This window comes from Serratia fonticola, from assembly GCF_001006005.1.
In the GTDB taxonomy this organism is placed as follows: domain Bacteria; phylum Pseudomonadota; class Gammaproteobacteria; order Enterobacterales; family Enterobacteriaceae; genus Chania; species Chania fonticola.
Genome location: NZ_CP011254.1, coordinates 574,543 through 632,213, shown reverse-complemented (window position 1 = coordinate 632,213; position 57,671 = coordinate 574,543). Strand labels below are relative to the sequence as shown.

The 57,671-nt window shown below is 54.5% G+C and carries 52 protein-coding genes (2 of these 52 only partly in view); 44 read left to right on the top strand and 8 right to left on the bottom strand.

Annotated elements, in window-relative coordinates; genetic code table 11:
- The 5 genes from fhuA to WN53_RS02670 form a co-directional block, all read left to right on the top strand.
- Positions 1-2,132: the 3' portion of a ferrichrome porin FhuA gene (gene fhuA, locus WN53_RS02690; protein WP_024484358.1), read on the top strand. Its footprint begins 70 nt before the window's first position; only the last 2,132 of its 2,202 coding nucleotides appear in the window; the start codon falls outside the window, past its left edge; the stop codon is at positions 2,130-2,132.
- Between the two features lie 47 nt (positions 2,133-2,179).
- Positions 2,180-2,977, top strand: a complete 798-nt coding sequence (gene fhuC / locus WN53_RS02685; RefSeq protein WP_024484359.1) for a Fe3+-hydroxamate ABC transporter ATP-binding protein FhuC — start codon at positions 2,180-2,182, stop codon at positions 2,975-2,977.
- A complete protein-coding gene (gene fhuD, locus WN53_RS02680; RefSeq protein WP_024484360.1) occupies positions 2,977-3,882 on the top strand; it encodes a Fe(3+)-hydroxamate ABC transporter substrate-binding protein FhuD in 906 nt (301 codons plus the stop codon). The genes fhuC and fhuD overlap by 1 nt, the downstream gene beginning before the upstream one ends.
- On the top strand, positions 3,879-5,867 hold the full coding sequence (gene fhuB, locus WN53_RS02675) for a Fe(3+)-hydroxamate ABC transporter permease FhuB (protein ID WP_024484361.1): 1,989 nt from the start codon (positions 3,879-3,881) through the stop codon (positions 5,865-5,867). Before fhuD ends, fhuB begins: the two co-directional genes overlap by 4 nt.
- 305 nt (positions 5,868-6,172) lie before the next feature.
- Entirely contained in the window at positions 6,173-6,325 is a 153-nt protein-coding gene (locus tag WN53_RS02670; RefSeq protein ID WP_024484362.1) for a Hok/Gef family protein, read from the top strand.
- A gap of 302 nt (positions 6,326-6,627) precedes the next feature.
- On the opposite strand, the gene metK is transcribed toward WN53_RS02670, so the two are convergent.
- Entirely contained in the window at positions 6,628-7,782 is a 1,155-nt protein-coding gene (gene metK / locus WN53_RS02665; protein WP_021806239.1) for a methionine adenosyltransferase, read from the bottom strand.
- On the opposite strand from metK, the gene WN53_RS28545 reads away from it, so the two are divergent.
- From WN53_RS28545 to WN53_RS02560, 23 genes are all read left to right on the top strand, one after another.
- Entirely contained in the window at positions 7,781-7,927 is a 147-nt protein-coding gene (locus WN53_RS28545; protein ID WP_021179752.1) for a hypothetical protein, read from the top strand. The genes metK and WN53_RS28545 overlap by 2 nt on opposite strands.
- A gap of 368 nt (positions 7,928-8,295) precedes the next feature.
- On the top strand, positions 8,296-8,439 hold the full coding sequence (locus WN53_RS29105; protein WP_418337646.1) for a hypothetical protein: 144 nt from the start codon (positions 8,296-8,298) through the stop codon (positions 8,437-8,439).
- Positions 8,440-8,676: 237 nt separating this feature from the next.
- A complete protein-coding gene (gene speA / locus WN53_RS02660) occupies positions 8,677-10,653 on the top strand; it encodes a biosynthetic arginine decarboxylase (protein ID WP_024484363.1) in 1,977 nt (658 codons plus the stop codon).
- Positions 10,654-10,880: 227 nt separating this feature from the next.
- Positions 10,881-11,381: a peptide-methionine (R)-S-oxide reductase MsrB gene (gene msrB / locus WN53_RS02655; protein ID WP_235166954.1), complete on the top strand. Its 501-nt coding sequence runs from the start codon at positions 10,881-10,883 to the stop codon at positions 11,379-11,381.
- A gap of 20 nt (positions 11,382-11,401) precedes the next feature.
- Positions 11,402-12,124: a peptide-methionine (S)-S-oxide reductase MsrA gene (gene msrA, locus WN53_RS02650; protein ID WP_024484365.1), complete on the top strand. Its 723-nt coding sequence runs from the start codon at positions 11,402-11,404 to the stop codon at positions 12,122-12,124.
- A 357-nt stretch (positions 12,125-12,481) separates the two neighbouring features.
- Positions 12,482-13,738 (top strand): HlyD family secretion protein, encoded by a 1,257-nt coding sequence (locus WN53_RS02645; RefSeq protein WP_037411975.1) that lies wholly within the window; start codon positions 12,482-12,484, stop codon positions 13,736-13,738.
- A 2-nt stretch (positions 13,739-13,740) separates the two neighbouring features.
- Positions 13,741-15,903, top strand: coding sequence for a peptidase domain-containing ABC transporter (locus tag WN53_RS02640; protein ID WP_024484367.1), 2,163 nt, complete (start codon positions 13,741-13,743; stop codon positions 15,901-15,903).
- 142 nt (positions 15,904-16,045) lie between these two features.
- Positions 16,046-16,966, top strand: a complete 921-nt coding sequence (speB, locus tag WN53_RS02635; protein ID WP_024484368.1) for an agmatinase — start codon at positions 16,046-16,048, stop codon at positions 16,964-16,966.
- Positions 16,967-17,113: 147 nt separating this feature from the next.
- Positions 17,114-17,986 (top strand): 23S rRNA pseudouridine(2604) synthase RluF, encoded by an 873-nt coding sequence (gene rluF, locus WN53_RS02630; RefSeq protein WP_024484369.1) that lies wholly within the window; start codon positions 17,114-17,116, stop codon positions 17,984-17,986.
- Positions 17,987-18,302: 316 nt separating this feature from the next.
- Positions 18,303-18,620 (top strand): Rieske (2Fe-2S) protein, encoded by a 318-nt coding sequence (locus WN53_RS02625; protein WP_021179759.1) that lies wholly within the window; start codon positions 18,303-18,305, stop codon positions 18,618-18,620.
- Between the two features lie 2 nt (positions 18,621-18,622).
- Complete coding sequence (locus tag WN53_RS02620) at positions 18,623-18,931, top strand: recombinase-like helix-turn-helix domain-containing protein (RefSeq protein WP_024484370.1); 309 nt, start codon at positions 18,623-18,625, stop codon at positions 18,929-18,931.
- A 20-nt stretch (positions 18,932-18,951) separates the two neighbouring features.
- A complete protein-coding gene (locus tag WN53_RS02615) occupies positions 18,952-19,995 on the top strand; it encodes an aromatic ring-hydroxylating oxygenase subunit alpha (protein WP_024484371.1) in 1,044 nt (347 codons plus the stop codon).
- Entirely contained in the window at positions 19,992-20,747 is a 756-nt protein-coding gene (locus WN53_RS02610; RefSeq protein ID WP_024484372.1) for an SDR family oxidoreductase, read from the top strand. The genes WN53_RS02615 and WN53_RS02610 overlap by 4 nt, the downstream gene beginning before the upstream one ends.
- Before the next feature lie 36 nt (positions 20,748-20,783).
- Positions 20,784-21,578 carry an IclR family transcriptional regulator gene (locus WN53_RS02605; RefSeq protein ID WP_024484373.1) on the top strand — a complete coding sequence of 265 codons (795 nt, stop codon included), beginning with the start codon at positions 20,784-20,786 and terminating at the stop codon, positions 21,576-21,578.
- 138 nt (positions 21,579-21,716) lie between these two features.
- Positions 21,717-22,658: a VOC family protein gene (locus WN53_RS02600; RefSeq protein WP_024484374.1), complete on the top strand. Its 942-nt coding sequence runs from the start codon at positions 21,717-21,719 to the stop codon at positions 22,656-22,658.
- Positions 22,655-23,866: an NAD(P)/FAD-dependent oxidoreductase gene (locus WN53_RS02595; RefSeq protein ID WP_024484375.1), complete on the top strand. Its 1,212-nt coding sequence runs from the start codon at positions 22,655-22,657 to the stop codon at positions 23,864-23,866. The genes WN53_RS02600 and WN53_RS02595 overlap by 4 nt, the downstream gene beginning before the upstream one ends.
- A gap of 24 nt (positions 23,867-23,890) precedes the next feature.
- A complete protein-coding gene (locus WN53_RS02590; RefSeq protein ID WP_024484376.1) occupies positions 23,891-25,153 on the top strand; it encodes an MFS transporter in 1,263 nt (420 codons plus the stop codon).
- A gap of 20 nt (positions 25,154-25,173) precedes the next feature.
- On the top strand, positions 25,174-25,698 hold the full coding sequence (locus WN53_RS02585) for a cupin domain-containing protein (RefSeq protein WP_024484377.1): 525 nt from the start codon (positions 25,174-25,176) through the stop codon (positions 25,696-25,698).
- Positions 25,698-26,516, top strand: a complete 819-nt coding sequence (locus WN53_RS02580; RefSeq protein ID WP_024484378.1) for an alpha/beta fold hydrolase — start codon at positions 25,698-25,700, stop codon at positions 26,514-26,516. Before WN53_RS02585 ends, WN53_RS02580 begins: the two co-directional genes overlap by 1 nt.
- Positions 26,513-27,307 (top strand): SDR family oxidoreductase, encoded by a 795-nt coding sequence (locus WN53_RS02575; protein ID WP_024484379.1) that lies wholly within the window; start codon positions 26,513-26,515, stop codon positions 27,305-27,307. The genes WN53_RS02580 and WN53_RS02575 overlap by 4 nt, the downstream gene beginning before the upstream one ends.
- 13 nt (positions 27,308-27,320) lie before the next feature.
- Positions 27,321-28,115, top strand: a complete 795-nt coding sequence (locus tag WN53_RS02570; RefSeq protein ID WP_024484380.1) for an aspartate dehydrogenase — start codon at positions 27,321-27,323, stop codon at positions 28,113-28,115.
- Positions 28,116-28,131: 16 nt separating this feature from the next.
- Positions 28,132-29,601, top strand: coding sequence for an aldehyde dehydrogenase (locus WN53_RS02565; protein ID WP_024484381.1), 1,470 nt, complete (start codon positions 28,132-28,134; stop codon positions 29,599-29,601).
- 174 nt (positions 29,602-29,775) lie between these two features.
- Positions 29,776-31,413 carry a thiamine pyrophosphate-binding protein gene (locus WN53_RS02560; protein WP_021179772.1) on the top strand — a complete coding sequence of 546 codons (1,638 nt, stop codon included), beginning with the start codon at positions 29,776-29,778 and terminating at the stop codon, positions 31,411-31,413.
- A gap of 54 nt (positions 31,414-31,467) precedes the next feature.
- Here the strand turns inward: WN53_RS02560 and loiP are convergent, their stop codons facing one another.
- Positions 31,468-32,220, bottom strand: coding sequence for a metalloprotease LoiP (loiP, locus tag WN53_RS02555; RefSeq protein WP_024484382.1), 753 nt, complete (start codon positions 32,218-32,220; stop codon positions 31,468-31,470).
- A gap of 226 nt (positions 32,221-32,446) precedes the next feature.
- Between loiP and tkt the strand changes: the two genes are divergently transcribed.
- From tkt to WN53_RS02535, 4 genes are all read left to right on the top strand, one after another.
- Entirely contained in the window at positions 32,447-34,441 is a 1,995-nt protein-coding gene (gene tkt / locus WN53_RS02550; protein WP_024484383.1) for a transketolase, read from the top strand.
- 251 nt (positions 34,442-34,692) lie between these two features.
- The gene (locus WN53_RS02545) at positions 34,693-35,778 is read left to right on the top strand and encodes an ABC transporter substrate-binding protein (protein ID WP_024484384.1); all 1,086 of its coding nucleotides are present in this window, start codon (positions 34,693-34,695) and stop codon (positions 35,776-35,778) included.
- A gap of 395 nt (positions 35,779-36,173) precedes the next feature.
- Positions 36,174-37,943 carry an ABC transporter permease gene (locus WN53_RS02540; protein WP_024485668.1) on the top strand — a complete coding sequence of 590 codons (1,770 nt, stop codon included), beginning with the start codon at positions 36,174-36,176 and terminating at the stop codon, positions 37,941-37,943.
- Positions 37,936-39,006 carry an ABC transporter ATP-binding protein gene (locus WN53_RS02535; protein ID WP_024485669.1) on the top strand — a complete coding sequence of 357 codons (1,071 nt, stop codon included), beginning with the start codon at positions 37,936-37,938 and terminating at the stop codon, positions 39,004-39,006. Before WN53_RS02540 ends, WN53_RS02535 begins: the two co-directional genes overlap by 8 nt.
- A gap of 85 nt (positions 39,007-39,091) precedes the next feature.
- Here WN53_RS02535 and WN53_RS02530 read toward each other — a convergent pair whose 3' ends face one another.
- From WN53_RS02530 to WN53_RS02520, 3 genes are all read right to left on the bottom strand, one after another.
- Positions 39,092-39,697: a helix-turn-helix transcriptional regulator gene (locus tag WN53_RS02530; RefSeq protein WP_024485670.1), complete on the bottom strand. Its 606-nt coding sequence runs from the start codon at positions 39,695-39,697 to the stop codon at positions 39,092-39,094.
- Positions 39,698-40,000: 303 nt separating this feature from the next.
- Positions 40,001-40,480, bottom strand: coding sequence for a hypothetical protein (locus WN53_RS02525; RefSeq protein WP_024485671.1), 480 nt, complete (start codon positions 40,478-40,480; stop codon positions 40,001-40,003).
- Between the two features lie 6 nt (positions 40,481-40,486).
- Positions 40,487-41,290, bottom strand: a complete 804-nt coding sequence (locus tag WN53_RS02520; RefSeq protein WP_024485672.1) for a winged helix-turn-helix domain-containing protein — start codon at positions 41,288-41,290, stop codon at positions 40,487-40,489.
- 419 nt (positions 41,291-41,709) lie between these two features.
- Here WN53_RS02520 and WN53_RS02515 point away from each other — a divergent pair, with 419 nt between their 5' ends.
- The 5 genes from WN53_RS02515 to WN53_RS02495 all read left to right on the top strand — a co-directional run bounded on the left by WN53_RS02515 (position 41,710) and on the right by WN53_RS02495 (position 47,440).
- Positions 41,710-42,267 (top strand): fimbrial protein, encoded by a 558-nt coding sequence (locus tag WN53_RS02515; RefSeq protein ID WP_024485673.1) that lies wholly within the window; start codon positions 41,710-41,712, stop codon positions 42,265-42,267.
- A 135-nt stretch (positions 42,268-42,402) separates the two neighbouring features.
- Positions 42,403-44,934, top strand: coding sequence for a fimbria/pilus outer membrane usher protein (locus WN53_RS02510; protein WP_024485674.1), 2,532 nt, complete (start codon positions 42,403-42,405; stop codon positions 44,932-44,934).
- On the top strand, positions 44,931-45,656 hold the full coding sequence (locus WN53_RS02505) for a fimbrial biogenesis chaperone (RefSeq protein WP_051346347.1): 726 nt from the start codon (positions 44,931-44,933) through the stop codon (positions 45,654-45,656). The genes WN53_RS02510 and WN53_RS02505 overlap by 4 nt, the downstream gene beginning before the upstream one ends.
- A complete protein-coding gene (locus tag WN53_RS02500) occupies positions 45,653-46,891 on the top strand; it encodes a fimbrial protein (protein ID WP_024485676.1) in 1,239 nt (412 codons plus the stop codon). Before WN53_RS02505 ends, WN53_RS02500 begins: the two co-directional genes overlap by 4 nt.
- Before the next feature lie 45 nt (positions 46,892-46,936).
- On the top strand, positions 46,937-47,440 hold the full coding sequence (locus WN53_RS02495; RefSeq protein ID WP_024485677.1) for a fimbrial protein: 504 nt from the start codon (positions 46,937-46,939) through the stop codon (positions 47,438-47,440).
- Positions 47,441-47,492: 52 nt separating this feature from the next.
- Here WN53_RS02495 and WN53_RS02490 read toward each other — a convergent pair whose 3' ends face one another.
- A complete protein-coding gene (locus tag WN53_RS02490; protein ID WP_021806219.1) occupies positions 47,493-47,780 on the bottom strand; it encodes a putative quinol monooxygenase in 288 nt (95 codons plus the stop codon).
- Between the two features lie 573 nt (positions 47,781-48,353).
- Here WN53_RS02490 and epd point away from each other — a divergent pair.
- The 3 genes from epd to fbaA all read left to right on the top strand — a co-directional run bounded on the left by epd (position 48,354) and on the right by fbaA (position 51,842).
- Positions 48,354-49,370, top strand: a complete 1,017-nt coding sequence (gene epd / locus WN53_RS02485; protein ID WP_021806218.1) for an erythrose-4-phosphate dehydrogenase — start codon at positions 48,354-48,356, stop codon at positions 49,368-49,370.
- A gap of 72 nt (positions 49,371-49,442) precedes the next feature.
- Positions 49,443-50,606 carry a phosphoglycerate kinase gene (gene pgk / locus WN53_RS02480; protein ID WP_024485678.1) on the top strand — a complete coding sequence of 388 codons (1,164 nt, stop codon included), beginning with the start codon at positions 49,443-49,445 and terminating at the stop codon, positions 50,604-50,606.
- Positions 50,607-50,762: 156 nt separating this feature from the next.
- Entirely contained in the window at positions 50,763-51,842 is a 1,080-nt protein-coding gene (gene fbaA / locus WN53_RS02475; RefSeq protein WP_021179781.1) for a class II fructose-bisphosphate aldolase, read from the top strand.
- Between the two features lie 173 nt (positions 51,843-52,015).
- On the opposite strand, the gene WN53_RS02470 is transcribed toward fbaA, so the two are convergent.
- Complete coding sequence (locus WN53_RS02470) at positions 52,016-52,684, bottom strand: DUF1345 domain-containing protein (protein WP_024485679.1); 669 nt, start codon at positions 52,682-52,684, stop codon at positions 52,016-52,018.
- Positions 52,685-52,932: 248 nt separating this feature from the next.
- Between WN53_RS02470 and mscS (WN53_RS02465) the strand changes: the two genes are divergently transcribed.
- Together mscS (WN53_RS02465) and mscS (WN53_RS02460) are read left to right on the top strand one after the other, a co-directional pair.
- On the top strand, positions 52,933-53,799 hold the full coding sequence (mscS, locus tag WN53_RS02465; RefSeq protein ID WP_024485680.1) for a small-conductance mechanosensitive channel MscS: 867 nt from the start codon (positions 52,933-52,935) through the stop codon (positions 53,797-53,799).
- Positions 53,800-54,136: 337 nt separating this feature from the next.
- Complete coding sequence (gene mscS / locus WN53_RS02460; protein ID WP_024485681.1) at positions 54,137-55,003, top strand: small-conductance mechanosensitive channel MscS; 867 nt, start codon at positions 54,137-54,139, stop codon at positions 55,001-55,003.
- A 44-nt stretch (positions 55,004-55,047) separates the two neighbouring features.
- Here mscS (WN53_RS02460) and WN53_RS02455 read toward each other — a convergent pair whose 3' ends face one another.
- Positions 55,048-56,247, bottom strand: coding sequence for an NAD(P)/FAD-dependent oxidoreductase (locus WN53_RS02455; protein ID WP_024485682.1), 1,200 nt, complete (start codon positions 56,245-56,247; stop codon positions 55,048-55,050).
- Between the two features lie 230 nt (positions 56,248-56,477).
- Here WN53_RS02455 and WN53_RS02450 point away from each other — a divergent pair, with 230 nt between their 5' ends.
- Both WN53_RS02450 and argO read left to right on the top strand, forming a co-directional pair.
- Positions 56,478-56,984, top strand: coding sequence for an RrF2 family transcriptional regulator (locus tag WN53_RS02450; RefSeq protein WP_021806214.1), 507 nt, complete (start codon positions 56,478-56,480; stop codon positions 56,982-56,984).
- Positions 56,985-57,108: 124 nt separating this feature from the next.
- A protein-coding gene (argO, locus tag WN53_RS02445; protein ID WP_024485683.1) for an arginine exporter ArgO crosses the window boundary here: on the top strand, positions 57,109-57,671 show its 5' portion. Its footprint extends 61 nt past the window's final position; only the first 563 of its 624 coding nucleotides appear in the window; it begins with the start codon at positions 57,109-57,111; its stop codon lies off the right edge, out of view.

Sequence of the window (57,671 nt, the reverse complement as noted above, 5' to 3'; positions counted from 1 at the left end):
CGATCGCGGCTACGCTAACCTTGCCTGCGGTTGCAGCTCAGACGACGGCTGCCGCGGATGCCGATACTATTACGGTGGTAGGGGGCGGCAGCGGTGGTGCTTCACAGGAAAGCGCCTGGGGCCCAGTGGGCACCATCGTGGCGAAACGCAGCGCGACCGGCACCAAAACGGATACGCCGTTGGTGAAGACCCCTCAATCGGTGTCTGTGGTCACGCGTGAACAAATGGACGTTATGCAGCCTTCCTCGGTGAAAGAAGCGTTAGGCTTCACCCCTGGTGTGATGGTGGGCAGCCGCGGCAGCTCCAACGTCTATGATGCGGTTTATATTCGTGGTTTTGGCTCGGTCAACCAGAATATCTATCTGGACGGTTTGAAGCTGCAAGGCGACTATTTTAACGAAGCCGTAATCGATCCTTATTTCCTGGAGCGGGCCGAAGTGCTGCGCGGGCCTTCTTCCGTGCTTTACGGTAAAAGCAGCCCGGGTGGGATTATCTCGCTGATCAGCAAGCGCCCAACCACGGAACCGCTGAAAGAAATCCAATTTAAAATGGGTACAGATAACCTGTTCCAGACTGGCTTTGATTTCAGCAATGCGTTGGATGATGACGGCAAGTATTCCTTCCGCCTGACCGGGTTGGCCAAAGACGCTGACGCTCAGCAGGAGATGGCCAAGGAAAAACGCTATACCATTGCGCCTTCATTCAGTTGGCAGCCCGATGAGCATACCAACCTGACGCTGTATTCTTACCTGCAAAACGATCCTAACCTCGGCTACTACGGCTGGTTGCCGATGCAGGGAACGGTGGTCAACGCGCCTTATGGCAAACTGCCAACCAACTTCAACGAAGGCGAAAAGAGTAACTTCTATTCGCGCCAGACGCGCATGTTTGGTTACAGCTTCTCTCATGATTTCGATGATACCTGGGCCGTACGCCAGAACCTGCGTTATATGCAGTTGCATACCAACCAGAACAATATCTATGGCACTGGCGTAAACGCCGACAACACGACCCTCAACCGTAACTATATCGCTTCGGATGAGCGCCTGAATAACTTCAGCGTCGATACCCAAGGCCAGGCCAAGTTTGCTACTGGCCGTGTGGATCATACGTTGCTGGCTGGCGTAGATTTTATGCGCATGAGTAACGATATTCAGGGCGGCTGGGGCGTGGCCAGTCCACTGGATCTGGCAAACCCGCAGTTTGGTAATTATACCAAGGGGACGTTAAACCCAACCAGTAAGGTCAATGGTCAACGGCAGGTGGGTATTTACCTGCAGGAACAGGCCGAGTGGAACCAATGGATCCTGACAGCCGGTACGCGCTATGACTGGGCTAAGAGCACCGTTGAGGATCGCACCGACATGGCTACGATCCCCTACAGCGAGCAGAAAGATCACCAGTCTACCAATCGCATCGGCCTTAACTATCTGTTCGACAACGGCATCTCGCCGTATGTCAGTTACGCGCAATCTTTCGAGCCGAACGTGGGCGCAGGTTATGACGGCAAAGCCTTCGTTCCTTCCAAAGGCGAACAGTATGAAGCTGGCGTGAAATACATGCCAAAAGATCGCCCTGTCTCTGCCACCATTGCCATCTATCAACTGACCAAGTCAAATAACCTGGTCACGGATGTTGAGCATGCCGATAAAGGTTGGTTCCAGCAGCAAACCGGGGAGATCCGCTCTCGCGGCGTAGAGTTGGAAGGCAAAGCGGCGCTGACGGCTAACGTCAACCTGCTGGCGTCCTATACCTATACCGATGCTGAATACACCGAAGACACCACCAACCAGGGCAATACGCCAGCGATCATTCCTAAGCATATGGCCTCGCTGTGGGGGGATTACACCTTCCACGAAACCGCATTGAGTGGCCTGACGCTGGGCGCGGGTGTGCGTTATACCGGCTCAACCTATGGTGACGAAGCCAACACCTTCAAAGTGCCGGACTACACCGTGTGGAATACCGTGATCAAATATGATTTGGCACGCTTCAACCTGCCAGGTTCTTCCGTAGCGCTTAACGTTAACAACCTGTTTGATAAAGAGTATGTCTCTAGCTGTTTCGCCACCTATGGCTGCTTCTGGGGTGCAGAACGTCAAGTGGTCGCCACGGCAACCTTCAGTTTCTAATCGGCTACCGGGAGCGGCCTTTGGTCGCTCCCCGCCAAGCAGGGCCTATGCAGGATAAACACCTTAATCGCGATGCTACGTTCCAGCTCGACCGCGTGAGCTTTGCCGTGCCAGGGCGGGTGCTGTTACAGCCGCTGTCATTGGCTTTCCCTCAAGGCAAAGTGTGTGGATTGATTGGGCATAATGGCTCCGGCAAATCCACGCTGCTGAAAATCCTCGGTCGTCACCAAAATCCTACCTCCGGCCAGGCGCTGCTTAACGGGCAACCGCTGGGCCAATGGGATAGCAAAGCCTTCGCTCGCCAAGTAGCCTATCTGCCGCAGCAATTGCCCGCAGCGGAAGGGATGACGGTGCGCGAATTGGTCGCCATCGGCCGCTACCCGTGGCATGGCGCGTTAGGCCGTTTCAAGGCTGGCGATCGCGAGCTGGTAGAAGAGGCGATCGGGCTGGTGGGGCTCAAACCCTTTGCCAACCGCCTGGTAGATAGCCTCTCCGGGGGGGAACGTCAACGGGCCTGGCTGGCGATGATGGTCGCGCAGGACAGCCGTTGTTTGTTGCTGGATGAACCGACTTCGGCGTTGGATATTGCTCATCAGGTTGAAGTGCTGGCGTTGATCCAACGCCTGAGCCATGAGCGCGGCCTGACGGTGATTGCAGTGCTGCATGACATCAACATGGCGGCTCGGTATTGCGACCATCTGGTGGCGTTACGCGGTGGCGAAATGATTGCCCAGGGGTCATCGCTTGAGCTGATGCAAGGGCCGGTGCTGGAACAGATCTACGGCATCCCGATGGGCATATTGCCGCATCCAAGTGGCGGTGCACCAGTGAGCTTCGTTTATTAATGCCTACCTCTGCCGATTTTCATCATGATCCGCTGCGCCGGCGTTTATTAACGGCGATGGCATTATCGCCTCTGCTGTTCTCTTTACCGTCGCGAGCGACAGATTTGCCCGATATCACCCGCATCGCGGCATTGGAGTGGCTACCGGTCGAGCTGTTGATCGCACTGGGCGTGATGCCGCAGGCGGTTGCCGATATCCACAACTACAACCTGTGGGTACAAGACCCTCGGTTGCCGGACTCGGTGATCGACGTCGGTCAACGTACCGAACCTAATCTGGAGCTGTTGCAACAGCTCAAACCTTCTCTGATCCTGCTTTCCAAAGGCTATGGTCCTTCGCCACAAAAACTGCAGCCTATCGGCCCGACCATGGAGTTTGGCTTTAACGACGGTAGCGGTAAACCGCTCACCGTGGGCAAAAACTCGTTGCTGCAATTGGCACAGCGGATAGGTCTGGAGGCGCGGGCTACCCAACATCTGCAACAGTTTGATGCTTTCATGCTAGAGGCGCGTAACCGCCTGGCGGGGTACCGGCAACAACCGCTGCTGCTGTTTTCTTTGCTCGATCCTCGGCACGTGTTGGTCATCGGCCAGAAGAGTCTGTTTCAGGAAGTGATGGATCAGCTAGGCATCGAGAATGCCTGGCAGGGGGAAACTAACTTCTGGGGAACTTCGGTGGTGGGGATAGAACGTCTGGCGACAATAAAAAATGCGCGAGCGATTTATCTCGATCATGGTAATCAAGCCATGATGGATAAGGTCAGCAAGACGCCGTTGTGGCAGGCCTTGCCGTTTATCCGCCAGGGACAACTGCGGCAGGTGCCAGCGGTGTGGTTCTACGGTGCCACGCTGTCAGCCATGCGTTTTTGCCGCTTGCTGGAGCAGGCGCAGGAGACCGGCTCATGAGTGCACGCCTGCGTATCTTGCCGATAGCGCTGATCCTGCTATTGCTGGTAGCGGCGGGTGGCCTGACGCTCTTCAACCTGCTGCATCAACTGCCGTGGGACCAGTGGTCACAGGCGTTGGTACAACCAGACATCGACAATGTCGATCAGATGCTGTTTCACTACAGCCTGTTGCCACGCCTGTCGGTGTCGTTGCTGGTGGGGGCCGGACTGGGATTGGTCGGCGTACTGTTCCAGCAGGTATTACGCAATCCTTTGGCGGAACCCGCTACGCTCGGCGTGGCTGCCGGGGCTCAGCTAGGCTTGACGATTGCCACGCTGTGGATGCTGCCTGGGGGCGAATTGACCCGACAACTGGCGGCGATGGTCGGTGCCATTGTGGTCGGCGGGCTGGTGTTCGGCGTTGCCTGGGGCAAACGGATGTCGCCCGTGACGTTGATTCTGGCCGGTCTAGTTCTTGGGCTGTACTGCGGTGCGGTCAATAGCCTGCTGGCGTTGTTCAATTACGATCAGCTGCAAGGCTTGTTCCTGTGGAGCACCGGTGCGCTAAACCAGCAGGATTGGGGGACGGTGCAGTTTATCCTGCCGCGCTTGCTGTTGGTTGCCGTGCTGGCCGCGTTATTGATCCGACCGTTAACGCTGTTAGGGCTGGACGACGGCGTGGCGCGTAATCTGGGCCTGGGCCTGGCAATGTCGCGCTTTGCCGCGTTGGCGGTGGCGATTGTGTTCAGCGCCATGTTGGTCAATGCGGTCGGGGTGATCGGTTTTATCGGCCTATTTGCCCCGTTGATGGCCAAGATGCTGGGAGCTCGCCGTCTGGCGCACCGCATGATGCTGGCTCCGCTATTGGGTGCATTGCTGCTGTGGTTGACCGATCAGGTGATGATCTGGCTGACATTGGTATGGCGTGAAATCCCGACCGGCGCGGCAACGGCACTGATTGGTGCACCGTTGTTGCTTTGGCTACTGCCACGCTTACGCAGCAGCGCAACCCCGCCGCCGATGGATCTTGGTGACAGAGTGCCTGTCGAACGTGGCAACTTGCCGATATGGATCCTGCTGGGGAGCGTTTTACTATTGGCCGGGATTGCGGTGGCGCTGATGTTTGGGCAAAACCCCCACGGCTGGCACTGGAGCGTAGGCAGTGAATTACAGGCGTTGATGCCTTGGCGCTGGCCACGAGTGGTTTCTGCCCTGGCGGCCGGGATGATGCTGGCGGTAGCCGGAACGCTGATCCAGAAACTGACCGGTAACCCGATGTCCAGCCCGGAAGTGCTGGGGATCAGTTCCGGCGCAGCTTTCGGCGTGGTGGTGATGCTGTTTATCGTCCCTGGTGATGCTTTTATCTGGCTATTACCCGCCGGGAGTCTGGGGGCGGCGGCTACGCTGTTGATCATCATGATTGCGGCTGGGCGCGGCGGATTCTCTACCGAACGTATGCTGTTGGCGGGGATCGCCCTCAGCACCGCCTTTAGTACCACCATTTTCCTGCTGCTGGCCAGTGGCGATCCCCGTATGGGGGGGCTGTTGGTGTGGCTTTCCGGCTCTACCTACTCGGTGGATGCTCCGCAGGCAATACGTACGGCGGCGATTGCTGGCGTGTTGATATTGTTGGCCCCGCTGTGTAGACGTTGGCTGACAATTCTGCCGTTGGGCGGCGCTACAGCACGTTCCGTAGGGATTGCCCTGACGCCGACCAGGCTGAGCATTTTGCTGCTGGCGGCAACGCTGACCGCGATGGCAACGCTAACCGTTGGGCCGCTGAGCTTTATTGGCCTAATGGCACCGCATATGGCCCGCATGTTGGGATTCCGCCGGGCGCTGCCGCAGATGGTGATTGCTGCGTTGCTAGGCGGCCTGCTGATGGTGTTTGCGGACTGGTGTGGCAGGATGGTGATGTTCCCTTACCAAATCCCCGCCGGGCTGCTGGCGACCTTTATTGGCGCGCCGTACTTTGTCTATCTGCTGCGTAAGCAAACTTCGTAGACTATTTCGGGTTACCACCATTGCCACCAAGGGCTCAGCATTGCTGGGCCCTTGTTTTTTCAGGCCGTTACAATGCATTGCGTGGCACTGCGCAAAGTTGGTATTTAGCCGTGAAACAGCCGCCAGCCGGGCTGGAGAGGTGAATATACTGCGGGTGGGTGCTCTGGATCTTTGTATCTGGAGCCTGAGCAAAAGGTACAAAGAGAAAAGCCCCGAGTCGATAATATCAACCCGAGGCCAACTCTAACGCTCGACAACATTAGGTTAGCTTCTTACTCGCCGCGAGGCAAGGATAAGGAGGCATGATGCCAAACAGAGGAGATATCGTAAAACTGGTCGTTATCTGTACCACGGTGATCTTGTTGGTATGGATAACGCGCAGCAAACTTTGTGAGCTGCGCATTCGATCGGGCAACACGGAGGTTGCGGCCATTTTGGCCTACGAATCCGAACGGTAAGGCAACCCAACGGCGGGGGCCTGCTCCCGCCCGTTGGTTGTAAGCGTATACCCGTCGTCTTTCAAGTCGCAGCGTTGTTACCTGCACTATCTCACCCCAGTCACTTACAAAAACGTAAGCTCCTGGGGATGAGATAGCTTGGTGCCTAGCTGTGCCGTACAGGGATGTACAAATGCCGTGAGCGCAGGGATGCGCAAGAGCGGCCAACTTGAAATCCATAGGGTATAGAGATCTATGAGCACCCATCTACAAACTAAAACGGCGAGCCTCAGGCTCGCCGTTGTTACGTCTAACGCTCAGGCTTACTTCAAACCAGCCGCTTCACGAAGTTGGGCTGCCTTGTCGGTCGCTTCCCATGGGAAGTGTTCGCGGCCAAAGTGGCCGTAAGCCGCGGTTTCGCGGTAGATCGGTTGCAGCAGATCCATCATCTGGATCAGGCCGTATGGGCGCAGATCGAAGAACTCACGCACCAGCAGGGTCAGTTGCTCGGTTGAGATCTTCTCGGTGCCGAAGGTTTCCACCATGATGGAGGTAGGTTCCGCTACGCCGATAGCGTAGGACACCTGGATCTCACAGCGATCTGCCAGACCCGCGGCCACGATGTTTTTTGCCACGTAGCGTGCAGCATACGCCGCAGAACGGTCAACTTTGGAAGGATCCTTGCCGGAGAACGCGCCGCCACCGTGACGGGCCATGCCGCCGTAGGTATCAACGATGATTTTACGGCCAGTCAGACCACAGTCACCCATTGGGCCACCGATAACAAAACGGCCGGTTGGGTTGATGTGGTATTTGGTGCCTGCGGTCAGCCACTCGGCTGGCAGTACCGGCTTGATGATCTCTTCCATCACCGCTTCTTGCAGATCTTTCAGCGCGATATCATCGGAATGCTGGGTGGACAGCACCACGGCATCAATACCGACGATTTTGCCATCGTCATACTGGAACGTGACCTGGCTTTTGGCGTCTGGGCGCAGCCAAGGCAGGGTACCATTTTTACGCACTTCGGCCTGGCGTTGAACCAGACGGTGGGCATAAGTGATTGGTGCAGGCATCAACACGTCGGTTTCATTAGAGGCATAACCGAACATCAGGCCCTGATCGCCAGCACCTTGCTCCAGCGGATCGCTGCGGTCAACACCCTGGTTGATATCCGGTGATTGTTTACCGATGGCGCTCAGTACGGCACAGGAGTTGGCATCAAAGCCCATATCGGAATGGACATAGCCAATCTCGCGCACGGTTTTGCGGGTGATCTCTTCGATATCGACCCAGGCGCTGGTGGTGATCTCGCCGCCAACCAGCACCATGCCGGTTTTCACGTAGGTTTCGCAGGCTACGCGGGCTTTTGGATCCTGTTCCAGGATGGCATCAAGAACGGCATCCGAGATCTGATCGGCAATTTTATCCGGATGTCCTTCGGAAACAGATTCGGACGTGAAGAGGTGTTTAGCCATGGTGTTCTTTACCTTGCAAAAGACGGGTTGGAAATTACTGCACAGCGCTGGAGATCCGGGCATCAAAGCGAAGGGTCTTCCGCTGATGGCGAGATGCATCCTGCAACGCCCCTCAGGCAAAGCCGTTAAGCAGTTTATCGGTTAATCAGTATAGATGGATTAACATCTGGACGTCTATTTTAGGTCAGCCTTTAGCCGGATTGCCAGCAATTTTTTGCCCTAACGCTCTTTTGGGCAAACCACTTGCCGCCATTTTCATCGCTTGAAACAGTTTCTGGCGAATTTTCATTTTGCATTTTGCCCGGGGGTCCGGTATAAACTGCGCGCGCGGTTCATTTGGTGCACAGCGTGTTGCAGAAAATTGAAACTTTCTGTAAACCCGGCAACGCCGCGCCATGATCTACCGTAGGTACCCAATGATGGGGCCGCCGCTTCATTGAACGTTCACGTTCTTATACTATATAGAGGCTTTGTCGTTCATCGCGAGCGGCATGCGTGGAGGTGGTTGGATTAATGATCCGTTGTCTACTGGTTGTTGGTTCTCAACAGCAGTGCCGTTCTGGCGCGCATTCTTGTGCTATTTCCCGTCTTGTCTCTACACCATCTACCCGATGTTACACACATCTGGGCGCTACTCAGGATTCTCGGGCCGGTTAACGGCTGTCTGAAGCACTGAACAAGGGTAGCCTACAGCTCTCCTGTGGGATGATTCTTTACCCGATTCACGAGGTTTGAACAGGGTGTCTTACAATAAATCTATTGGGTATAAACCGATCGCTGACCACGAACGGCAGGTGAATTCACTGCTAAAATGGGGTGTTTCCGGGTTGTTCTCGCGGGTTGTAGCTGCGATAGTGGCTGACTATATCGTCAGTATGCAAGGTGAGGCGAGTAATGTCTGAAGATATGCCGATCCAACGCCCGTCAGTAGCGGGTGATAATTTATCTTTACGCTCCATGCAGGAGGTTGCCATGAATGATCGTAATGCCAGCAAGATGCTGCGCACTTATAACGTCGCCTACTGGGGCAACAATTACTTTGACGTCAATGAGCTGGGCCACATCAGCGTGTGCCCGGACCCAGACGTCCCGCATGCGCGCGTCGATCTCGCCGAGTTGGTGAAAGAGCGCCAAAAAGATGGCCAGCGCCTGCCCGCCTTGTTCTGCTTCCCGCAGATCTTGCAGCATCGTCTGCGTTCCATTAACGCCGCGTTCAAACGTGCGCGTGAATCCTTCGGCTATGAAGGTGGCTACTTCCTGGTTTACCCGATCAAGGTTAACCAGCACCGTCGCGTAATTGAATCACTGGTCAACTCCGGTGAACCACTGGGGCTGGAAGCCGGTTCCAAGGCGGAACTGATGGCGGTACTGGCCCATGCCGGTATGACCCGCTCGGTGATCGTCTGTAATGGCTACAAAGACCGTGAATATGTTCGTCTGGCGCTGATCGGTGAAAAGCTGGGGCACAAAGTGTACCTGGTGATCGAGAAGATGTCGGAAATCCAGATGGTGCTGGAAGAAGCTGAGCGCCTGAATGTGATCCCACGCCTGGGTGTGCGTGCCCGCCTGGCCTCACAAGGGGCAGGTAAATGGCAGTCGAGCGGTGGCGAAAAATCCAAGTTCGGTCTGGCAGCCATTCAGGTATTGAAACTGGTGGAAACCCTGCGTGAAGCGGGCCGCCTGGATAGCCTACAACTGCTGCATTTCCACCTGGGTTCTCAGTTGGCCAACATTCGCGATATCGCCACTGGCGTACGTGAGTCTGCGCGTTTCTACGTAGAGCTGCATAAGCTGGGTGTTAACATTCAATGTTTCGACGTGGGTGGTGGCCTGGGTGTGGATTATGAAGGCACCCGTTCGCAGTCCGACTGTTCGGTCAACTACGGCCTGAATGAATATGCCAACAACGTGATTTGGGGGATCGGTGATGCCTGTAATGAGCATGGCCTGCCGCATCCAACGGTGATCACCGAGTCTGGCCGTGCCGTAACCGCCCACCATACGGTGCTGGTTTCCAACGTCATTGGCGTTGAGCGCAACGAATTCTGTGAGCCGGTTCCTCCGGTCGAAGATGCGCCGCGCGCGCTGGAAAGCATGTGGGAAACCTGGCAGGAAATGAACGAGCCGGAAAACCGTCGTTCGCTGCGTGAATGGTTGCACGATAGCCAGATGGATCTGCACGATGTGCATACCCAGTATGCCCATGGCATGTTGGATCTGACCAAGCGTGCCTACGCCGAGCAGCTGTATCTGAACATCTGCAACAAGATCCAGCAGCAGCTCGATCCAAGCAATCGTGCGCACCGGCCAATCATTGATGAATTGCAGGAGCGGATGGCGGACAAGTTCTACGTCAACTTCTCACTGTTCCAGTCGATGCCGGATGCCTGGGGTATCGACCAGTTGTTCCCGGTCTTGCCGTTGGAAGGCTTGGACAAGCCGCCGGAAGGCCGTGCGGTATTGCTGGATATCACCTGTGACTCCGATGGCACCATCGATCACTATATTGATGGTGACGGCGTAGCCACCACCATGCCGATGCCGCCGTACGATCCGGAAAACCCGCCTCTGCTTGGGTTCTTCATGGTTGGTGCCTATCAGGAAATCCTGGGCAATATGCACAACCTGTTTGGCGATACCGCTTCGGTAGACGTGTTTGTGTTCCCTGATGGCAGCGTAGAGACCGAGCTGTCTGATGAAGGCGATAGCGTAGCCGACATGCTGGAATACGTGCAGCTCGATCCGATCGCGCTGCTGGCTAAATTCCGCGATCAGGTGAAAGAAACCGATCTTGACGCGGAGTTGCAGGCGCAATTTGTCGAAGAGTTTGAGGCCGGTCTGTATGGCTATACTTATCTCGAAGATGAGTAAGCTATCCCGATAAGCTGACATACTTTCTATCCAGGAGCGCGGCAGAGGCTGCGCTCCTTCATTTACCCTTCTTAGCCCTTACCCCGCCAAATTAGAAATTCCATTTAAACTTTCAACGTATTAATGCAGCGTTCCCAGTTATCACAAATTTGTGAACTCTCCGTGAGGATTTGGTCACGACTTTCTCTGTAGTTTGTCATTGTCGGTGAATAGCACCAGAGGTAACGATGATGATCAACAGACGGTATTTTATTCTGGGCGGTGGGGCACTCTCTGTGGCCTATGCCGTAGGCTTGCTGCCTGCACTTTTTTCTCGTTCGGTGATGGCGGAGTCGTTTGCCGTCAACTATACCGCAGAGCAATGGCGGCAACGGCTCTCCGCCAGCCAATATGCAGTTTTGCGCGAGGAAGGCACAGAGCCACCTTACAGCAGCCCGCTTAATGAGGAGCACCGCGATGGTCAGTTTGCCTGTGCGGGTTGCCAGCAGGCGCTGTTTTCTTCCCACACCAAATTTGACAGCCATACCGGCTGGCCCAGTTTCTGGCAACCTCTCGAACAGGCGGTGGCGACGCGTAAGGATCGAACGCTGGGCATGGTCCGCGAAGAGGTGCATTGCAGCCGCTGCGGCGGGCATTTGGGGCACGTATTTGATGATGGCCCGCAACCCACCGGTTTGCGCTACTGCATGAATGGCATCGCCATGCTGTTCACGCCAAGCTCGGTCTGACCAGAATAGTGAGGAATAATATGAGAAACGTAGACAAAACGCTGCCATCGCTAGGTAAATACGGCATATGGGGCGCGGTATTGGTTGCCGCTGGATTCTGTTTGCAAAGCGTTGCCTGGCCACTGGGTGATGCCGAGGCGGCGGTAGAGATCCCTGCGCCGGTAAAAGACGAAGCGCCAACGGCATCGCGCACGGAAACCGCGATCTTTGCCGGCGGTTGTTTCTGGGGCGTGCAGGGGGTGTTCCAGCACGTTAAAGGCGTGACCAATGCCATATCCGGTTATACCGGAGGTACGGCACAAACGGCTAATTATGAGGCCGTCAGCGGAGGGGATACCGGCCATGCAGAGTCGGTACAGGTCACCTTTGATCCACAGCAGATTACCTATGGCCAACTGCTGCAAATCTATTTTTCGGTAGCACATAACCCAACCGAGCTCGATCGCCAAGGGCCGGACAGCGGCACGCAATATCGCTCAGCCGTTTTCCCACTGACGGCGTCACAACAGCAGGTTGCCAAGGCTTATATTGCACAGCTGGATGCCAGTAAACGCTTTGCCAAACCGCTGGTGACTCGCATTGAGGACAAGGGTCATTTTTATCCTGCCGAGGCTTACCACCAAAACTATCTCACCCTTAACCCGGATCAGCCCTATATCGTGGTGAATGATTTGCCGAAGGTAAAACAGTTACAGCAGCTGTTCCCAACGCAATATCGTACAGATCCGGTGTTGGTGAAATAATAACAGTCGCTGTTGTAATATATTAGCCAGTGGAGTTTTTCCAGTAGCCTCAAGCCATCTCCCCGGAGATGGCTTTTACTTATTTATTTTACGTTATCAATCAACTAATAATACTTGACGGTGTTGTTGAGTTGTTCTGTTTATTTTGGTAATTTCATTGTTAAAGAAAACCTCTGTTCAAAAATCAAGTAAATAACAATCTGTCACTTTTAATTAAATAACTAATGCTCAAGTGTCGATTGGTAATAATCGCTATTAATTTCATTTACAGGGAACGGTAATATTTATGGTTAATAATAGATTGCCAGAACAACGTTATATCGCTGGCAAGACGATTAAATTAGCTGATCCAATCACGTGACGCGTCTCTACCGCCAGGCCTATTTTGCCGCCCAGGCCACGCGAGCCGAAGGGAGGATTTTGATTTCCCCCAGTCCGGATATGACGCTTTATGCCTGTGCCAGCGTGCTCTTGGTGGTTGCATTAATCGCTTTTTTAATCGGTGGCGAATATACCCGTAAAGCCCGTTTGGAAGGTGTCGTGATGCCTTCAACCGGAGTCGTCAAAGTAGTTGCGCGCACGCAAGGGCGGGTTGAGGCCTTGCTGGTTAACGAGGGCGATGAGGTTGCAGCAGGCCAATTACTCTACCGGCTAAGTGGTGAGCGCTATGACGGCCAGGGGTTGGCCACCTTGGCGACGCTGAAAAACTCCCTGGCGCAGCAGTATCAGATGTTGGTGCAGCAACAGCATCAGGAGGTTGCCGCCATTACTCTGCAGATACAGGGATTACGGCAGCGGGCAAGCCAACTGAAGGATGAACTGCGCAGCGCCGATGGGGCTCTGAAACAGACGCTGCGCCAGGCGGCGTTAACCCGCTCGATGATGGAGCGTTATCACCGTTTGGTGCGGCAAAAGTATGTCTCCGAGCTTGAGTATCAGCAAAAGCAGATTGAACTGGCGGCCGCGGAAGGTTATGTCGAAAACCAGCGGCAGGTACAACAGCGCCTGAAGCGTGAGTTGACCTCGGTTGAAACGGATCAGGGGAGTTTGTTGCAGCAGGGGCAAAGCCGCCGGGTGGAGCTGGATCGGTTACTACAAGGGATCCGTCAGCAACAAATAGAGTTGCAATCACAGGAGGAGAGCACGCTGGCTGCCCCGGTGGCAGGGCGTGTTGCTGCGGTGTTGGTCAAGGCGGGGCAAACGGTCAACCAAAATGAGCCGCTGTTAACGCTGGTGCCACAGGCGGCCCAAATGCAGATTGAGCTGTATGCACCGAGCAAGTCCGTTGGGTTTATCAAGCCTCATCAGCGGGTTGGCCTGCGTTTCGCGGCTTATCCCTATGAAAAATTTGGCGTGCAGTATGGCACGACGCGGGAAGTGACCCGCATCAGCCTCAGCCCGACAGATGTCATGCCGCATAACCCGGTGGTGTGGAAAGAAAACGAGGGACATTACCGGGTGATTGTCGTGCCAGATAAACCCAGCGTGACCGTGTATGGCCATCAGGAATTACTGCGCACCGGGATGGTGGTGGCAGCAGATATCGAGCTGGACAAGCGGCGACTGTACGAATGGTTGCTGGAACCGTTATGGAGCCTGCAAGGAAAAATATAGCCATGGAATGGACCGAGCATTTGCACCTGAATTTGCATTGGCGCCGCCGCTTGCCGTTGATCCGTCAAACCGAGTCGGCGGAATGTGGGGTGGCCTGCCTGGCGATGGTCGCCGGTTGGCACGGTTATCGTATTGACCTCCCCAGCCTGCGTGCAAGATTCAATGTTTCGACGCAGGGCATGACTTTCGTGCATTTGATGGAATGCGCTCAGAACCTGAAATTAACAGGTCGTGCAGTACGTTTAGAGCTGGAGGAACTCGGCCAACTGACCGTACCCTGCATTTTGCACTGGGATCTCAACCACTTTGTAGTGCTTAAACGGGTACGTGGCAACGAGATCGAACTGCACGATCCGGCACGCGGGGCGGTTAACATGTCGTTGGTAGAGGCTAACCGTCGTTTTACCGGTGTCGCGCTGGAACTGACGCCAACCCATGACTTTGAGCAGCGTGACGAACGCAAGAAAGTGCGGCTAACCGAATTGGTCGGCAAGACCGTAGGGTTGAAGGCTGCGTTGGCGCGCATTTTCTGCTTTGCTCTGGCGTTGGAAGTCTTGGCCTTGCTTAGTCCGTTGATCAATCAGATCGTGATCGATGAAGTCCTGGTGGCGCTGGATGATAGCCTGCTGGTGCTGATCGTTATTGCCATGTTGCTGATGAGTGCGACCCAGACGTTGATTGGCCTGGCCCGGCAATGGGCCACCATCACCATGGCGGTCAATTTCAATATGCAGTGGACGGCCAACGTGTTCCATCACCTGCTGCGTCTGCCGATCGACTGGTTTGAGAAGCGTGACATTGGCAATGTCAGCGCCAAGTTTGATACGGTCGATACCATTCAGGATACGCTCACCACCAGCATCCTTGAGGCGCTGCTAGACGTATTGCTGGTGGTCGGTACCTTGGGCATGATGTTGCTCTACAGCGTGTCGTTATCCATGCTGGCGTTAGGCGCGGCGCTGATTTATGGCTTATTACGCGTGTTATGGTTTCGCACCCTGCGCCGGGCGGCGGAGGACAGTTGGACGGCGGGTACCCTGGAATCAAGCCACTTTCTGGAAACGCTGCATGGCATGCTTAGCCTGCGGGTTAATGGGGCGCTTGCCCAGCGGGAATCTGCATGGCGTAACCTGAATATCGCCAGACGCAATAGCCAACTGCGTGAGCATAAGCTGGCCATCGGCTACGACATCATTAACCAGGTCATTGGTAGCCTGGTGGGCGCGGCGGTGCTGTGGTTTGGTGCCAATTCGGTGCTGTCGGGCTCGTTTTCGATCGGCATGCTGGTGGCGTATATGTCATTTCAAGGGCGTTTTTCCGCCAGCATCAATGGCCTGATCGATAAGGCGTTTGCCTGGCGAATGCTGGATGTCTATAACGAACGGCTGGCAGATATTGTGCTGACCCAGAAGGAGGGCGGTGCTCAGGCGGCAGAATCTATTACCGTAGCTTTCCCCGTGCAAAGAGAGGATCGCCCGGTTATTGAACTGGAAAATATCACCTTCAGCTACGGCCAGGGAGGTAATGATATCCTGGCTGGAGCGGCGTTGCGTATTATGCCTGGGGAGGTGGTGGCGCTGGTAGGGCGCTCCGGCTGCGGGAAAACTACCCTGGCGAAGATCCTGCTGGGGCTTTACCCGCCAACGGCCGGGAGGTTGCAGGTGTTTGGCATCGATCATCATCATGCGGGCTATCGGCAGGTTCGCCAGATGATCGGCGCGGTGATGCAAGAGGATCGGTTATTCCGTGGGGCAATACTCGACAACATCACTTTTTTCTCTCAACACAGCGATCTGGATTGGGCGCAACACTGTGCTCAACTGGCACAGCTGCATGAGGATATCATCGCGTTACCGATGGGCTACCAGACGTTGATTGGGGAAATGGGGAATTCGTTATCGGGGGGCCAAAAGCAGCGCCTGCTGTTGGCCCGGGCATTATACAAACGCCCACGGTTACTGATCCTGGACGAGGCAACCAGCCATCTTGATGTCACCAATGAAATCCTGATCGGCAGCACTTTGCGCAACCTGGGCTTAACCATCCTGCTGATTGCTCACCGGCCTGAGACGATAGCCTCTGCCGATCGAGTGGTCGAACTCGATGCTGGCAGGTTGGTTGTTCCTTCTTCTGCATCAGCTGACAACGGGCACCTTGAAGAGTGAACCAATTGCGGCGATAATCTATCCATTGAAACAGACATCGAATAAATCCCTTTCTCGTCGGGCTAACGACGCGGGAGGGATTTTTTTTTGCTACCGCCCAAGCGTCCGGCTACGGGCGAACCGTTGAAAAATGAGGGTAAATATGAGTACCTTAGGCCATCAGCCCGATAATTCCTTAGTGTCCAACGCCTTTGGTTTCCTGCGCTTTCCGCTGAACTTTATGCCTTACGATAGCGATGCAGAGTGGGTGATCACCGGTGTTCCTTTTGATATGGCTACCTCCGGCCGTGCCGGTGGACGTCATGGCCCTGCGGCGATCCGCCAGGTTTCTACCAATCTGGCATGGGAAGGGGCGCGCTGGCCGTGGAACTTTGATCTGCGCGATCGTCTGAACGTGGTCGATTGTGGTGACGTGGTATTCAACTTTGGTGATGCCCAGGATATGAGCGACAAGCTGCAGGCGCACGCAGAAAAACTGCTGGCAGCCGGCAAACGCATGCTCTCTTTCGGTGGTGACCACTTCGTGACGCTGCCGTTGCTGCGCGCGCATGCCAAGCATTTTGGCAAAATGGCGCTGGTGCATTTCGATGCCCATACCGACACCTATGCCAACGGCAGCAAGTTTGACCACGGCACCATGTTCTTCCATGCGCCGAACGAAGGCCTGATCGATCCCAATCACTCCGTGCAAATCGGTATCCGTACCGAGTTCGATCGTGACAACGGCTTCACCGTACTGGATGCTGCGCAGGTTAACGATCGTGGCGTGGACGATCTGCTGGCGCAGATCAAACAGATCGTTGGCGATATGCCGGTTTATCTGACCTTCGATATCGACTGCCTGGATCCGGCTTTCGCACCTGGCACCGGCACCCCGGTGATCGGCGGCCTGACCTCCGATCGCGCCCTGAAACTGGTGCGTGGTATGCAGTCGCTGAACATTGTCGGCATGGATGTGGTAGAAGTAGCTCCGGCTTACGACCAGTCAGAGATCACCGCACTGGCTGCGGCGACCTTGGGTCTGGAAATGTTGTATCTGCAAGCTGCCAAAAAGCAGGGCTAAATCAGTTTGCTGAATGGGTAGGGGTCGTACATAGTCGACCGTAGGGGCGCTGCATGCTGCGCCCGCTTGGCAGCGGCCCTTACCCGTCAACCCATCATGAAAATATTGCCGTGAAGATAAAGTGTATTTCGCGTTTACGGAGGAACCGTGCTGACTAAACCATCTATACGCCTCAACAAATATATTAGCGAGAGCGGCATCTGCTCGCGTCGCGATGCCGATCGTTACATCGAACAGGGCAATGTTTTTATCAACGGTAAGCGCGTAGCGCTCGGCGATCGGGTATTCGCTGGCGATGTGGTCAAGGTTAACGGGCAGCTTATTGAACCCCGTAACGAAGACAACCTGATTTTTATTGCGCTGAACAAGCCGGTGGGTATCGTCAGCACCACCGAAGACGGTGAGAAAGACAATATTGTCGATTTCGTCAACCACAGTACCCGTGTCTTCCCGATCGGGCGCTTGGATAAAGACTCGCAGGGGCTGATCTTCCTCACCAACCACGGCGATCTGGTGAACAAGATCCTGCGTGCCGGTAACGATCACGAGAAGGAATATCTGGTCACGGTTAACAAACCGGTGACCGACGATTTTATCCGTGGTTTGGGTGCCGGAGTGCCGATGCTGGGCACGGTGACCAAGAAATGCAAGGTGAAGAAAGAAGCCCCCTTTGTGTTCCGTATCGTGCTGGTGCAGGGGCTTAACCGCCAGATCCGCCGTATGTGTGAGCATTTCGGTTATGAAGTGACCAAGTTGGAGCGCACCCGCATCATGAACGTGGGCCTGTCTGGGCTGCCGTTAGGGGAGTGGCGCGATTTGACGGACGACGAGCTGGTTGAGCTGTTTAAGTTGATTGAGGACTCGTCCTCAGAGGCTAAACCGACCAAGAAAGCGGCCAAGCCCAAGCCTGCGGTGAAAAAACCGGCGAGCAGCGGGCAGAAAGCCGCGGATAAAGCGGGCAGTCAAGCACCGGCGCGTAAGCGTTTTGCTCAGCCTGGGCGCAAAAAGAAAGGGCGCTGAAACGGGCGCTGCATGCGGCACCTCCACAAATCACTGCTGATTAAACGGCCTCAGTCATCATGACTGGGGCCTTTTTCTTATAGGGGCGAACATATCCAACCGTAGGGGCGCTGCATGCTGCGCCCGGCCCTATTATCTTGTTTTCACCCCCAGTGCATTTTTTCGTGATCCACTCCGCAGTTGTAACTTTAAAATAACCAATCATTAACATTCTTCCCTTTGCTGGCTTGACGAAAGATTCGCCATACCTATAGTGACTGTATTAAATAAGAAACTGAGTTTCATATATGAAACAATCAGATAGAGGACAGAAGCAATGAGCTGGAAGAACGTGTGCGAAGTGTCTCAAGTTAAAGAAGATTTTCCTTTCTCCGCCAATATTGAGGGAAAAGAGGTCGGCGTCTATTTGATCGACGGTCAATATTACGCGCTGGAAGACGTTTGCCCGCATGCCTATGCCTTGCTCAGCCAAGGGTTTGTTGATGACGGAAAAGTGGAGTGTCCACTGCACGAAGCGGTGTTCGATGTGCGTAGCGGCCAATGCCTGCGCGAACCCGGTGGCCGTGATCTGCAAACCTACCCTACCCGGGTGATCGACAATCAAATCCAAATCACCTTTATCGCGGAGGAATAAGCATGCAGCACATTACCGATTTCAACCCTTGGCTGCCGGATACCCAACAGGTGATCCCGGCGCGTGAGGGCGGCAACGGCCAAATCCACCAACCCGGCCAGTTTCAGAATGTGATCTGGCAAACCCGGGCACGTGTACCAGACGGGTTTGAAACCTCGCTGGTGGCCGCGCTGGAAGAGATCTTCGAGCAAGGGGCTGAGGAGCTGGAGCAGATCGTCAGCGCGCTCAATCAGCGTCGCCTGTTCGATCGCAGTGGTCAGCCATGGAATGAAGCCACGTTCCGCGAATTCCTACACGTCAACGGTTTCTGAGCCGCACAGGGAGAAGGACAATGACAGCAAACACAACATCCTCCGCGCAGACGGTACAAGACTATCTGGATCAGGGCCTGCGCGGTATGTGGTACCCGGTATTGGCCAGTTGGGAAGTGGGTAACAACCCGGTGGGCATCACCCGTCTTGAACAACAGATCGTGGTGTGGCGCGATAAACAGGGGGCGATCCACGCACTGGAAGATCGTTGTCCGCATCGTGGCGCGCGCCTGTCGATGGGCTGGAACCTTGGCGATCGCATTGCCTGCTGGTATCACGGCGTTGAAGTGGGTGGCGATGGCGAGGTTAAAGATGTGCCAGCGGTGGACCGTTGCCCGCTGGTGGGGCAGAAATGCCTGAAATCCTACCCGGCAAAAGAGGCTTACGGTGCGGTGTTCCTGTATTTCGGCGTCACTGCCGATGAACAGCCTGCCGAACTGAGCTTCCCGCAGGAACTGGCGGATGAGGCCAACTACAGTAACTTCCTGTGTACCGCCAGCTGGGACTGTAACTATCAATACGCATTGGAAAACGTGATGGATCCGATGCATGGCACCTACCTGCACTCCTCATCGCATTCGATGGCGGAAGGGGATCGCAAGGCCGATATGGCGCTGGAACCTACCGATAGCGGTTTCATCTTTAAAAAGAACGGCCAGATTGGCGTGAACTTCGACTGGGTCGAATTTGGCAGCAGCGGTGCCTATTGGATGCGCCTGTCGATCCCTTACAAAAAGCGTTTTGGGCCAGGCGGCCATTTCTGGATCATCGGCATGGTGGTGCCGGAAGATAAAGATCACTGCCGGGTATTCTTCTGGCGTATCCGCAAAGTGAAAGACTGGCAGCGTGACGCGTGGCGCTTTATGTACCGCAACCGTCTGGAAGAACTGCACTGGGACGTACTGGAGCAGGATCGCATCGTGCTGGAGAACATGGCACCGAACGCGCGCGGTCGTGAATACCTGTATCAGCATGACGTGGGCCTCTCCCGCCTGCGCCGTATGATGCAGAAAGAGGCACAAAAGCAGCTGGCAACGCTCAGCGAGCTGGAGGCGGCACAGTGAGCGGCTTGCTGGCAGGAAAACGTATCGTAGTCACCGGAGCGGCACGTGGGCTGGGGCGCAGCTTTGCCGCTGCGGTGGCTCAGGCCGGGGCCAGCGTGGTGATGTGCGATATCCTGGCGGAGGAGTTGCAGGACAGCGCCGCCAGCCTGCGTGAGCAGGGGGCACAGGTTGAAGCTCAGGTTATCGATCTGGCTTCACCACAATCCATCACTGCGGCGTTCAGTGCGATTGCCAAGGGCGGCGCGATCGACGGGCTGGTGAACAACGCCGCGATGGCAACCGGTGTCGGTGGCAAAACCATGATGGAATACGACATTGATCTGTGGGACAAGGTCATGCAGGTCAACGTGCGGGGGACCTGGTTGGTGAGTCAGGCGGCGGTGCCATTATTGGCCCAAACGCCGCATGCCAAAATCGTCAATGTTGCCTCGGATACCGCTTTGTGGGGTGCGCCGAAACTGATGGCCTATGTGGCGAGCAAAGGGGCGATCATCTCGATGACCCGCTCCATGGCACGTGAGCTGGGGCCACAGGGCATCTGCGTCAACGCCATAGCACCGGGCTTGACGCGCGTTGAAGCCACTGAGTATGTCCCTGCCGAACGGCATCAGCTTTACGAGCAAGGCCGGGCACTGGCAGGTGCACAGCATCCGGACGATGTGACCGGTAGCGTGCTCTATCTGCTGTCGCCGCTGGCGGATTTTGTCACCGGCCAACTGATACCGGTCAACGGTGGTTTCGTGTTTAACTGACCGCCTGACGGACAGGCAAACATTTAGGAGCAGCACATGGCAGACGATCAAGCGTGTAAATATCTGATCCCGGGGCTGGATCGCGGGTTACAACTGTTGCTGGCCTTTGGCGAGCAGCATAAGGAAATGACCTTTGCAGAATTACATCGCCTGGTCGATATGCCAAAGGCAACCGCCTACCGCGTGGTGCAAACGCTGGAGCATCTGGGCTTTTTGGAGCGCAATCCACGCACCAACACCTTTGCGTTGGGGATCAAAGTGCTGCGTCTGGGCTTTGAGTATATCGCCTCGCTGGACGTGGCCCAGGCTGGCCAACCGGTGATCGAGCAACTGCGCGATCGCAGCCAATGCAGCAGCCATCTGGCGATCCGCGATGGGCATGACGTGATCTATATCGCCCGCGTCAGTGCGGCTGGCTCGCAGATCAACCAGGTAAGCGTCGGTACCCGTTTACCAGCGCACCGCACCTCTCTTGGCCGTATGCTGCTGACCAGCACCAGCCGGGAAGAGTTTGAACGCCTGTTCCCGCATGAAGCCTTGCCCGATGCGGCACCAGGGACACCGGCCAATCGCGAAGCGCTGTGGCAGATGGTGCAACAGGATAAGGCTCGTGGCTATGTGATTGGCGAATCCTTCTTCCGCCATGGCATTTCCTCGATCGTCTATCCGATCTTTAACCGTGAACAGCGGGTGGAAGCGGTGGTCAGCATTATGGTGCCTTCCGATGAGATCCCGAAGGCGGATCGCGAGCGGTTGCGCATGGAAGTCCGGGACGCTGCAGTGAAAATTTCCGGCCTGTTGGGCGCGCCACCGCAGGCTAACGTCGGCTAACCGGCCGAACGCTTTGTTGTCTGGGCGAAGCTAGTCGCCCATTACCAATCACTCAGGCAGGGATAAGACTCATGGGCTTCATGGGCCGGGGTCGATCATGCCTGAAAAACGCATTCAGCGAGAACGTGAGGCACAATAATGAGCATAACCGGAATCGAAAAGCTGGAATTTGGCGTCGAAGATCTACCAACGTGCGAAAAATTCATGCAGGACTTCGGTCTGCAACCGACGCTACAGCATTGGGGCGAACCGCGCCGTGAATTTACCACGTTGAGCGGGGCTAGCGTGGTGCTGTATCCGCAAGACAGCGAGGTCTTACCGGCCGCGTTTGAGGCAGGTTCTACCTTGCGCCGCATGACCTGGGCGGTTGAAAGCCCTGCCGCGCTGGCTGCGTTGCAACCCCTGTTGGCGCAGATGCCAGGCTTTCGCCACGTTGACGAAGAACTGGAATGTCGCGATCCCAACGGTATGACGCTGCGTTTTGCCGTTACGGCGCAGCAACCGGTGGAACTGCCCGTTTCGCCGATCAACCAATGGGGCGATGTACGCCGCATCGACCAGCCTAGCCCGGTTTATGCCAAAGCCGAGCCGGTCAATATCGGCCACGTAGTATTCTTCGTTGAGGATTTGGCTGCTACCGAACGCTTCTACTGCGATCTGCTCGGCTTCCAGGTTTCCGATCGCTATATCGATCGCGCCGTCTTCCTGCGCACCCAGGCTCGGGGTGGCCATCACAACCTGTTCCTGCTGAAACTGCCTAACCGCCCACGGGGCCTGAACCACGTCGCCTTCACCGTACGCGATATCCATGAAGTGATCGGCGGTGGCATCGCGATGAATAAAGAGCAGTGGAGCACCTTTATTGGTCCAGGCCGCCACCCGATCTCCTCGGCCTATTTTTGGTACGTCAACAGCCCGACCGGCGGTGCCTTTGAGTATTACACCAATGATGACTACCTGACGGAAAACTGGCAGCCGCGTGAGCTTGAGCATTCGCTGGTGTCGTTTACCGAATGGGCGGTCGAAGGCGGGATCGATCACGATACCCGCCGCCAACATAAGAAGCCGGGGGCGGTATGAGCCAACCAACCCGTGCAGGCATTGTCATTATCGGCGGCGGTCAGGCCGGTGGTTGGGCGGCGAAAACGCTGCGCGATCGCGGTTATAGCGGCAGGTTGTCGGTGATCAGTGACGAGCCTTATGATTTTTACGAACGTCCACCGCTCTCCAAGGCGGCGCTGTTGGATGGCAGTGCACCACTCAGCCGCCTGTTCAGTGAAGAGGTGGTCGCCGGGATGAATATCGACTGGTACCGCCCACTTCGTGCCGAAGCCATCGACGGACAGCAGCAAATCGTCACGCTCAGCGACGGCAGCCAGTTGCAGTTCGATCAACTGCTGATCGCCACCGGTGGCCGACCACGCCTGCCAGATGCCAACTGGGCCAAACACCCGCGAGTAATGACCCTGCGTTCTTGGGATGATGCGGCACGCCTGCGCCAGGGCCTACAGCAATGCCAAAAGCTGGCGATTGTGGGTGGTGGCTGGATCGGGCTGGAGATTGCCGCCTCGGCCCGCAAGCTGGGTGTTGACGTGACGGTGTTTGAGCGCCAACCCGCGCTGTGTATGCGTAGCGTAGGGGCTGGCGTTTCCCAGGCGTTGTTGGAACTGCATCAACAGCAAGGCGTCACCGTGCATTGCGACTGCGGCGAGATCACGCTTGAAGATCGCGAGGGTGAAGCCTGGATTGGCAGCGCCAGCAGTGCCGCGCGGCCCTTCGACCTGGTGGTTGTCGGCATCGGCGTTGAGCTGAATCTGGAACTGGCCCACAGCGCCGGGCTGAAGCTTGAAGGCGGGATCGTCGTCGATGGGCAAGGGCGTACCAGCCACCCGGCCATTTTTGCCGCAGGCGATGTTGCGCGCCATCCGACCCTAGGCCTGTGTCTCCAATCCTGGGCCTACGCACAGAATCAGGCGATCAGCACCGCTTGCGCGATGTTGGATGCGTTTGCCGCCCCTTACGATGATGTTGCCTGGCTGTGGTCGGATCAATACGACGCCAATATCCAAATTCTGGGCGTCCCTACCGGCGGCGTTCACCAGATAGTGCGCCGCACGCCGCAGTCACAACTGTTCTTCACCCTGAATGCCGATCGGCAACTGGTGCAACTGGTGGCGTTTAACGACGCGCGCACCATCAAGCTGGGTAAACGCTGGCTGGCCAGCGGCCGGGTACTGGATCCGCAGCAACTGGCGGATGTGGAATTTTCTCTGATGGCGTTGAAATAACGCCCGACCCAAAGGGAGCGTTTTATGACTACGCAAGATATCGACGCCCGCAGCGGTCGGGTGGGGGATGCTGTTGCCGAAAATTCACCAACCAGCGTGCGTTGGTCGGTGCCGGCAGCCCTGTTTGCCTGTGTGCTGTTGGCGTTTTTCGACAAGATCAGCATTGCCGCGCTGTTTTCTGACCACCAGTTTCAGCAGGCGATGGGCATCGGCTTTGATCCCACCCGGCTCGGGCTGCTGATGAGCGCCTTTTTGTTCTCCTACGGCTTCTCTTCGATGTTGTTGAGCGGCATTGGCGATCGGCTCAATCCGGTCAAAGTGCTGATTGGCATGATGGTGACCTGGGGCGTGCTGATGGTGCTGATGGGGATGACGCGCTCTTATCACACCATGATGACGCTGCGTATCCTGCTGGGCATCGCCGAAGGGCCGCTGTTGCCAATGGCCTATGCCATCGTGCGCCAGGCTTTTCCGCAACGTCTCCAGGCGCGTGCCACCATGCTGTGGCTGCTGGGAACCCCGATTGGCGCGGCGCTGGGCTTCCCGGTCACGCTGTTCATTCTCAGCCGCTTTAACTGGGAAACCACCTTCTTCTTTATGGCGTTTCTGACCGTGCCGGTGATGTTGTTGGTGCTGTTTGGCATGCGTCACCTGAACGTGGCGCGCCCGGCTGCCAGCACCACCAGTAAACCGGCCGTTGCCGAGCGTAAACAGCTGCGCCGTGAACTGTTCAGCACCCCGCATTTTTGGATGATTTGCCTGTTTAACATCGCATTTCTTACCTACCTGTGGGGCATGAACGGCTGGCTGCCGAGCTATCTGATCGAAGGCAAAGGCATTCATCTGGAGCACGCCGGATACCTGTCGTCACTGCCGTTTATTGCCATGTTGCTTGGCGAGGTGGTGGGGGCCTGGCTGTCGGACAAGATGGATCGCCGCGCGTTGGCCTGTTTCATCTCGCTGTGCGGTGCCGGGATCGGTTTGGGTGTCGTTCTGTATATGCAGGGCACCTACAGCGTGATCGCCGCCATGTCCTTCAGCACCTTTATGTGGGGAGCCGGTGCGCCAAACATCTTCGCGCTGTTGGCCAAGGCCACCAGCAGCCGGGTGAGCGCCACCGCTGGCGGGGTATTTAACGGATTGGGTAATTTTGCCGGTGCATTGGCACCGGTGCTGATGGGGGCACTGATCGCCGCCACCGGCAATATGGATAACGGTTTGCTGTTCCTGGTGGTGATGGCCTTTGTCGGCTGCGCCATTCTGCTGCCGTTACTGAATAAGTATTGATGCAACGAAGGAGAGACAACATGTCCCAGGTTGAGAATAAAGCCGGCATCAAGCCGCAGGATCTGACGATGGAAAACTGGGTGGAATCGCGTATCGCCCGTTTTGAAGGCCGTAAATATGACTGGAATGCACTGAAGTTCCAGGCCGATTACGATCCGAAGTACCGCCGTGCGCAGATGCGTTATATCGGCACCGGTGCCACCGGCGTCGTCAGCGACACCAACACCATTCCGGCGGGGAACTTTACCTTCTCCACCATGGTGCTGCCGTCGAAATGTGAGGGGCCATTGCACCTGCATGACGACGTTGAAGAAGTGTTCTTTATGCTCAAAGGCAAGATCACGCTGATGATCCAGGACGGTGAAGAGTATTACGAAACCATCCTGAAAGAGCGCGATCTGATTTCTGTTCCGGCGGGGATTTATCGCGGCCTGTTCAATCACGGCGAAGAAGAAGCGCTGATGTGCGTGATGCTCGGTACTGCCAAGCCGGAAACCCCGACTTACCCGGCCGATCACCCGTTGTCGAAAGTGAAGCGTAACTGATGAACGGTTTACCGGAACGCCAGCAGGCGGATTGTGGAGGCCAGCGGCTAAGTTGGCGCGAAGCCGGGCATGGTCGGGCAGTAGTGCTGCTGCATGGCATCAGTTCCGGTTCTGCTTCGTGGGTGAAGCAGTTCAGCGATCGCGCCCTGACCGACGGACACTGCCTGATTGCCTGGGATGCTCCGGGTTATGGCGGTAGCGCCGCGTTGGCACAGACAGAGCCAGATGCTGCCGCTTATGCCAACGCGCTGGCGGCGTTGATCGCCGAGTTGGAGTTACAACAGCCGCTGATCGTTGGACATTCGCTCGGTGCGTTGATCGGCAGTGCCTTTGCCGCTGCCAATCCGGATGGGCTGAGTGGACTGGTACTGGCCGATCCGGCTCAGGGTTATGCCACTGCGCCGTTGGAAAAACGCCAGCAGGTGTATGGCCAACGCAAACAGATGATCGAAACGCTTGGCCCACAGGGCTACGGCGAACAGCGTGCGGCGGCACTGCTGCGTGAAGATGCGGATCCGCAGGATATTGCCTGGGTACGCAGCGGCATGCAGCAACTTGATCCAGCCGGTTTTCTCAGTGCCGCCTGGATGCTGGCCAATGATGATATCAACCGCTACCTGTTGCGCTATCGCGGCCCGTTACAGGTGTGGTGTGGCAGTGTCGATCGCATCACGCCACCGCAGGGGGCCGCAACGTTGGCGCAACAGCAGGATGCGACAATGCGCCTGATTGATGCGGCGGGGCATGCCAGCTATCTCGATGCGCCAGCGCTGTTTAACCGCTATTTGCAGGACTTTACGGGGGCAATCCAACCATGAATTTTCAGATTGAACAGCGAGTGGCGGTGGTCACCGGAGGATCCTCGGGGATCGGTTTTGAAACGCTGCGTCTGTTGCTGGCCGAAGGGGCGAAAGTCGCTTTCTGTGGCCGCAATCAGGACAAACTGGCCAGCGCCGAGGCCAGCCTGCGTGAAGAGTTCCCGCAGGCGGAGATCCTGGCGTTACGCTGCGATGTGCTCGACGCCGAGCAGGTTGCCAAGTTTGCCGAGCAGGTCAGCACGCATTTTGGCGCAGTGGATATGTTGATCAACAACGCCGGGCAGGGGTTTGTGGCGCATTTCGATCAGACACCACGTGAAGCCTGGTTGCATGAAGCGGAGCTGAAACTGTTCGGGGTGATCAACCCTGTGCAGGCCTTTTTACCGGCGCTGGAGCGTTCAGATATCGCCTCCATTACCTGCGTTAACTCATTGCTGGCCCTGCAGCCGGAAGAGCACATGATTGCCACCTCGGCGGCCCGTGCCGCGTTGCTCAACATGACACTGACCTTATCCAAAGAGCTGGTGAGCAAAGGGGTTCGCGTCAATTCCATCCTGCTGGGCATGGTGGAGTCGGGCCAATGGCGGCGGCGCTTTGCCGAGCGCCAGGATCAACAACAAAGCTGGGAACAGTGGACGGCGGCGATTGCCGAGCGGCGTGGCATCCCTATGGGGCGTTTAGGTAAACCGCAGGAACCGGCACGGGCGCTGCTGTTTTTAGCATCCCCCATGTCCTCCTTTACCACCGGTGCGGCGCTGGATGTTTCCGGCGGTTTCAATCGCCATCTCTGACGGGACTGAAAAGATGAAGAAGATCATGATGATTGGTTATGGCGCGATGGCAAAAGAGGTGCTGGCGCGCCTGCCGGAGGGCGTGGCAGTCGGTTGGATCGTGGCACGGGAAACGCATCATGCCGAGATCGACGCTGCGTTTGCCGGACAGGTGCAGGCGCTGACCCATCCTGACCAGTGTACCGAGCAACCTGATTTGGTGCTGGAGTGTGCCAGCCAGCAGGCAGTCGCCGAGTTTGGTGAGGCCATCGTTAAACGTGGCTGGCGGCTGGCAGTGATCTCTACTGGCGCTCTGGCAGATGCTGCATTGCAACTGCGTTTGCAGCAGGCCTGCACACGCTACCACGGGCGGCTGATTGTGCTGTCTGGTGCGGTGGCGGGTATGGATGGCTTGGCTTCGGCGCGGGAAGGAGGGTTGGACAGTGTGACCTATCAGTCCAGCAAAAGCCCGGCCAGTTGGCGCGGCAGCCCGGCGGAAAAACTGATTAATCTGGATGCCGTCAGCGAAGCGCAGGTGTTCTTTGAAGGGTCGGCCCGGGAAGCCGCAAGCATGTTCCCAGCCAACGCCAACGTAGCGGCCACCATTGCGCTGCATGGCTTGGGGATGGATGCCACGCGGGTACGCTTACAGGTAGATCCGCATACTCAACGTAATACTCACCGCTTACAGGTGTGTGGCCAGTTTGGCGAGTTCCAGATTGAGCTGTGCGGCAACCCGCTGGCCAGCAACCCGAAAACGTCAACGCTGGCGGCGCTGAGTGCGGTACAAGCCTGCCGCAGTCTGGTGGACGGCGGTTTTATTGCCTGAATGGCAGGAGCAAAGCATGGAAACGTTAAAGATTTTTCTTGCCGGCCGCTGGTGCGAAGGGCGCGGCGAAGAGATGAGTTCGGTTTTCCCGGCTGATGGCAGCGTGAATGCTCGCCTGCGAGCGGCCAACGTCGAGGATGTGAATGAGGCCGTTGCGGCGGCAGAAAAAGCCTGGCGCGATCCGAGCTGGCGTGGACTGGTGCCGCATCAGCGCGCGGCGATCCTGCATCGCGTCAGCGATTTGATTACTGAACAAGTGGAAGCCCTGGCGCAGCTGCAAACCCGTGACAATGGCAAACCGCTGGCGGAGACCCGCGGTCTGGTGATGAGTGCGGCGGCTACGGCTCGTTATTTTGCTGCTGCCTGTGAGGTGCTGGAGGGAGAGCTTCCCACCCAGCGTAACCGTGACGCGATGACGCTGAGCCAGTATCAGCCGCTGGGCGTGATAGCGGCGATCACGCCGTGGAACTCACCGATTGCCAGTGAAATGCAGAAGGTGGCTCCGGCGCTGGCGGCAGGGAATGCGGTGGTACTGAAACCGGCAGAAGCCACGCCGTTAATGGCGCTGAAGCTGGCTGAACTGTTTGAACAGGCAGGCTTGCCTGCCGGATTGCTCAGCGTATTGCCGGGCAAGGGCTCGGTGATTGGTGAAGCCTTGGCTCGCCATCCGTTGGTGAAAAAGATCTCCTTCACCGGCGGGACTTCCACGGGCCGTCATTTGGCGCATATTGCCGCAGAAAAACTGATCCCTACCTCGTTAGAGTTGGGGGGCAAGTCGCCCACCATCGTGCTGGAAGATGCGGATCTGGAACAGGCTGCTCGTGGTATCTGCTACGGCATTTTCAGCTCTGCCGGGCAGGCATGTATCGCCGGTTCACGGCTGTTTGTGCACCGTTCGCTGTATCAGCCGCTGTTGGCCCGTTTATGCGAGCTGACCGCCGGGCTGCGTATTGGTAACCCGCTGCAAGCCGGTGTTCACCTCGGCCCACTGATCAGCCACAAGCATCGCCAGAGCGTGGCGGACTACGTGGCCTTGGCTCAGCAGGAAGGGGGCCGGGTGCTCATTGGCGGTGAAGCCCCTGCCGATCCGCAGTTGGCTCAGGGTAGCTATTACCTGCCGACCATTATTGAAGGGTTGAGCAACAGTGCCCGCACTTGCCAGGAAGAGATCTTTGGCCCGGTGCTGGTGGTGTTGCCGTTTGATGATGAACAGCAGCTGATCGAACAGGCCAATGACTCGATCTATGGCCTGGCTGCCGGGATCTGGAGCCGTGATTTTGCCCGCTCGATGGCGCTGGCGGAACAGCTGGAAACCGGCACCGTCTGGATCAATACCTACAAGACATTCTCGATTTCCACACCGTTTGGTGGCTTTAAACAAAGCGGCCTGGGGCGCGAAAAGGGCCTGCATGGCATCCAGGCCTATATGCAGCAAAAGAGTTTGTATCTCTCCCTTAACAACCAACCTAACTGTTGGAGTAATTAACTCGCGGTTAGAACTCCCTGTTTACCCTATGGATTTCAAGTTGTAGCTAGGCGACCAGCTCGTTCATCCCCAGGAGCTTACTTTTAGTAAGTGACTGGGGTGAGCGAGTGCAGATAACAACGCTACAGCTTGAAAGACGACGGGTAAAGATTGAAGACAATAAGAAGGCAGACGATGAGCGAAAAAATTACGGTTGGTGAGGCGATAGCCCGAACGTTGGAACAGTACGAGGTGGCGGCAATGTACGGCATCATCTCGATCCATAATCTGCCGATTGCCGATGCCGTTGGGCAGCGTGGCGCGATCCGTTTTGTTCCGGCGCGCGGTGAGGCAGGTGCTGTAACTATGGCCGATGCCCACGGGCGCTTTTCTGGCTTGGGGGTGGCGCTGACCAGTACCGGAGCCGGAGCCGGTAACGCCGTCGGTGCGATGATTGAAGCGCTGAATGCCAATACGCCGCTGTTGCATATCACCGGTCAGGTAGAGAAAGCCTATCTGGATGCGGATGCCGGGTTTATCCATGAAACCAAGGATCAACTGGGCTTCCTGCGCGCCTGTTCTAAACAGGCTTATCGGGTGAACTCGCCGGAGCAGGCGGTCGCGGTGATCCAGCGCGCCATTCTGGATGCGCAGACCGTGCCTTGTGGCCCGGTGGCGGTCGAGATCCCGATCGATATTCAGAACAGCCTGGTTCCCGCCAGCCTGGTAGGGAAGGTGGTGCTGCCTCCTGCTCTGCCTGCTGCGGACGAAGCTGCGGTTGAACGTCTTTACCAACAGGTGAAGCGTGCCAAGCGTCCATTGCTGTGGGTCGGTGGTGGTGCGCTGGCCTGTCGTGAGGCGGTGAAACAGTTGGCGGATGCCGGTGTGGTCGTGATCTCCAGCACCCATGGGCGTGGGATTTTACCGGATAGCCATCCGCGCAGCCTGCGGGCCTTCCACAACTCGCCAAGCGTAGAGGCAATCCTGACGCAGTGTGATTTGACGCTGGTGGCCGGTTCCCGCCTGCGGAGTAACGAAACTCGTACCTGGTCACTGCCACTACCTCGCCCGTTGGTACAGATTGATATCGATCCGGCAGCGGCCAACCGCAATTATCTGGCGGATGAGCAGGTTTATGGCGACTGTTCCGCCTTGCTGAGTGCGCTGGCAGCACGCCTGGCCCCCGGCGAGAAGGTGAATGCCGAGTGGGATGCCGAGATTGGCCGTGCGGTTGAGTTGGCCGAAACGGCGCTGCGCCAGCAGTCTGGTGAGTACGCCAAATTGAACGATGCCATCGCCGCCGCGCTGCCGCAGGATGGCCTGCTGGTACGTGATATCACCGTTTCTGGCAGCGTATGGGGTAGCCGCCTGTTCCGGGCCATCTCGCCTTTATGCAATATTCACTCGCTGGCCGGGGCGATCGGCATGGGGTTACCGATGGCGATCGGCACGGCCATTGCCAACCCGCAGCGTAAGGTGGTTGGCTTGGTCGGGGACGGCGGTTTGGCGCTGGGCCTGGGGGAACTGGCAACCATGGCGCAGGAACAGGCCAATATCACTTTGCTGATCATGAACGACGGCGGCTATGGCGTGATGCGTGGCATTCAGGACAAGTATTTCTCTGGACGCCAGTATTATAACGAACTGCATACTCCGGCGTTCTGCCAGGTAGCGGAAGCGATGGGGCTGAAAGCCTGGAAAGTGAGCGATGCCGCGCAGTTTGGTGGCGTGCTGGCGGAGGCGATTAATTACCCTGGGCCATCGGTGGTAGAGGTTGATATGAAAAGCGTTGGGCCGTTGACCTTCGCTGGCCCACCGCAGAAGCTGTACTGATTGCTTGCTCGGTTCCCTCTCTAGAGACGTACTCCCAAGAGAGGGAACATAGCGTTACTTACCGGCGGCGATGCGATCGCGAATGTGCTTGGCACGGGCTTCGGAAGTTGGGTGGCTGTCAAACATGCTGCTTTCATGACCACCGTCTAATTTCGCCAGTTTATCGAAACTGGTGGCCAGGCCTGCAGGATTGATGCCGCGTTTTTTCAGCAGATCGAACGAGTAATCATCCGCTTCACTTTCCTGTTTTTGTGAGAACTGGGCATTGACCAGTTTTTCGCCCAGATCGGCCAACTGCGACTGAGACAGTGAGGCTGCTACGCCGCCAGCTGAAGATGCTGCGGTACGTAATGCCACGGTCCCATAAGCGACCTGCATGGCTTTACGAGTGTGGCCCAGCGCAACGTGGCCCATTTCATGGCCCAGTACGCCTTCGACTTCGTTATCATCCATCATGTCCATCAGGCCGCTGTAGACGCGGATACAGCCGTTAGCCATCGCCCAGGCATTGACGTCTTTGGTCACGTAAACCTTGTAGTTTGCAGGGGTACCGTTGATGTTATCCCCCAACGCTGCGGCAATCTTGTTCAGGCGCTTGGTATAGTCGCTGCTTGCTGGCGCAATTTGCTCCTGGCTATCCATCTCTGCGCAGGATTTATCACTGAGTGCCTTGACGTCGCTATCGCTCAGCGTCGCCGCCTGGTAGGCCTGGGCGCCGGATTGTAGTAGGGTATCGGTATTAAGGTTTTGACAGCCGCTCAATAAAGCAGTAATGCTCAGTGCAATCAAAGAAGTACGGATTTTCATCGTTCTATCGTCCTGTGATAGTTAAGGGGGAGATCTGCTGCCATTATTCTGCGCATAGCCTAGTGTACGGCAGGCTTGGTCGAAATAGCTATATTCCGAAATGTGTTCCGAACGTGCGCATTAGTGATGAACTCGCTCTCATTCGGTATTAGGGATTGCTGTTTCAATGCCGAGTCTGAGAAAATAGAAATCTTGATCGCTTTTTTAATCCGACCTGGAGTAAAACATGTCCTCTCGTAAAGAGCTTGCCAACGCCATTCGCGCACTTAGCATGGATGCCGTACAAAAAGCCAATTCCGGCCACCCGGGTGCCCCTATGGGCATGGCAGATATCGCCGAAGTCCTGTGGCGTGACTACCTGAACCACAACCCGACTAACCCGCACTGGGCTGACCGCGACCGTTTCGTGTTGTCTAACGGCCATGGCTCAATGCTGATTTACAGCCTGTTGCACCTCACCGGCTACGATCTGCCGATGAGCGAGCTGGAAAACTTCCGCCAGCTGCATTCCAAAACTCCGGGTCACCCAGAATATGGTTATACCCCAGGCGTAGAAACCACCACCGGTCCGCTGGGCCAGGGGATCGCCAACGCGATCGGTTTCGCCATTGCCGAACGTACGCTGGCCGCGCAGTTCAACCGCCCGGGCCACGACATTGTTGACCACCACACCTACGCCTTCATGGGCGATGGCTGCATGATGGAAGGCATCTCTCACGAAGTCTGTTCCCTGGCTGGTACCATGAAGCTGGGCAAACTGACTGCGTTCTATGATGACAACGGTATCTCCATCGACGGCCACGTAGAAGGCTGGTTCACCGACGATACCGCCAAGCGTTTCGAAGCCTATGGCTGGCACGTGGTGCGTGGCGTTGACGGCCACAACAGCGACTCTATCAAAGCCGCGATCGAAGAAGCCCATAAGGTCACCGACAAACCTTCCCTGCTGATGTGCAAAACCGTGATTGGCTTCGGTTCACCACATAAAGCGGGCACCCATGATTCCCACGGTGCTCCACTGGGCGCAGCCGAAGTTGCGGCTACCCGTGAAGCTCTGGGCTGGAAATACGCTGCCTTCGAAATCCCGCAGGACATTTATGCCCAGTGGGATGCCAAAGAAGCTGGTAAGGCTAAAGAAGCCGCCTGGAACGAGAAACTGGCCGCTTACACCAAAGCCTTCCCGGAACTGGCCGCAGAGTTCAAACGCCGCACCAGCGGTGAACTGCCAGCCAACTGGAAAGCGGAAGCGAAGAAATTCGTTGAGCAGTTGCAGGCTAACCCAGCCAACATCGCCAGCCGTAAGGCATCACAGAACTCACTGGAAGCCTTCGGCAAACTGCTGCCTGAATTCCTCGGTGGTTCTGCGGATCTGGCACCAAGTAACCTGACCATGTGGTCCGGCTCCAAGTCTCTGGGTGACGATCTGGCGGGTAACTACATTCATTACGGCGTGCGCGAATTCGGCATGACCGCCATCACCAACGGTATCGCGCTGCACGGTGGTTTCCTGCCGTACTCTGCAACCTTCCTGATGTTCGTGGAATACGCCCGTAACGCGGTGCGTATGGCTGCGCTGATGAAAATCCGCAACGTGTTCGTCTACACCCACGACTCTATCGGTCTGGGCGAAGATGGCCCGACGCACCAGCCGGTTGAGCAATTGGCCAGCCTGCGCGTGACTCCGAACATGAGCACCTGGCGTCCTTGTGACCAAGTGGAATCCGCTGTCGCTTGGCAGTACGGCATCGAGCGCAATGATGGCCCGACCACGCTGGTGTTCTCCCGCCAGAACCTGACCCAGCAGCCACGTACCGCCGAGCAATTGGCGAACGTTTATCGCGGTGGTTATGTGCTGAAAGACTGCGCAGGTACTCCGGACGTGATCCTGATTGCTACCGGTTCTGAAGTGGGCATCACCGTTGAAGCTGCCGACAAGCTGACCGCCGAAGGGCGTAAAGTGCGCGTGGTATCCATGCCGTCTACCGACGCCTTCGACAAGCAGGATGCGGCCTACCGTGAATCTGTGCTGCCAGCGGCAGTTTCCGCTCGCGTAGCAGTGGAAGCGGGTATCGCGGATTACTGGTACAAGTATGTTGGCCTGAACGGCGCTATCGTGGGCATGACCACCTTCGGTGAGTCTGCTCCGGCAGAGCTGTTGTTCAAAGAGTTCGGCTTCACCGTCGACAATGTGGTAGCCAAGGCTAACGCGCTGTTGAAATAACGACTGAGCTTTAACTGTGCGAGGGGCGAATATTCGCCCCTTATTTTTTACTCCTCGCCAACCAACCTCTCTCCATCCACAGCCAGGCAACATTAAGAAATCCTTAATGATTGGATAATCATGGCTGTTGCTGTCCAAAAATCGCCCACCATCACAAAACAGCAACATGGCGAATTAACGGCGTTGCTTAACCACCGCTATTCGCTATATGTTAATTTTTGGTTTTATAAATGTAACCAGGAGTTAATGATATGTTTTTGAAGATTGGCGTATCCATGGCGGCGGCCGTCTTGATCTCTGCTCCGGCCTTCGCGCAGTTCCCGGCAGGCTACCCGGCCGATTATCAAAAGATTGTCGATGCGGCGAAAAAAGAAGGCAAGGTAGTGGTGTACTCCACCACGGATACCAAAGCCGCGGGGCCACTGATCCAGGGGTTTGAAGCGCTGTATCCTGGTATCAAAGTCGAATACAACGATATGAACAGCACCGAGCTGTATAACCGCTATATCAGCGAACAGGCGGCTGGGGGCACCAGTGGTGACGTGGTGTGGAGTTCCTCCATGGATACCGCGCTGAAGCTGGCCACCGACTATGCGCTGGAATATGCCTCGCCAGAGCAGGGGCAATTGCCTAAGTGGGCCGTGTGGAAAGATAAGGCCTATGGCACAACTTATGAGCCGGTGGTGTTTATCTACAACAAGCGCCTGATCCCGCAGGGTGAGGTGCCTGATTCCCATGCTGCGCTGGCTAAACTGATTGCCAGCCAGCCGGATAAATTCAAAAAGAAAGTCACCACCTATGACATCGAGAAGTCGGGCCTGGGCTTCATGCTCTCGGTGCAAGACTTCAAGGCCGATCCAAACTACTTCGCTACCTTGGCTGATATCGCCAAGGGCGGGTTGGCCGTGCAGTCTTCCACCGGCACCATGATGGAAAGGGTCTCGTCAGGCGAAAACCTGATTGGCTTTAATATCCTGGGGTCCTATGCCGAGGCGCGGGCCAAAACCGACCCTTCACTCGGTATCTCATATCCCAAAGACTACACGCTGGTGTTGTCACGCGTGACCTTTATCAGCCAGGAAGCGGCCAACAGCAATGCGGCCAAACTGTGGGTGAACTACGTGCTGTCTGAGCAAGGGCAGAACATTCTGGCCAACAAGGCGGATATCCCCTCCATTCGCAACGATATCGAAGGCAAGAACGACATCGATGGCATGACGCAGATGTTGGGCAAGGCGTTGAAGCCGATCCCGGTGGACGAAAGCCTGCTGGAATATCTGGAACCTGCCAAACGCCTGGACTACATCAAACAGTGGCGTACCGCCGCCGCGAAGTAATGGTGGAATTGGGGCCATGCTAATCATTGTTGCCCCTCACCCCAACCCTCTCCCACAGGGAGAGGGAGCCAGTTCAGTGTTGTGGGTGGGGGCAGAAGCCCATCTGTGGCACGGGCAAATCTAGTCCTTCTCCTCAAAAAGGAGAGGAAACCAGCTCGGTGTTGTAGTCAGGCGCAGAAGCCCATCTGTGGCACGAGTGTAGTGACCAGGCACTAAAGTGAATAGGTAGCACAATCAGTCCCCTCTCCCTGTGGGAGAGGGTTAGGGTGAGGGGAACTGCACAGAGCTAAAATCTCTGCGGCGTTCTCCTTCAGCATGAAGCCTGTATTGCTTAAACAGGGAACTCTACCCCGGTGCATCTCAGGATGCAGGGGATATCACCATCGGGACAGTCTATGAAAGCATTGCGCAACAAGTGGCAGAGTCTGCCGCGCGGCTTGGTGGTGCTGATAACCGCGCTGGTTATCTACGTACCACTGTCGTTTATCGTGATCCAAAGCTTCCTTTCCGCGCCGTTTTTCTCGCCTTCCAAGGTGTTCAGCCTTGAGGCCTTCCGCTTTATCTTTACCGACCCCGATTTCTACAAGGCGCTGAAAAGCGGGTTTATTCTGGCGTTTGGTCTGGTGGTCATCTCCATTCCGTTGGGCGGCGTACTGGCGTTTTTAATGGTGAGAACCGATCTGCCGGGCCGCCGCTTTATTGAACCGCTGATCCTGGTGCCGATCTTCGTTTCGCCGATGGTGTTGGGTTTTGGCTACGTGGTGGCCGCCGGGCCGGTCGGTTTCTTCTCGCTGTGGGCAGAATCCTTGCTGGGTTTTGTGCCCTGGAATATCTATGCGATGGGCAGCATCGTGGTGATCGCCGGGCTGACGCACGTTCCCCATGCTTATCTCTATATTTCATCGGCGCTGCGCAGCGTCGGCTCGGATGTCGAAGAGGCCGCCCGCACCGCCGGGGCTTCTCCGTTGCAGGTGATGACTGCCGTCAGCTTGCCCATGGTGCGCCCGTCGATCCTATACGCCAGCGTCTTGCTGTTCTTCCTGGGGCTGGAAGTGTTTGGGCTGATGCTGGTGCTGGGCGATCCGGAAGGCAACCTGGTGCTGGCGACTTACCTGTATCAACTGACCAACAAGCTGGGTACACCGTCTTACCACCTGATGGCGGCGGTGGCGGTGGTGTTGATCTGCATTACCATTCCATTGGTTATGCTGCAACGGCGTCTGATGCGTACCGCCAACCGCTTTGTCACGGTCAAGGGCAAAGCCTCACAGGCCCGTGCATTACCCTTGGGTAAATGGCGCTGGGTTGCCGGTGGCGTGGTGGTTTTGTGGCTTACCGTGACCATCGGTGTCCCCCTGGTGGGCGTGGTGCTGCGCGCCTTTATCTCCAACTGGGGCGTCGGGGTTTCCATTTGGGATGAACTATCGCTCAACACCTTCCGCACCATCTGGCAGCAACCTAACTTGCTGCGGGCGATCGTTAACTCGATGGCGATCGGGGTGTTCGGTGGTGCGCTGGCGGTGGTGTGTTATCTGTTTATCGGCATTGCGATGCACCGTAAACCTGACGGTGTAACCCGTTTTCTGGATTACAGCGTACTGGTGCCGCGAGCGGTGCCTGGCTTACTGGCAGGCTTGGCCTTCCTGTGGGTGTTCTTGTTCCTGCCGATGTGGCTGGATAAATCGCTAAAAGCCGGTTGGCTCTCCGCGCTGCCGATCGCCGAATGGTTGCGTGAAAACCTGGTGGTGTGGCTACGCTCCCTGCGTAGCACTATCTTCAGCGTCTGGCTGGCTTATACCGTGGTGTGGATGGCTTATGGCCTGCGGCTGATCTCATCGACGCTGTTGCAGGTTGCTCCCGAGTTGGAGGAGGCTGCACGCAGCACCGGCGCCTCTCGTGGCCAGATCACGCGCCATGTGACGATCCCGCTCTCCCGTTACGGCCTGATTGGTTCCTGGCTGCTGATGTTCCTGATCTTCGAACGTGAATATTCCACCGGGGTCTATCTGCTGTCTCCGGGTACGGAAACCATAGGTTCCATGCTGGTTTCCCTGTGGGCGGCGGGGGCGATTGACATTGTCGCCGCGCTTTCTTTTATTAACATCCTTCTGGTCGTGTTAGGACTAGGGATTGCCCTGCGATTTGGAGTGAAAATCTATGATTGAGCTTTCAGTAGATAACCTGCACCTGACCTACGGCGATAACCCGGTATTGAAGGGCGTTTCGATGCAGCTCAAACGGGGGGAGGTAGTTTCACTACTCGGGCCGTCAGGCAGTGGCAAAACCACCTTGCTGCGCGCGGTGGCCGGATTGGAAAAACCTACCCAGGGGAAAATCGTCATTGGCAACAATACCGTCTATGACGGCACGGCGCGCAGCGAGATCCCGGCGGAAGAACGCAATCTGGGCCTGGTGTTTCAATCCTATGCGTTATGGCCCCACAAAACCGTGTTTGATAACGTGGCCTATCCGCTGAAATTACGCAAAACGCCTGCAGCGGAAGTTACTCAGCGTGTACAAGCGGTACTTGAACAGCTCGGTCTGGGGCAGTTAGGTAAGCGTCATCCCCATCAACTCTCCGGTGGTCAGCAGCAGCGCGTGGCGATTGGCCGTGCGTTGGTCTATAACCCGCCGGTGATCTTGTTGGATGAGCCGCTATCTAACCTGGACGCCAAGCTGCGTGAGGAAGCACGGGTGTTCCTGCGTGAGCTGATCATCAAACTGGGTCTTTCTGCGCTGATGGTGACTCACGATCAGAACGAGGCGATGGCGATCTCCGATCGCATCCTGCTGCTCAATAACGGCAAGATCGAACAGCAGGGCACACCACAGGAAATGTACGGTTCGCCTGCCACGCTGTTCACCGCCGAATTTATGGGCAGCAACAACCGTCTGTTTGGCAAGGTGACGGAGATCCGTGAAGGCAACGCACGGATCGAAGGTAAAGACTGGGTGCTGTGGGGCAAGGCCGGGGCTGGGTTAACCACCGGGCAGGAAGCAACGGCGGTGATCCGCGTTGAGCGCGTACGCTTAGGGGAAGATCCGCAAGGCAATCAGATCGCGTTACCCCTGCTGACCAGTATGTACCTGGGCGATCGTTGGGAATATCTGTTCCGCACGGTAGCAGAGGACTTTGTGGTTCGCGCCTATGGTACAGAAGTCCGCGGCCAAGAGATGTGTACGCTGTCTCTGCCCGCTGAACATCTGTGGATTTTCCCCAAGGTATAGCTAGGGGTTGATAACGCAGGGCGCAGAGATCGCCCTGCGGACAATGAGTTGCACTTAGCCATGCAGTTGCGCAATCCGGTGGCAATTACCGGCTTAGGTTTAAAGTTAAACCGCTATGCAGCAGCCAGTGAAACAATTCACTGTTGCGGGTGAAGTTCAGTTTCTGCATTGCTGAGCGTTTATGTGAGTGCACGGTTTTCACTTTCAGTTGCAGAATACACGCCGCCTGAGACTGGCTCATCCCTTGCCGCAGATAATACAAAACCTGGCGTTCCCGTTCGCTCAGGCTTTGGCGATGGCAGGCTGGGCAACGCTGCGTCCTTTCTTGTGGTAGAGAGTTGAACTGCATGGCCAGTTTTACCATCCCCAGTATGTCGTCGATACTTTGGTGACGGTATAGCGTACTACTCTTGGCGATGCAGCGGATAGGCGGAGTAAACTGTCTTTCAGCTTTATCACGTATCACAAAATAGAGCGGTTGAGGGGCGTCAGCAGGAAGGCGCCGACAGATGTCGGTTTTTTCACCCTGATACAGCGCCTGAAAAATGATGTCTGGCCTCTTGCTGGAGTAACCGCTAAAAAAGTCAACCTGAGTGCGTATATCGGTAAAGTATTCAATCAGTGCGTACTGCAGACCCGCTAAGAAGTAACTATTGTGATCGTTTAATGAGATGGATACCTTGTTCTTCATGGTCAAATTCCATTTAGTGTTGTGTCAATTTCAGCAACTACCGAGAAGATCGTTTGGGGGCTATAAATGCAATGCGTTAACTATGGGGATGACTTTTCTGCATAATATGTTATACAAACGCTTTTAATGTACCAAACTAACTTACTTAACCTCATTATATTGGTTTTTAATTTTGAGGATTTAATCTTTACGAGGTGGTTGTTGGGTTAGTGTGGTTTTTCATGGCATAGCATTAGGCTTTTATACTATGCCATTTCCCACTAAAGCATGGCAGCAGGTCAACGGTGGGATTAACAGGTCGTGTTAGTCCTGCTTTATGCAGACCAGGAACGGATTGCTAAACCCACGAATTAATAATGCGTTGTGGAATAAAGGGACAACTTCCGTGTAAATATCAACGAGTTCAACCTCCGGCATGACATATTTTCGCCAGATGTAGTCCGGCGTGTTGTCAGCGGGGTGAACTTGTTCATGAGTGAATTGGACATTGTTACCACTTTTTATTTCTGATGGCGTGATGGTGAAGGCGGTATTGCGATCCAGCAGATAGCGGGTGTCATTTTCTTTGATCGAACCGCTGATGTAAAACATGCCAGATTTTGATGAGGAAAATAGGATGGTAGCACTTGCATTAAGCACAATATTACTCTCTGCTTTCACCTGTAGCGACACTTGCTGAGTATCGCAGCGGAAAGGTTTTCTACCCTGATGATGAACGTTGAAGGACCACAGGCACATCAGCAGGACGGTAAGGAGTAACGCTGCGCCAATAATTTTTTTCATTTCAGTTTACTCAACGGTTTTAAATATTTTGCAATGCTGATAATCGCCTTCAGTCGGGTCTTTTTGACAGGCGGCCAGAAAAGTTATCTTCAATAGTTCGTTATCGGGGCGCTCTTCAGTATAAAAAATGTCTTGTCTGACCAGGTCGCAATCCAGTTTTTCTGACTCCAATATCTTTTTTGCCCTGAACTCTGATCCGGGGATGGGGTCTTTTCTTATGGAATAAATATCACATTGCTTATAGTAGCCAATCAACTTGAACGGAGTTGCTGGTGGCCAAAATAGTAAAACCAGGCCGATGATGATACCCAATACTATCACCAGAGTCAGGATAGGCATCACCATGGCTTTTTTAATCAATTTTTCTGGCATAACCAGTGGGAGAGGGCTAACAGTTTCTGCCTGTTTAACGGCCACCATTTTCTCGGGTTTCGTCGCCACCGGTTCCACTTTATTTATCTTGGCATCGGCTTCTTGTTTTGGAGCCGGATGAATATCTGCCTCCATTCTAAACCCTACTCTAGGAAGGGTTATAATGATGGGTTTCTCTATCCCCAGGCTAACAAAAGATTTCCTCAAGTCACTGATGCAGTTGTTCAAGCTGGCGTTAGAAGGAGGGAAACCATAATCCTCCCACGCATTTTTCAGTAACGAGTCACGGGATAAGTTATCCCCACTGTTTTTGATAAATTCATTAAGCACGCGGCAAGAGGGTTTTGAGAGTTCAATTGCCGTCTGATTATTATTATTTAACGCCAGTGTTCGATGCTCTGGATCGAAGACAACGATTAAGTTTATGGTGTATTTCATTTGGTAATCAATGCCCTGACTGCTGTTTGTGAGATGATTTTTCTGATTAGGAATAATCTCGTTTTTTAAATTTAGGAGAAATCTAAGTTAAGTGTGCATAGCGAGTCAAGCGTGAATTAAGAATTAATTTTTCACTGATGATCCCGTTGATTTTGAGTAAGTTATAAATGTTGTTCGGCGACTCCTGTTTGGCTTAACTTGGTTTTTAATGTTAACTAAATTAATTTTTTAGATTTAAAATCTAACATTTGGCTTGTCTTTGGATTAATTTGCTGTTGATGGGAGTTATCCATAGTATTTATCGGGTCGCCGACAGAGGGACATCAGCCGTTAGGCCAGGCCCTCAACGTATAAGGTAATGCGATATTCAAGAGCGGCGGCAACAATAGTATAGGAAAACTTCTCAAGGAATTTATGCAATGAAAATGAAACTTCGCACACTCGCTCTGACCACGCTGACAACTGCAATGTTATCAGGTTACGCCTTCGCTGATGTTCCTCCGGGCTCTCAGGGGAACGGTGAAATCATGTTTAAAGGCTCTGTTATCAAAGCACCTTGTGGCTTGGCTCCTGGCCAGGATGGTGACAACCAGAACATCAATCTGGGGCAAATTGCCGATACACAGTTGAAGACTGTGGGTTACAGCGCACCGAAAGAGTTCAAAATCAAACTGATTGGCTGCAGCTTTGATCCTGCTGCGACTGCGGAAACCAAGGTCAACGTGCGCTTTGACGGTATGTCTGTCGGCGCTGCCAACGGCTTCCTGGGCGTAAGCGGTGATGCAAAAGGTGTCGCTATCCGCCTGCTGGATGCGGCCAACAAGCACGTTAAAATTGGTGCTACCTCAGACAACTATAGCCTGCGTACTGGAGATAACACCCTGCAATTCTCCGCTCAGGTTGTAGCGTTGGATGGCCAGGATATTGTAGCTGGTACTTACGATGCAATGACCAACTTCTCTCTGACTTATCTCTAAGCTATAACATTTTAGAGTAGTACCCCAGTGCCAAATTACCGCAGAGAAAGGTAATTTGGTGCTGTCTCCTATTTAGAGAGGGCATTCACTGACAGGCCCCGTTCTACGTTGTTGCCTTAATGGGTTAATATAATTATGGATGATAAGAAGAAATGCTCATTTATTTCTACCGTTATTCTTTGCCTCATCGCGGTGGACTCGGCCAAAGCCGATGGTGATAACATAGAGTTTGAAACCAGAGCGCTTGAATTGCGTGATAATAACAATATTAACCTGAGTAATTTTTCTCGCCCTGATTATATACCTGAGGGGATTTATCCCCTGTCTTTAAAAGTCAATGACCGGGTTATCACCAGTGATAGCTTTAGCGTTATTACTCTGGATGGCAAGAGTCAGATCTGTTTTACTCCCCAGACGATAGAACAGTTCGGCTTTAAAGAAACGCCATTGGCAGAGCTGATCAAACATTCTTCCTCAGGTAAACCGAATTGCCTATTGATTGCCGGTTATAAAGGGATCACTGCCCGTATCGATCGCGGCAAGAGCGAGCTATTGGTGAGCATTCCCCAGGCGTTACTCAAGTACAGCGATCCGGACTGGACGCCACCGGCACAGTGGGACGACGGTATTCCCGGCATGTTGTTTGACTACACGTTGAGCGGCAATAAGTATCAGGGTCGTAATACCAGCAATAGTGCGTTTTCCAGTTACGGTACCCTTGGTGCGAATTATCAAGGCTGGCGCTTGAGAAGTAACTACCAGGCGTCGTTGTACAGCAGTGGTTATGGCAATGATCAACGCCAATTCACCACGATGACCGTTTATGCCGCTCGTGCACTGAAAGAGGCAGGGGCGAATCTGACGATCGGTAAAAACTATCTCCAATCCGACGTTTTTGATTCGATCAATTACACAGGGGTGGCGGTCGTCAGCGATGACCGTATGTTGCCTCCGGCGCTACGTGGCTACGCCCCACAATTGACAGGCGTTGCCAATAGTAATGCCCGTATCACCGTAACGCGCGGTGACAGCATTATCTATGAAAAGATGGTTCCACCAGGTGAATTTGTTATCCAGGATCTCACCGATGCTACCTCTGGCCAGTTAAAAATGACCATCCGTGAGGAAAATGGCGAAGAACGGGTTTCTACCATAGAAACGTCGAACGTGCCTTTCCTTACCCGCTCAGGCCATATTCGTTATAAAGGTATGGTGGGGCAAATGAACCAGACCAATGGTTCGATCAAACCGTTATTGGCGACCGGTGAGGCTTCCGTTGGTGTTTACTCCGGCGGCTCAGCATTTGGTGGCGTATTGCTAACGGATGAGAATTATTACGCCCTCAACGGGGGTATTGGCTATGACATGAATACGTTGGGGGCGATATCCATCGATATGACGCACGCCAGTTCTCAGTTGGAACACCAAACCCTGAAGGGCGAGAGCTACCGTTTTAATTACTCCAAAGTGTTCGACAGTATCGACAGCCAGATCACCTTTGCCGGTTACCGCTTCTCAGAGAAAAACTATCTCTCGTTGGATAATTTTGTGGCGATGAAGGTATCACCTGATTTCACCTCCACCAACAAGGAAAGTTATAACCTGGTTGCCAGCAAGAACTTCCGTGATTTAGGAATATCGGTCAACGCCATCTATAACCGTCAGACCTATTGGCAGGATGTCTCTGATAGCAACAGCTATGGCCTGAGCGTCGCCAAATCTTTTGATATTGGTAGCCTGAAAAACGTCAATGCCTACGTCTCGCTTAACCGTACCGAGTATAAAACCAGCTTTGTCTCGCAAGAGCAGAAGAATAACAACACCGTGTATTTCAGCTTGAGCATACCGTTAAATTCGCAATCCTATCTCAGTACCGCGATGCGGGTCAGCAATGGCAGCGTTTCGCCGAGTGCCACTTATACCAACAACTCAGACCCTGGAAATACCTGGTCAATCGGCAGTAGCTCATCGAGTTCGTTCAGCAACAGCAACCTGAATGGCAATATGGTTATGAACCGCGATGCGTATGCCGCGACGCTAAACACCTCCATGAGCAGCAAAGACTACTACCTGGGGGGGAGTATCAAATCGGGTATTACCGCTACCGAGCACGGTATTGCCGTACATCGAGAGGGTTATGCTGGCAATACCCGCCTGATGGTTGATACCGGTGGGATTGAGGGCGTTTATGTTGGTGGCCGGGGGAATAACAACGCGATGCCAACCAATGCCAACGGTATCGCGGTGATCAACAACGTGCCTGACTATTACCGCACCAACTACACCATCGATACCAACCTGTTACCCGATGATGTCGAGAGCACCAACCCCAATATCCAGATGGTTTTGACCGAGGGGGCGATCGGTTATCGCAAGTTAAACGTCTATCGCGGCATTAAGGCATTGATTAAATTGACTGACCCGCAAGGCCGGGCCATTCCTTTTGGTACCACGGTAGAAGAAAACCAGGAGCGGCGTCAGGTCGGCGTGGTGGGTGAAAATGGTGAAACCTATATTTCCGGCATTGGTGCGCAAGCTCATCTGAGCGTACTGGATAGCGACGGCCAGCGCTGCCTGTTTACTCTTCCAGCCCAGGGGCTTTCTTTATCTTCTGCTTTGCCGATTGCTTGCCGTATTGATTCATCCTCTCAAGGAACTTCACAATGATGCATAAATCACTTTCCGCTGGCTTGGTCAGCGGGCTGCTGTTTCTGTTTGCCGGTACGGCACAGGCGGCAATTTCTATTGACCGGACCCGAGTCATTCTATTAGGAGATGAGAAGTCATCTCCGGTAAATGTCATCAACCACAGTAAAACATTGCCCTATCTGGCACAAACCTGGCTGGAGAATGAAGCGGGTGAGAAAATCAACTCGCCATTAACCGCGCTGCCGCCGCTGCAGCGGGTAGAGAAAGACAGCACCGTGCAGATACGTGTAACGCCTCTGGCGGATGCCACCCGTCTGCCGCAGGATCGGGAATCGCTGTTTTTCTTTGTATTGCAGGAGATCCCACCCAAGTCGGATAAGGCCAATGCGATCCAGTTAGCACTGCGCATCAAGGTTAAAGTCTTTTATCGCCCTGCCTCCCTGAAGCCATTGGCCGAGAAAGTCTGGCAGGAAGAGATCCGCTTGGAGCCCGGTAGTCAAGGCTTGAAGCTGGTAAATCCCACTTCGTTTTTTGTCATTCTGCCGGAAGTGATGACGGGGAAACGTAGGCTGTTGGCAGAGGATGAAGCTATTACTCTTAGGCCGAAAAGTGAAGTCACATTGGCTAGCATCAAGCCGCAAACACAGAAAATTACGCTCAAATATATCAATGATTATGGTGCCTACCAGCCGCTGAATTACAGCTGTACGGCGACAACCTGTGTGCGGGATAAGTCATGATGAAAATAGTGAAGAGGCGTTTGCAACGCCAGATAAAAATCTTGCTGACGGCTTTGGTGCTGGCGTTATGCTCCCTAATCAATAGGGCTCTAGCGGCCGAGGATCTGATGGTCTGCAGTTGGGAGCATCTCAATGGCGATTTTGTCAAGCTGACTTCCGGCAGTTTTCGTGATGTTATAGAACCCTATATTGAATGGAAAAAAGAGGAGGATCAGTGTAATGAGTACGAGTGTACTTATCGCAATTATTGGGATATCCCCAACCGTACTTATACGGTAACAGCTTCGGCTGCCGTAAGGTGTATTAATATGGGTAATAAAACCGGGCCCATCCGGTTTTCTTTTGAGAGAGCGTTTACTCCCAAAAAACCAACCTACTACAAAAATTTGACGATGAATATTTCAGGTGCGGGTTCGTTATCTCTAAGCGGTCTGGAGAATATGATGGGGGGAACCATCAGAAATTGGTCCGATGGCACCTTAGCGCCTTGCCAGATAGACTGTCGCAGCATGAGTAGCGGTTGGCCACAGTATTACAAGGTATTGTCGTTCACATTTACCGTGAGACCGATCAAGAGCAGGGTAGAATTTGGTCCAATACCTAACTTTGATAACATCAATCTGTTAGGAAATATTTGGGTACATAAAAGCAGTGATAACCCCGGTATGAGCTATTACGGCTGGGGCAGCACGAGTATTCCGGGTATATGCGGGTTGATGAATTCGGATATGAGTGATTGTATACCGTCTAGTGGCGGTGGTGGAGCGGGCCCGATTATCCCCCCAATCCCTGCGTGCACGTTGACCATTACCACCCCTGGCGTGGTTGAGTTTCAGCCAATCTCGTCAGACGATTTGAGCCGTAATCGGGTAAGGATGGAAGACTTTACCCTTACAGCCACCAAAGGGCCGGTTCAGTCGCAGAGCTGTATGGGTAGCACTTATAATCTACCAGGCACGATCAAGACCGAGGGAGGGTATTCGATCAGCAGTACCTTCTGGGGAATTAATCATTCCAGTGGTTCGCCGCAGGGGATTGGCTTGAAACTCTTTGATCTGGGTAAAGGTAGTTACCTGCAGTTCAATCATACCTACCCGTCATTTATCGCCAATATTTCTAGTATGAGCGAAACCAAAAGGATCCGCGCCGAGATTGCGGCTACCACCAACGATCTGAAAAGGATCAAGGATGGCGAATATAGCCAGGTATTGATTTTTGAAGTCAAGATGCCTTGATTGCTAACGGGGGGCCGTCTGGTTCCTCGTTATTTGGAGTGAATGATGAAAAAACTGATTTATTTATTATTGTTCTCTGCGTCGTTGGCTAATATGGCGCAGGCTGAATTGGTAGCCAGCAGCAGGACGATATTCAAAGGCCGTATCACGATTGCCACCTGCAATATTGTGGTGGGTGATGACAATCAGACGGTTTACCTGGGGGAGATATCGACCGCCGAGCTGGATACTAAAGGGCAATCTACCCCGGTCCCGTTCACTATCCGCCTGTATGGTTGCAATACCGCAGACAAGATCGTCAAAACCCTGTTTGATAAAACCGGCAAAGGGGCAATTGGGTCGGTGATCCCGGTTGATGGCGTTAGCGGGGTGGGACTAAGCCTGCTCGATGGTGCCGGTAATCGGCTGAATTTTGGTCAAAAGTCTGGCGGGCAGAAGATCCAGAGCGGGGATAACGTGCTGCTCTATTCTGCCTATATGGTAAAAACCGGTGCGGTTCAGCCAGGGAATTTTGCGCGTTTACTGCATTACACGCTGTCTTATGAATAGAGGGTGAGGCAACGTAAAGGGGCGCATCAGGCTGTGCCCCTCATCGATACGATTACAGCTGAGTCAGTTTTTTCACTTCCAGACTGACCAGTTTCCCTTCCAATTCGGCCAGGAAGGCATCGTGGTAAGACATCGCCATATGCTCTTTCAGCGCTTGCTCAGAAGTCCAGCGTTCGATAAATACGAAAGCGCCCGGATGGCCCTGCTCTTCATGCAAATCATATTGGATGCAGCCTGGCTCGGAACGGCTTGGGGCGACCATGGCGCGCACGGCTTTGTCTACCGCAGCACGGTGTTCTGGCATGGCTTTGATCAGGGCGACTACTTTGATTTCACTCATCTTGGTTCCTTGTAGAAAACAGTAAAAGATAGAGAGACTGCAGACATTTCCCCACAGGCTCACAACATGGGGGCCGCTGCTAGGCGGGCGCAGCATGCAGCGCCCCTACGGTCGAACATCTGCGACCCCTACCCATTCAGCAATCTGAGGGTAAAGAATATTTCCATCAGCATTTGCTTCACCTAACAAACGCAGGGTCTATTATGGTGGTCTTGACGTTACCGGCAAGTCATTTGCGCATTCGAACTCAATTCGGCTAGCGGGGGCTGAGGGTAAAAATGTGCGCTAGATCATTTTATTTTCGCAAAGTCCCCTCGACATGACAGGCAGCGCATTGCGCCTGTTCCTTTTGGCAAAACTTTGGTTTATGCTCGGCTGAAGCGTTTCAGTTATCACTGTTGTCAGTGGAAATGCAGAGTGAGTGGTTGCGATGAGCAACGAGGTTTGACGAATAATGCAAAGCAGCGATTCACAGCAGGCGGTACGCTAAAGTACTCTAGGCGAGATAATCAGTCTGCGCGATCCTTCAAGCGGAACACCACCGCCAGGGAGCGCCCTTTTTCAGGGAGTAGCATGACCATCCGCATAGCGATAAACGGCTTTGGCCGTATTGGCCGCAGCGTTTTACGCGCACTGTACGAATCGGGACGACGCGCCGAAATTTCTGTCGTCGCCATCAACGAACTGGCACATGCCGAGGGGATGGCCCACCTGCTGAAATATGACTCCAGCCACGGCCGCTTTGCCTGGGATGTGCGCCAGGAATGTGACGTGTTGAGCGTGGGGGATGACAGCATTCGTTTGTTGCATCAGCCAGAGCTGGACCAGTTGCCCTGGGGCGAACTGGGCGTGGATGTGGTGCTGGATTGCAGCGGTGTGTACGGCAGCAGGGCAGATGGCGAAGCTCATCTGGCGGCAGGGGCAAAAAAAGTGCTGTTTGCCCATCCGGGCGGTAACGATCTGGATGCAACCATCGTGTTTGGGGTTAACCACCAAACGCTGCGTGGCGAGCATCGCATCGTGTCCAATGCCTCCTGTACCACCAACTGCATTATTCCGATTATCAAGCTGTTGGACGATGCCTACAGCATTGAGTCCGGCACGGTTACCACCATCCACTCCTCGATGAACGATCAGCCGGTGATAGACGCCTATCATCAGGATTTGCGACGTACCCGCGCGGCGAGCCAGTCGATTATACCGGTCGACACCAAGCTGGCAGCGGGCATTACGCGCATCTTCCCGCAGTTTTGCGATCGTTTTGAAGCGATCTCCGTGCGGGTGCCGACGATCAACGTAACGGCCATCGATCTTAGCGTCAGCGTGAGCTCGAAGGTGTTGGTCACAGAGGTAAACCAGCTGTTGCAAAAGGCGGCACAGGGATCATTTCGTGGTATAGTTGACTATACAGAACTACCATTAGTCTCGATTGATTTTAACCATGACCCGCACAGTGCCATCGTTGATGGGACGCAAACCCGGGTCAGCGGACAGCACCTGATCAAGACCTTGGTCTGGTGTGATAACGAATGGGGCTTTGCCAACCGGATGTTGGATACAACACGGGCAATGGCCGCAAGCGGTTTCTAGTAAGGCGCTATCAACGTGGTGTTGATGCGTCGCTCAGGCAACTTTATAGAGAATCAACAAAGAGGGTTCACCATGTCTGTAATTAAGATGTCCGATCTGGATCTGGCGGGTAAACGCGTTCTGATCCGTTCCGATCTGAACGTACCAGTGAAAGACGGCAAAGTGACTTCAGATGCGCGTATCCGTGCCTCCCTGCCAACTATCGAAGCTGCGCTGAAACAAGGCGCCCGCGTGATGGTAACTTCCCACCTGGGTCGTCCTACCGAAGGCGAGTACAACGAAGAGTTCTCCCTGCTGCCAGTGGTCAACTACCTGAAAGAGCATCTGAAATCCCCAGTCCGTCTGGCGAAGGATTATCTGGAAGGCGTTGACGTTGCAGAAGGTGAACTGGTTGTTCTGGAAAACGTTCGCTTCAACAAAGGCGAGAAGAAAGACGACGAAGTGCTGTCCAAGAAATATGCTGCGCTGTGCGACGTGTATGTGATGGACGCCTTTGGTACCGCACACCGTGCACAGGCTTCTACACATGGCGTGGGCAAATTTGCTCCGGTTGCCTGTGCAGGCCCGCTGCTGTCTGCGGAACTGGAAGCCCTGGGCAAAGCGCTGGGTAACCCGGCTCGCCCAATGGTGGCTATCGTTGGTGGTTCTAAAGTGTCTACCAAACTGACCGTGCTGGATTCTCTGTCCAAGATCGCCGATCAGCTGATCGTTGGTGGCGGCATCGCTAACACCTTCGTGGCGGCACAAGGGAATAACGTGGGGCAGTCCCTGTACGAACCCGATCTGATCCCGAACGCGCAAAAACTGTTGGAAACCTGCGATATTCCGGTGCCAACCGACGTACGCGTAGCAACCGAGTTCTCTGAAACCGCAGTGGCCACTGTGAAGCAGGCCAACGAGATCCAGGACAACGAGCAAATTCTGGATATGGGCGATGTCTCTGCCGAGCGTCTGGCCGTTATCCTGAAGAACGCCAAAACCATTCTGTGGAATGGCCCGGTTGGCGTATTCGAGTTCCCTAACTTCCGTCGTGGCACCGAAATCGTTGCACGCGCTATCGCAGATAGCGAAGCCTTCTCCATTGCAGGCGGCGGCGACACCCTGGCAGCTATCGATCTGTTCGGTATCGCTGACAAAATTTCCTACATCTCTACCGGCGGCGGCGCCTTCCTGGAATTCGTTGAAGGGAAACCTCTGCCTGCAGTAGTGATGCTGGAAGAGCGCGCTAAGCAGTAATTCAGATAACGGGGGGCGCAAGCCGCCCGTTTGTTTATGCTCCCCAGCTGAGCTGTGGGGGTAAAAAAATCGCTATTTATCCATCGCTACCACTAGCTTGCAGGTTGTAGCTTGCAAGACGACGGGTATACGGCCAACGAAACAGGACAACGTCTAATGTCTAAAATTTTTGATTTCGTAAAACCAGGTGTCATCACAGGTGATGACGTGCAGAAAGTTTTCGCAGTTGCCAAAGAGAACAACTTTGCACTGCCAGCGGTAAACTGCGTGGGTACCGACTCCATCAACGCAGTGCTGGAAACAGCAGCCAAGGTGCGTGCTCCAGTAATCGTTCAGTTCTCTAACGGCGGTGCTGGCTTTATCGCGGGTAAAGGCATCAAAACTGACGTGCCACAAGGTGCTGCGATCCTGGGCGCAATCTCTGGCGCGCACCACGTGCATCAGATGGCTGAACATTACGGCGTGCCAGTGATCCTGCACACCGACCACTGCGCGAAGAAACTGCTGCCATGGTTAGACGGCCTGTTGGACGCGGGTGAGAAGCACTTCGCGGCGACCGGTAAGCCACTGTTCTCTTCACACATGATCGACCTGTCTGAAGAATCACTGGAAGAAAACATCGAAATTTGCAGCAAGTACCTGACCCGCATGGCGAAGATCGGTATGACCCTGGAAATCGAACTGGGCTGCACCGGCGGTGAAGAAGATGGTGTAGACAACAGCCACATGGACGCTTCTTCCCTGTACACTCAGCCACAAGACGTTGATTACGCGTACGAAAAACTGAACGCTATCAGCCCACGCTTCACCATCGCTGCCTCTTTCGGCAACGTGCACGGTGTTTACAAGCCAGGCAACGTGAAACTGACCCCAACCATTCTGCGTGATTCTCAGGACTATGTTTCCAAGAAACACAACCTGCCGCACAATGCGTTGAACTTCGTGTTCCACGGTGGTTCAGGTTCTACCGCAGCAGAAATCAAAGAAGCGGTCAGCTACGGCGTAGTGAAAATGAACATCGATACCGACACCCAGTGGGCAACTTGGGAAGGTATCCTGAACTACTACAAAAAGAACGAAGGCTATCTGCAGGGCCAACTGGGTAACCCAGAAGGTGCCGACAAGCCGAACAAGAAATACTACGATCCACGCGTATGGACTCGTGCTGCTCAGACTTCCATGATCACCCGTCTGGAACTGGCATTCAAAGAACTGAACGCGGTAGACGTACTGTAATAGCGTCCCTTCGTACAGATTGACGCTAAAAGGCTCCCTCGGGAGCCTTTTTTATGATGAAGCGGGCGCAGCATGCGGCGCCCCTACAGGGTAAGACTCGTGACAATGTATTTGTAGTGGCGAGCATGTTCGACCGTAGGGGCGCTGCATGCTGCGCCCGTTCACCTAATCAGCTACCCCAATAACCCCGCCCCGACGTTAATCGACAATCCCAGTATCAAGATATTGAAGACAAAAGAGATCACCGATTGCAGTAGGGTAATTTTACGCACGTCTGCGGTGCCCACGGCCACGTCGGCAGTTTGTGACGCCACGGCAATGGTGAAGGAGAAATAAGCGAAGTCCCAATAGTTTGGCTCGGTCAGCTTGCCGGGAAACAATAGCGGTAACACCTCCGTATTGGCCCGCTGGCGGTAAAACAGATGGGCGTAGTGCATGGTGAATGCCGTGGGTAGCAGCAGCCAGGAAACCACCAGTGTGGAGCCGGTCAGGGCCAGATGTAGCGTTTTCAACGAATCGCTGACCTGTTTGGCGGTGCTCAATTCAAACAGGATAGCCAGAATGCTCACCACGCAGCCCAAACTGACCAGCGCCAATACCTGGCTGGCACTCTCGTCCTGCTTGCGTGCCAATTGCCGGGTACGTTGTGGTGTGCAGCCCAGCATCAGATGCCAAAGGCACAATAAATAGATCCAGGCCATCACGTTCCAACCAACGATCAGCCGTTGCAGCCATGGCAGATGAGCAGGAAGCAGCCCGACACACACAAGCCCAGCACCTACCGAAATCAATAATCTGGGGCGTACTTGCCAATAGTGCTTGATTGAGAGGGGAAGGTCGATCACTGCGCGTTCCTTGTCGTTTATTTTGCCAGTATGGCTAGTTTCATCATAGTTGACCTGGCCGGCGCTGTTCACGTGCCAGTAAAGGGAATTGCTATGTGGTTATACCAAAGGAGTTTTTTCCTATGGCGATTGGCGTCGGGTTGAAATGTTGCATACCCTTAAGCTGCGGTTTTCTGACCGGCATTAAGTGTCGGTTTATTTCGCCTATTCCCGCTATTTGGGGGAAATAAAGTAGGAATACATGAATGGAAGATCTCAACGTTGTAGAAGGCATTAATCATGCCGGCAGTTGGTTGATAGATCATCAGGATCTGTTGATTCGTTATGCGGTTAACATCGTTACCGCGCTTGTTATTTTCATTATTGGTTCGATCATAGCCCGTGTTGTCAGCAATATGCTCACTCGTGTAATGAGGCTGCGCGGTATTGATGTCACCGTTTCTGACTTCTTGGCTGCGATGGTGCGTTACAGCATTCTGGTCTTCACCTTCATTGCCGTATTGGGGCGTGTGGGCGTGCAGACCACCTCATTGATTGCGGTGCTGGGGGCCGCTGGGTTGGCGATTGGCTTGGCGCTACAAGGATCACTGTCCAACTTTGCCGCAGGGGTAGTGTTAGTGGTGTTTCGCCCGATGCGCACAGGTGAGTATGTCGATCTGGGGAGTGTGGCTGGTACGGTCTATCAGGTGCATATTTTCTCTACCACTCTGCGTACTTCAGATAACAAAATCATTATGGTGCCCAATGGAAAAATCATCGCTGGCAATATCATCAACTATTCCCGAGAACCCAATCGCCGCGTGGATATTGTGGTCGGAGTGGCCTATGACGCCGATATTGATGTAGTGAAAAAAGTGCTGGGTGACGTGATTGCGGGCGATAAGCGCATCATGCATGACAAAGGGGTCACCGTACGTTTAAACGAAATGGCTCCGTCTTCGCTGAATTTTGTGACTCGCTCCTGGACCACCAATGCGGAGTATTGGAACGTCTATTTTGACCTGATGGAAAACTTTAAGCGTCAGTTAGATGCCCACAAGATTGGCATTCCCTATCCGCAAATGGATGTGCATGTGCGCCACATAGAGAAACCGCCCGAACAACCGGAATAATGGCACCCTGTATCGGTAGCATGGTTTACACATGCCCGCGTGATATTGAATGCTGGTGACTTAAGGTTACTGGCATTTTTTTTAGGATATTTCTGTGCGTTGCCGTAACATCTCCTTGTTAAAGTAACGCCCGTTGGCACTCCGCTGTATATTTGTATATTCCGCTGTATCTAAGAGCTTTCTAGCGACTTTTTTCGGTGGCGCAGGATTTTTCCTGTGGCAGTTGGCGCGACGTTAAAATGTTGGTTACCCTTAGCCGGTGGTTTTCTTGCTGATATTGTTTCGTCAGTATATTTTGCTCATTTCTCCCTTAGGGGATTTCAAGTAGGACGTCAGAATGGAAGAACTTAACGTAGTAGAAGGTATTAACAATGCCAGCAGTTGGCTAGTCAATCATCAGGATATGCTGATCCAGTATGCGGTGAATATTGTTGCCGCAATCGTGATTTTCATTATTGGTTCGGTGGTGGCTCGCGTAGTGAGTAATGCGCTCAGCCGTGTGATGAAGCTGCGTGGCATCGATGCCACCGTGGCGGATTTCCTGGCTGCGATGGCACGTTACAGCATCCTGGCGTTTACCTTTATTGCGGTGCTGGGGCGCGTTGGTGTTCAGACGACCTCGGTAATTGCCGTTCTGGGTGCGGCCGGTCTGGCCGTGGGTTTGGCGTTGCAAGGCTCCTTGTCCAACTTTGCGGCTGGTGTGCTACTGGTGGCCTTCCGTCCGCTGCGGGCCGGGGAGTTTGTCGATCTGGGTGGCGTTTCAGGTACGGTAGATCAGGTGCAGATCTTCTCCACCACGCTGCGTACTTCAGATAACAAAACCATTGTTGTGCCGAACGGTAAAATCATCGCGGGCAATATCATCAACTATTCCCGTGAGCCAAACCGCCGTGTGGATATCGTGGTCGGTGTGGCCTATGACGCTGATATCGATCTGGTGAAGAAAGTGTTGGGTGATGTGATCGCGGCAGATAAGCGCATCATGCACGATAAAGGCGTGACGGTTCGCCTCAATGAGATGGCACCTTCTTCACTGAACTTTGTGACTCGCTCCTGGACCACCAATGCCGAGTACTGGAACGTGTACTTTGATCTGATGGAAAACTTCAAGCGTCAGCTGGATGCCCACCAGATCGGTATTCCATTCCCGCAGATGGACGTGCATGTCCGCCATGTCGCGAAAGCGGCAGAACAGCCGGAGTAATGATCTGACGTTCCCTCACTTTGTAGTGAGGGAACGGATTTCAATCAAACAAACGGAGCTAACGGATCGGCAGCGGCAAAGGCCACTTCACGTTCCGCCTGCGGGGGATAGATCAACTCGTTGGTAATGGAGACTTTGATTTTCTTTCCCTCTTCTTTGGTGAATTTCACCACCTGATCCCAACCTTCGCTGTAGACCGCGCCCCAGGTTCCCAGATCCAGACAGGTAACGTAATTCACCTGGCGGTAGGGCAAGGGTTCAATACCGATCAGATCGGCGGCGACGTTATGGCCGACAAAGCGCCCTAACATAATGGCGTGCTGGCAGGTCATCAGGGCGTGATTGCCTTGATCGTCAGTACTGGCAAAGGCGACATCGCCGGTCGCATAAACCGCGTTCTGCCCTATCACTTTTAAGTGCTGATCGACGTGCAGCCTGCCTTGCGGATCGCGCTCACCCGGGATTTGCCGGGTTAACGGACTGGCCTGTACGCCCACGGTTAAAATCACGGTGCTGGAGGCGATATGTTCGCCGTTTTTCAGCGTCAGCCCGCTCTCGTCAATGGCCTTAATCCCGCTATTCAGTCGCCACTCGACGCCTAGCTCTAGCGAGGCTTGGCTAATCACGTCGCGCAGTTGTTCGCTGTAACGGCCTCCCGCCACCGGGCTGCGATCGACGACAATCACACGAATTGCAGCTGAATCACCGAGGATCGCCCGTAAGCGTGATGGCATTTCGGTGGCCACCTCAATACCGGTAAAGCCGCCGCCACAAACGATGACGGTATTACGTGCGGCGCTCTCAGGCTGCTCGGCCAACGTAGCAAGATGCCGCTCCAGGCGGGCTGCACTCTCCATTTGATCGACGTCGAAGGCGTGCTGCTGTGCTCCAGGCAAGGCATGAGCGATGTGGCTACCGGTCGCCATGATCAGGCGATCGTAACGTACGGCAGTCAGTTGGTCCTGCTCGTTGTGGTACCAAACCTGCTGGCTGGCGCTATCAATCTCACTGGCAACCCCGGTGATAAATTTTACCCCGGTTACTGCGAATAATGGCAGCAGCGGAGCGGCGTAGTTTTCCACTTCGGACTCATAGAAACGGGGGCGAACACGCAGCTCTGCCTGAGGGGACAGCACGGTGATCTCGATATCGTGACGATCGTGGAGATCGGTTAATCGTGCCGCGCTCAATGCCGCCCACATCCCTGCAAAACCGGCACCCAGGATAAGAATTTGTTGTTTCATGCTGTCACTCCGCTGTTGTTTCATCTGTAAATTGGCTCAATCTTATAACTACGAATATATTGATCGCAGTTAAGATCATCAAGCCTTTTACCAGTAATCGTGGGTGTGGTTTGTTTAATTATTTGAATTTTATTGTGTTTTAAATTTTTATGGTGTGGCTGCATGCTGGCATTGCATCGCTGAAGGGAAGAAATTACTATCTAACTCAGAATTAATCGCGCGGAGATAACATGGCGTTCTACAGTTCCGGGGTGGAGTATGGCATCCATAGCCTGATGTGTATGGTCGATAGCAAAGGCGAAGGGCGTGAGATGAGCGTGCGTGAAATCGCCGAATTGCAGGGCGTGCCTTATGACTACCTGGCCAAGATATTCACCAAGTTTTCCAAGGCTAAGTTGGTTGAAAGCAGCGAGGGTAAGGGCGGTGGCTTCCGGCTGGCCAAACCGGCCGATCAGATCACCGTGCTGGATATCGTGGCGGCTATCGACGGTGAAAAGGCCATCTTCGACTGCAAAGAAATCCGCCAACGCTTGGCTGTCTTTGATGAACCTGCGCCCGACTGGGCCTGTGAAGGCATCTGCGGCGTGCGCCAGGTGATGAATATTGCCCAGCAACGTATGGAAGAGGCGCTATCGCAACATACCGTGCTGGACCTGGTGCGGCGGATGTTGAGAAAGGCGCCGGATGTCTTCCCGATCCAGATTGAAGAGTGGATCGATCATCGCCGTAACGATTGAGCATTAGTATTACTGATGCCTGATTAGAAATATCCATTTCCCCTAATAATTTTCTCTTCGTATGATGCGCGTGTTGAACAGCACACGCCGCATTCCCGGCGCTGATATTTCCAGAAGGAACACCATGTTAGCCATCTATCTGCAAGGCTTTGCCTTGAGCGCCGCGATGATCCTGCCGCTTGGCCCACAAAACGTGTTTGTGATGAACCAGGGGATCCGTCGCCATTATCATCTGATGACCGCCTCGCTGTGTGCGTTGAGCGATATCATTCTGATTTGCGCCGGTATTTTTGGCGGTAGCGCCTTGCTCAGCAGTTCACCTATGCTATTGGCGCTGGTGACCTGGGGCGGCGTTGCTTTCCTGTTGTGGTACGGCTGGGGGGCTTTCCGCACCGCGTTTAGCCAACATCTGGAACTGGCTACGGCGCAAGAGATGAAGCAAAACCGCTGGCGCATTGTGGTGACCATGTTGGCTGTCACCTGGCTGAACCCGCATGTGTACCTCGATACCTTTGTGGTGCTCGGCAGCCTGGGAGGGCAACTGACGCCAGACATTCGTTCCTGGTTTGCCCTTGGCGCGGTCAGTGCTTCGGTCGTCTGGTTCTTTGCCTTGGCATTGCTGGCCTCATGGCTGGCTCCATGGTTGAAAACCCTGACGGCACAACGGATTATCAACGTTCTGGTCGG

Bases quoted from the DNA above. Each gene is read 5' to 3' on its own strand.
- tkt (WP_024484383.1), top strand. From the start codon at position 32,447: ATGTCCTCTCGTAAAGAGCTTGCCAACGCCATTCGCGCACTTAGCATG.
- WN53_RS02600 (WP_024484374.1), top strand. From the start codon at position 21,717: ATGAGCATAACCGGAATCGAAAAGCTGGAATTTGGCGTCGAAGATCTA.
- WN53_RS02620 (WP_024484370.1), top strand. From the start codon at position 18,623: ATGCAGCACATTACCGATTTCAACCCTTGGCTGCCGGATACCCAACAG.
- WN53_RS02540 (WP_024485668.1), top strand. From the start codon at position 36,174: ATGAAAGCATTGCGCAACAAGTGGCAGAGTCTGCCGCGCGGCTTGGTG.
- WN53_RS02455 (WP_024485682.1), bottom strand. From the start codon at position 56,247: ATGAAACAACAAATTCTTATCCTGGGTGCCGGTTTTGCAGGGATGTGG.
- WN53_RS02515 (WP_024485673.1), top strand. From the start codon at position 41,710: ATGAAAATGAAACTTCGCACACTCGCTCTGACCACGCTGACAACTGCA.
- WN53_RS29105 (WP_418337646.1), top strand. From the start codon at position 8,296: ATGATCCGTTGTCTACTGGTTGTTGGTTCTCAACAGCAGTGCCGTTCT.
- WN53_RS02545 (WP_024484384.1), top strand. From the start codon at position 34,693: ATGTTTTTGAAGATTGGCGTATCCATGGCGGCGGCCGTCTTGATCTCT.
- mscS (WP_024485680.1), top strand. From the start codon at position 52,933: ATGGAAGATCTCAACGTTGTAGAAGGCATTAATCATGCCGGCAGTTGG.
- WN53_RS02590 (WP_024484376.1), top strand. From the start codon at position 23,891: ATGACTACGCAAGATATCGACGCCCGCAGCGGTCGGGTGGGGGATGCT.
- WN53_RS02560 (WP_021179772.1), top strand. From the start codon at position 29,776: ATGAGCGAAAAAATTACGGTTGGTGAGGCGATAGCCCGAACGTTGGAA.
- WN53_RS02640 (WP_024484367.1), top strand. From the start codon at position 13,741: ATGGAATGGACCGAGCATTTGCACCTGAATTTGCATTGGCGCCGCCGC.
- WN53_RS02605 (WP_024484373.1), top strand. From the start codon at position 20,784: ATGGCAGACGATCAAGCGTGTAAATATCTGATCCCGGGGCTGGATCGC.
- WN53_RS02490 (WP_021806219.1), bottom strand. From the start codon at position 47,780: ATGAGTGAAATCAAAGTAGTCGCCCTGATCAAAGCCATGCCAGAACAC.
- WN53_RS02595 (WP_024484375.1), top strand. From the start codon at position 22,655: ATGAGCCAACCAACCCGTGCAGGCATTGTCATTATCGGCGGCGGTCAG.
- WN53_RS02450 (WP_021806214.1), top strand. From the start codon at position 56,478: ATGGCGTTCTACAGTTCCGGGGTGGAGTATGGCATCCATAGCCTGATG.
- WN53_RS02625 (WP_021179759.1), top strand. From the start codon at position 18,303: ATGAGCTGGAAGAACGTGTGCGAAGTGTCTCAAGTTAAAGAAGATTTT.
- WN53_RS02580 (WP_024484378.1), top strand. From the start codon at position 25,698: ATGAACGGTTTACCGGAACGCCAGCAGGCGGATTGTGGAGGCCAGCGG.
- speA (WP_024484363.1), top strand. From the start codon at position 8,677: ATGTCTGAAGATATGCCGATCCAACGCCCGTCAGTAGCGGGTGATAAT.
- WN53_RS02565 (WP_024484381.1), top strand. From the start codon at position 28,132: ATGGAAACGTTAAAGATTTTTCTTGCCGGCCGCTGGTGCGAAGGGCGC.
- WN53_RS02570 (WP_024484380.1), top strand. From the start codon at position 27,321: ATGAAGAAGATCATGATGATTGGTTATGGCGCGATGGCAAAAGAGGTG.
- WN53_RS02525 (WP_024485671.1), bottom strand. From the start codon at position 40,480: ATGAAAAAAATTATTGGCGCAGCGTTACTCCTTACCGTCCTGCTGATG.
- speB (WP_024484368.1), top strand. From the start codon at position 16,046: ATGAGTACCTTAGGCCATCAGCCCGATAATTCCTTAGTGTCCAACGCC.
- loiP (WP_024484382.1), bottom strand. From the start codon at position 32,220: ATGAAAATCCGTACTTCTTTGATTGCACTGAGCATTACTGCTTTATTG.
- msrA (WP_024484365.1), top strand. From the start codon at position 11,402: ATGAGAAACGTAGACAAAACGCTGCCATCGCTAGGTAAATACGGCATA.
- WN53_RS02575 (WP_024484379.1), top strand. From the start codon at position 26,513: ATGAATTTTCAGATTGAACAGCGAGTGGCGGTGGTCACCGGAGGATCC.
- pgk (WP_024485678.1), top strand. From the start codon at position 49,443: ATGTCTGTAATTAAGATGTCCGATCTGGATCTGGCGGGTAAACGCGTT.
- fhuD (WP_024484360.1), top strand. From the start codon at position 2,977: ATGCCTACCTCTGCCGATTTTCATCATGATCCGCTGCGCCGGCGTTTA.
- mscS (WP_024485681.1), top strand. From the start codon at position 54,137: ATGGAAGAACTTAACGTAGTAGAAGGTATTAACAATGCCAGCAGTTGG.
- msrB (WP_235166954.1), top strand. From the start codon at position 10,881: ATGATGATCAACAGACGGTATTTTATTCTGGGCGGTGGGGCACTCTCT.
- WN53_RS02615 (WP_024484371.1), top strand. From the start codon at position 18,952: ATGACAGCAAACACAACATCCTCCGCGCAGACGGTACAAGACTATCTG.
- WN53_RS02530 (WP_024485670.1), bottom strand. From the start codon at position 39,697: ATGAAGAACAAGGTATCCATCTCATTAAACGATCACAATAGTTACTTC.
- WN53_RS02500 (WP_024485676.1), top strand. From the start codon at position 45,653: ATGATGAAAATAGTGAAGAGGCGTTTGCAACGCCAGATAAAAATCTTG.
- WN53_RS02585 (WP_024484377.1), top strand. From the start codon at position 25,174: ATGTCCCAGGTTGAGAATAAAGCCGGCATCAAGCCGCAGGATCTGACG.
- WN53_RS02520 (WP_024485672.1), bottom strand. From the start codon at position 41,290: ATGAAATACACCATAAACTTAATCGTTGTCTTCGATCCAGAGCATCGA.
- WN53_RS02670 (WP_024484362.1), top strand. From the start codon at position 6,173: ATGCCAAACAGAGGAGATATCGTAAAACTGGTCGTTATCTGTACCACG.
- WN53_RS02535 (WP_024485669.1), top strand. From the start codon at position 37,936: ATGATTGAGCTTTCAGTAGATAACCTGCACCTGACCTACGGCGATAAC.
- WN53_RS02495 (WP_024485677.1), top strand. From the start codon at position 46,937: ATGAAAAAACTGATTTATTTATTATTGTTCTCTGCGTCGTTGGCTAAT.
- fbaA (WP_021179781.1), top strand. From the start codon at position 50,763: ATGTCTAAAATTTTTGATTTCGTAAAACCAGGTGTCATCACAGGTGAT.
- WN53_RS02505 (WP_051346347.1), top strand. From the start codon at position 44,931: ATGATGCATAAATCACTTTCCGCTGGCTTGGTCAGCGGGCTGCTGTTT.
- fhuB (WP_024484361.1), top strand. From the start codon at position 3,879: ATGAGTGCACGCCTGCGTATCTTGCCGATAGCGCTGATCCTGCTATTG.
- fhuC (WP_024484359.1), top strand. From the start codon at position 2,180: ATGCAGGATAAACACCTTAATCGCGATGCTACGTTCCAGCTCGACCGC.
- WN53_RS28545 (WP_021179752.1), top strand. From the start codon at position 7,781: ATGGTGTTCTTTACCTTGCAAAAGACGGGTTGGAAATTACTGCACAGC.
- epd (WP_021806218.1), top strand. From the start codon at position 48,354: ATGACCATCCGCATAGCGATAAACGGCTTTGGCCGTATTGGCCGCAGC.
- WN53_RS02510 (WP_024485674.1), top strand. From the start codon at position 42,403: ATGGATGATAAGAAGAAATGCTCATTTATTTCTACCGTTATTCTTTGC.
- metK (WP_021806239.1), bottom strand. From the start codon at position 7,782: ATGGCTAAACACCTCTTCACGTCCGAATCTGTTTCCGAAGGACATCCG.